At 66.7% G+C, this 56,972-nt stretch carries 52 protein-coding genes and 3 pseudogenes (2 of these 55 cut by a window edge); 29 read left to right on the top strand and 26 right to left on the bottom strand.

Annotated elements, in window-relative coordinates; genetic code table 11:
• The 3 genes from P2L57_RS23675 to P2L57_RS40295 all read right to left on the bottom strand — a co-directional run.
• Nucleotides 1-687 carry the 5' portion of a tyrosine-type recombinase/integrase gene (locus P2L57_RS23675; protein ID WP_275817788.1) on the bottom strand. Its footprint begins 525 nt before the window's first position, so the window shows 687 of its 1,212 coding nt (coding positions 1-687); it begins with the start codon at nt 685-687; its stop codon lies beyond the left edge, outside the window.
• The gene (locus tag P2L57_RS23670) at nt 687-902 is read right to left on the bottom strand and encodes a helix-turn-helix domain-containing protein (RefSeq protein ID WP_275817786.1); all 216 of its coding nucleotides are present in this window, start codon (nt 900-902) and stop codon (nt 687-689) included. Before P2L57_RS23670 ends, P2L57_RS23675 begins: the two co-directional genes overlap by 1 nt.
• A 203-nt stretch (nt 903-1,105) precedes the next feature.
• On the bottom strand, nt 1,106-1,510 hold the full coding sequence (locus tag P2L57_RS40295; RefSeq protein ID WP_308292509.1) for a helix-turn-helix domain-containing protein: 405 nt from the start codon (nt 1,508-1,510) through the stop codon (nt 1,106-1,108).
• A 511-nt stretch (nt 1,511-2,021) separates the two neighbouring features.
• On the opposite strand from P2L57_RS40295, the gene P2L57_RS23660 reads away from it, so the two are divergent.
• The 8 genes from P2L57_RS23660 to P2L57_RS23625 all read left to right on the top strand — a co-directional run bounded on the left by P2L57_RS23660 (nt 2,022) and on the right by P2L57_RS23625 (nt 11,455).
• Nucleotides 2,022-2,960, top strand: coding sequence for a hypothetical protein (locus P2L57_RS23660; protein WP_275817784.1), 939 nt, complete (start codon nt 2,022-2,024; stop codon nt 2,958-2,960).
• A 2-nt stretch (nt 2,961-2,962) separates the two neighbouring features.
• The gene (locus P2L57_RS23655) at nt 2,963-3,649 is read left to right on the top strand and encodes an ATP-binding protein (RefSeq protein ID WP_275817782.1); all 687 of its coding nucleotides are present in this window, start codon (nt 2,963-2,965) and stop codon (nt 3,647-3,649) included.
• A 737-nt stretch (nt 3,650-4,386) separates the two neighbouring features.
• Nucleotides 4,387-5,352, top strand: coding sequence for a hypothetical protein (locus tag P2L57_RS23650; RefSeq protein ID WP_275817780.1), 966 nt, complete (start codon nt 4,387-4,389; stop codon nt 5,350-5,352).
• Between the two features lie 7 nt (nt 5,353-5,359).
• Nucleotides 5,360-7,075, top strand: coding sequence for a relaxase/mobilization nuclease domain-containing protein (locus tag P2L57_RS23645; RefSeq protein WP_275817778.1), 1,716 nt, complete (start codon nt 5,360-5,362; stop codon nt 7,073-7,075).
• A 370-nt stretch (nt 7,076-7,445) separates the two neighbouring features.
• Nucleotides 7,446-8,729, top strand: a complete 1,284-nt coding sequence (locus tag P2L57_RS23640) for a chymotrypsin family serine protease (RefSeq protein ID WP_275817776.1) — start codon at nt 7,446-7,448, stop codon at nt 8,727-8,729.
• 282 nt (nt 8,730-9,011) lie between these two features.
• Entirely contained in the window at nt 9,012-9,608 is a 597-nt protein-coding gene (locus tag P2L57_RS23635; protein WP_275817774.1) for a hypothetical protein, read from the top strand.
• Between the two features lie 183 nt (nt 9,609-9,791).
• A complete protein-coding gene (locus tag P2L57_RS23630) occupies nt 9,792-10,100 on the top strand; it encodes a hypothetical protein (protein ID WP_275817772.1) in 309 nt (102 codons plus the stop codon).
• A complete protein-coding gene (locus P2L57_RS23625; protein WP_275817770.1) occupies nt 10,100-11,455 on the top strand; it encodes a hypothetical protein in 1,356 nt (451 codons plus the stop codon). Before P2L57_RS23630 ends, P2L57_RS23625 begins: the two co-directional genes overlap by 1 nt.
• Nucleotides 11,456-11,488: 33 nt before the next feature.
• Here P2L57_RS23625 and P2L57_RS23620 read toward each other — a convergent pair whose 3' ends face one another.
• The 4 genes from P2L57_RS23620 to P2L57_RS23605 form a co-directional block, all read right to left on the bottom strand.
• On the bottom strand, nt 11,489-11,908 hold the full coding sequence (locus tag P2L57_RS23620) for a hypothetical protein (protein ID WP_275817768.1): 420 nt from the start codon (nt 11,906-11,908) through the stop codon (nt 11,489-11,491).
• A gap of 10 nt (nt 11,909-11,918) precedes the next feature.
• Nucleotides 11,919-12,179 (bottom strand): ASCH domain-containing protein, encoded by a 261-nt coding sequence (locus P2L57_RS23615; protein ID WP_275817766.1) that lies wholly within the window; start codon nt 12,177-12,179, stop codon nt 11,919-11,921.
• A 96-nt stretch (nt 12,180-12,275) separates the two neighbouring features.
• Nucleotides 12,276-12,788: an NUDIX domain-containing protein gene (locus tag P2L57_RS23610; protein ID WP_275817764.1), complete on the bottom strand. Its 513-nt coding sequence runs from the start codon at nt 12,786-12,788 to the stop codon at nt 12,276-12,278.
• A complete protein-coding gene (locus P2L57_RS23605; RefSeq protein WP_275817761.1) occupies nt 12,785-14,050 on the bottom strand; it encodes an NsdA family TPR-like regulatory protein in 1,266 nt (421 codons plus the stop codon). Before P2L57_RS23605 ends, P2L57_RS23610 begins: the two co-directional genes overlap by 4 nt.
• A gap of 252 nt (nt 14,051-14,302) precedes the next feature.
• On the opposite strand from P2L57_RS23605, the gene P2L57_RS23600 reads away from it, so the two are divergent.
• The 8 genes from P2L57_RS23600 (at nt 14,303) to P2L57_RS23565 (ending at nt 20,806) form a co-directional block, all read left to right on the top strand.
• Nucleotides 14,303-14,527, top strand: coding sequence for a hypothetical protein (locus P2L57_RS23600; RefSeq protein ID WP_275817759.1), 225 nt, complete (start codon nt 14,303-14,305; stop codon nt 14,525-14,527).
• 202 nt (nt 14,528-14,729) lie between these two features.
• Nucleotides 14,730-15,884: a cyclophane-forming radical SAM peptide maturase AmcB gene (gene amcB / locus P2L57_RS23595; protein WP_275817757.1), complete on the top strand. Its 1,155-nt coding sequence runs from the start codon at nt 14,730-14,732 to the stop codon at nt 15,882-15,884.
• Nucleotides 15,881-16,072 (top strand): multiple cyclophane-containing RiPP AmcA, encoded by a 192-nt coding sequence (gene amcA, locus P2L57_RS23590; protein WP_275817755.1) that lies wholly within the window; start codon nt 15,881-15,883, stop codon nt 16,070-16,072. The genes amcB and amcA overlap by 4 nt, the downstream gene beginning before the upstream one ends.
• A gap of 78 nt (nt 16,073-16,150) precedes the next feature.
• Nucleotides 16,151-16,840, top strand: coding sequence for a pentapeptide repeat-containing protein (locus P2L57_RS23585; RefSeq protein ID WP_275817753.1), 690 nt, complete (start codon nt 16,151-16,153; stop codon nt 16,838-16,840).
• A 26-nt stretch (nt 16,841-16,866) separates the two neighbouring features.
• Complete coding sequence (locus P2L57_RS23580) at nt 16,867-17,601, top strand: hypothetical protein (RefSeq protein ID WP_275817751.1); 735 nt, start codon at nt 16,867-16,869, stop codon at nt 17,599-17,601.
• A 426-nt stretch (nt 17,602-18,027) separates the two neighbouring features.
• A complete protein-coding gene (locus P2L57_RS23575; protein ID WP_275817749.1) occupies nt 18,028-18,483 on the top strand; it encodes a very short patch repair endonuclease in 456 nt (151 codons plus the stop codon).
• Nucleotides 18,480-19,487, top strand: a complete 1,008-nt coding sequence (locus tag P2L57_RS23570; RefSeq protein WP_275817747.1) for a DNA cytosine methyltransferase — start codon at nt 18,480-18,482, stop codon at nt 19,485-19,487. Before P2L57_RS23575 ends, P2L57_RS23570 begins: the two co-directional genes overlap by 4 nt.
• Nucleotides 19,484-20,806, top strand: a complete 1,323-nt coding sequence (locus P2L57_RS23565) for a DNA cytosine methyltransferase (protein ID WP_275817745.1) — start codon at nt 19,484-19,486, stop codon at nt 20,804-20,806. The genes P2L57_RS23570 and P2L57_RS23565 overlap by 4 nt, the downstream gene beginning before the upstream one ends.
• Here P2L57_RS23565 and P2L57_RS23560 read toward each other — a convergent pair.
• The 4 genes and pseudogenes from P2L57_RS23560 to P2L57_RS40825 form a co-directional block, all read right to left on the bottom strand.
• Nucleotides 20,775-21,662: a DUF6339 family protein gene (locus P2L57_RS23560; RefSeq protein WP_275817743.1), complete on the bottom strand. Its 888-nt coding sequence runs from the start codon at nt 21,660-21,662 to the stop codon at nt 20,775-20,777. The genes P2L57_RS23565 and P2L57_RS23560 overlap by 32 nt on opposite strands.
• A complete protein-coding gene (locus tag P2L57_RS23555) occupies nt 21,659-22,651 on the bottom strand; it encodes a hypothetical protein (RefSeq protein ID WP_275817741.1) in 993 nt (330 codons plus the stop codon). Before P2L57_RS23555 ends, P2L57_RS23560 begins: the two co-directional genes overlap by 4 nt.
• Nucleotides 22,648-24,747 (bottom strand): helix-turn-helix domain-containing protein, encoded by a 2,100-nt coding sequence (locus P2L57_RS40830; RefSeq protein WP_275817815.1) that lies wholly within the window; start codon nt 24,745-24,747, stop codon nt 22,648-22,650. Before P2L57_RS40830 ends, P2L57_RS23555 begins: the two co-directional genes overlap by 4 nt.
• Nucleotides 24,748-24,996: 249 nt before the next feature.
• Nucleotides 24,997-25,665 (bottom strand): annotated as a pseudogene (locus P2L57_RS40825) (sigma-70 family RNA polymerase sigma factor); the annotation flags it as partial.
• 701 nt (nt 25,666-26,366) lie between these two features.
• Between P2L57_RS40825 and P2L57_RS23540 the strand changes: the two are divergent.
• The 6 genes from P2L57_RS23540 to P2L57_RS23515 all read left to right on the top strand — a co-directional run bounded on the left by P2L57_RS23540 (nt 26,367) and on the right by P2L57_RS23515 (nt 35,394).
• Nucleotides 26,367-27,983, top strand: a complete 1,617-nt coding sequence (locus P2L57_RS23540; protein WP_275817739.1) for a nuclease-related domain-containing DEAD/DEAH box helicase — start codon at nt 26,367-26,369, stop codon at nt 27,981-27,983.
• 65 nt (nt 27,984-28,048) lie between these two features.
• On the top strand, nt 28,049-31,138 hold the full coding sequence (locus tag P2L57_RS23535) for a helicase-related protein (protein WP_372515877.1): 3,090 nt from the start codon (nt 28,049-28,051) through the stop codon (nt 31,136-31,138).
• Complete coding sequence (gene drmB, locus P2L57_RS23530; RefSeq protein WP_275817735.1) at nt 31,135-33,036, top strand: DrmB family protein; 1,902 nt, start codon at nt 31,135-31,137, stop codon at nt 33,034-33,036. The genes P2L57_RS23535 and drmB overlap by 4 nt, the downstream gene beginning before the upstream one ends.
• Entirely contained in the window at nt 33,033-34,133 is a 1,101-nt protein-coding gene (locus P2L57_RS23525; protein ID WP_275817733.1) for a DEAD/DEAH box helicase, read from the top strand. Before drmB ends, P2L57_RS23525 begins: the two co-directional genes overlap by 4 nt.
• A gap of 465 nt (nt 34,134-34,598) precedes the next feature.
• Nucleotides 34,599-34,865: a hypothetical protein gene (locus P2L57_RS23520; RefSeq protein ID WP_275817731.1), complete on the top strand. Its 267-nt coding sequence runs from the start codon at nt 34,599-34,601 to the stop codon at nt 34,863-34,865.
• A gap of 64 nt (nt 34,866-34,929) precedes the next feature.
• Complete coding sequence (locus tag P2L57_RS23515; protein WP_275817729.1) at nt 34,930-35,394, top strand: hypothetical protein; 465 nt, start codon at nt 34,930-34,932, stop codon at nt 35,392-35,394.
• Between the two features lie 456 nt (nt 35,395-35,850).
• On the opposite strand, the pseudogene P2L57_RS23510 reads toward P2L57_RS23515, so the two are convergent.
• A pseudogene (locus P2L57_RS23510) lies at nt 35,851-36,297 on the bottom strand (tyrosine-type recombinase/integrase); the annotation flags it as partial.
• A gap of 92 nt (nt 36,298-36,389) precedes the next feature.
• Here P2L57_RS23510 and P2L57_RS41150 point away from each other — a divergent pair.
• Nucleotides 36,390-36,561, top strand: a pseudogene (locus P2L57_RS41150) (transposase); the annotation flags it as partial.
• A gap of 382 nt (nt 36,562-36,943) precedes the next feature.
• Nucleotides 36,944-37,693: an alpha/beta fold hydrolase gene (locus P2L57_RS23500; RefSeq protein ID WP_275817727.1), complete on the top strand. Its 750-nt coding sequence runs from the start codon at nt 36,944-36,946 to the stop codon at nt 37,691-37,693.
• A gap of 210 nt (nt 37,694-37,903) precedes the next feature.
• On the opposite strand, the gene P2L57_RS23495 is transcribed toward P2L57_RS23500, so the two are convergent.
• The gene (locus P2L57_RS23495; protein ID WP_275817725.1) at nt 37,904-38,284 is read right to left on the bottom strand and encodes a transcriptional regulator; all 381 of its coding nucleotides are present in this window, start codon (nt 38,282-38,284) and stop codon (nt 37,904-37,906) included.
• 240 nt (nt 38,285-38,524) lie between these two features.
• Here P2L57_RS23495 and P2L57_RS23490 point away from each other — a divergent pair, with 240 nt between their 5' ends.
• Complete coding sequence (locus P2L57_RS23490; RefSeq protein WP_275817723.1) at nt 38,525-38,659, top strand: hypothetical protein; 135 nt, start codon at nt 38,525-38,527, stop codon at nt 38,657-38,659.
• 54 nt (nt 38,660-38,713) lie between these two features.
• On the opposite strand, the gene P2L57_RS23485 is transcribed toward P2L57_RS23490, so the two are convergent.
• The gene (locus P2L57_RS23485) at nt 38,714-40,576 is read right to left on the bottom strand and encodes a leucine-rich repeat domain-containing protein (protein ID WP_275817721.1); all 1,863 of its coding nucleotides are present in this window, start codon (nt 40,574-40,576) and stop codon (nt 38,714-38,716) included.
• 236 nt (nt 40,577-40,812) lie between these two features.
• Nucleotides 40,813-41,115, bottom strand: a complete 303-nt coding sequence (locus P2L57_RS23480; RefSeq protein WP_275817719.1) for a helix-turn-helix domain-containing protein — start codon at nt 41,113-41,115, stop codon at nt 40,813-40,815.
• A gap of 66 nt (nt 41,116-41,181) precedes the next feature.
• Between P2L57_RS23480 and map the strand changes: the two genes are divergently transcribed.
• Nucleotides 41,182-41,964 carry a type I methionyl aminopeptidase gene (gene map, locus P2L57_RS23475; RefSeq protein WP_275817717.1) on the top strand — a complete coding sequence of 261 codons (783 nt, stop codon included), beginning with the start codon at nt 41,182-41,184 and terminating at the stop codon, nt 41,962-41,964.
• 105 nt (nt 41,965-42,069) lie between these two features.
• Here the strand turns inward: map and P2L57_RS23470 are convergent, their stop codons facing one another.
• The 4 genes from P2L57_RS23470 to P2L57_RS23455 form a co-directional block, all read right to left on the bottom strand.
• Nucleotides 42,070-42,954 (bottom strand): helix-turn-helix transcriptional regulator, encoded by an 885-nt coding sequence (locus P2L57_RS23470; protein ID WP_443732077.1) that lies wholly within the window; start codon nt 42,952-42,954, stop codon nt 42,070-42,072.
• Nucleotides 42,955-43,591: 637 nt separating this feature from the next.
• The gene (locus P2L57_RS23465) at nt 43,592-44,797 is read right to left on the bottom strand and encodes an alpha/beta hydrolase family protein (protein ID WP_275817713.1); all 1,206 of its coding nucleotides are present in this window, start codon (nt 44,795-44,797) and stop codon (nt 43,592-43,594) included.
• Nucleotides 44,794-45,633: an NmrA family NAD(P)-binding protein gene (locus P2L57_RS23460; RefSeq protein WP_275817711.1), complete on the bottom strand. Its 840-nt coding sequence runs from the start codon at nt 45,631-45,633 to the stop codon at nt 44,794-44,796. The genes P2L57_RS23465 and P2L57_RS23460 overlap by 4 nt, the downstream gene beginning before the upstream one ends.
• Nucleotides 45,633-46,058, bottom strand: a complete 426-nt coding sequence (locus tag P2L57_RS23455) for a nuclear transport factor 2 family protein (protein WP_275817709.1) — start codon at nt 46,056-46,058, stop codon at nt 45,633-45,635. The genes P2L57_RS23460 and P2L57_RS23455 overlap by 1 nt, the downstream gene beginning before the upstream one ends.
• Nucleotides 46,059-46,149: 91 nt before the next feature.
• Between P2L57_RS23455 and P2L57_RS23450 the strand changes: the two genes are divergently transcribed.
• Nucleotides 46,150-46,743 carry a TetR/AcrR family transcriptional regulator gene (locus P2L57_RS23450; protein WP_275817707.1) on the top strand — a complete coding sequence of 198 codons (594 nt, stop codon included), beginning with the start codon at nt 46,150-46,152 and terminating at the stop codon, nt 46,741-46,743.
• A gap of 202 nt (nt 46,744-46,945) precedes the next feature.
• On the opposite strand, the gene P2L57_RS23445 is transcribed toward P2L57_RS23450, so the two are convergent.
• Nucleotides 46,946-47,701, bottom strand: coding sequence for a TrbL/VirB6 family protein (locus tag P2L57_RS23445; protein WP_275817705.1), 756 nt, complete (start codon nt 47,699-47,701; stop codon nt 46,946-46,948).
• On the bottom strand, nt 47,698-48,336 hold the full coding sequence (locus tag P2L57_RS23440; protein ID WP_275817703.1) for an RNA polymerase sigma factor: 639 nt from the start codon (nt 48,334-48,336) through the stop codon (nt 47,698-47,700). The genes P2L57_RS23445 and P2L57_RS23440 overlap by 4 nt, the downstream gene beginning before the upstream one ends.
• Before the next feature lie 836 nt (nt 48,337-49,172).
• Between P2L57_RS23440 and P2L57_RS23435 the strand changes: the two genes are divergently transcribed.
• Nucleotides 49,173-51,266 carry a transglycosylase domain-containing protein gene (locus P2L57_RS23435; RefSeq protein WP_275817701.1) on the top strand — a complete coding sequence of 698 codons (2,094 nt, stop codon included), beginning with the start codon at nt 49,173-49,175 and terminating at the stop codon, nt 51,264-51,266.
• 206 nt (nt 51,267-51,472) lie between these two features.
• On the opposite strand, the gene P2L57_RS23430 is transcribed toward P2L57_RS23435, so the two are convergent.
• A complete protein-coding gene (locus P2L57_RS23430) occupies nt 51,473-52,453 on the bottom strand; it encodes a C1 family peptidase (protein WP_275817699.1) in 981 nt (326 codons plus the stop codon).
• A gap of 808 nt (nt 52,454-53,261) precedes the next feature.
• Here P2L57_RS23430 and P2L57_RS23425 point away from each other — a divergent pair.
• Nucleotides 53,262-54,920, top strand: coding sequence for a sigma-70 family RNA polymerase sigma factor (locus P2L57_RS23425; RefSeq protein WP_275817697.1), 1,659 nt, complete (start codon nt 53,262-53,264; stop codon nt 54,918-54,920).
• Between the two features lie 293 nt (nt 54,921-55,213).
• Here the strand turns inward: P2L57_RS23425 and P2L57_RS23420 are convergent, their stop codons facing one another.
• From P2L57_RS23420 to P2L57_RS23405, 4 genes are all read right to left on the bottom strand, one after another.
• Nucleotides 55,214-55,381, bottom strand: a complete 168-nt coding sequence (locus tag P2L57_RS23420; RefSeq protein WP_275817695.1) for a hypothetical protein — start codon at nt 55,379-55,381, stop codon at nt 55,214-55,216.
• 100 nt (nt 55,382-55,481) lie between these two features.
• Nucleotides 55,482-56,726, bottom strand: coding sequence for an NAD(P)/FAD-dependent oxidoreductase (locus P2L57_RS23415; RefSeq protein ID WP_275817693.1), 1,245 nt, complete (start codon nt 56,724-56,726; stop codon nt 55,482-55,484).
• A complete protein-coding gene (locus tag P2L57_RS23410) occupies nt 56,723-56,920 on the bottom strand; it encodes a ferredoxin (RefSeq protein WP_275817691.1) in 198 nt (65 codons plus the stop codon). The genes P2L57_RS23415 and P2L57_RS23410 overlap by 4 nt, the downstream gene beginning before the upstream one ends.
• Before the next feature lie 51 nt (nt 56,921-56,971).
• A protein-coding gene (locus P2L57_RS23405) for a hypothetical protein (RefSeq protein WP_275817689.1) crosses the window boundary here: on the bottom strand, nt 56,972 shows a 1-nt sliver of it. The gene runs 470 nt beyond the window's last position; just 1 of its 471 coding nucleotides falls inside the window; its start codon lies off the right edge, out of view — the gene reads right to left on this strand; its stop codon straddles the right edge of the window (only 1 of its three bases is visible, at nt 56,972).

The raw sequence follows: 56,972 nt of genomic DNA, 5'->3' as shown, positions 1-56,972 counted from the left end.
GCGGCTCCGCTTGAGCGTCTCAGGCACGTCGGGCAGAACCACGTCCGGGCGCCGCAGCTCGGCCTGCTCCTCCGGCCGCAGGCTGGCGTACGCCGCAAGGTAGACCATCAGCCGCCAGCGTGCCCCCATCGCATCCGCCAGAGCGTCGACCTGCTCGATCGTGGCGATCGGCCGCTCCTCGGCCTCCTCCTTGCCCGCGCCTTTGATTCGGCACGGGTTGCGGCGGATGAGCTCGTCGTCCGTGGCCGTCTGGAGGATGGCCTTCAGCAGCCGATACGACTTGGCGACCGTCGTCTCCCCCGTGGCCTCCAGCCTCTCGGCGCGCCAGGTGCGTACCCGAGGCGGGGTGATCTCGGCGAGGTCGAGGTGGCGGAAAGTGGGCAGGATGTGGAGTCGCAGCATGCGGTAGTACAGCTCGTCCGTCGTGGCGGAGAGCTTGCGCTCCGCGACCCACCGGAGCGCGTACGCCCCGAAGTTGACGGCTCCCGCATCCGGGTCCAGCCAGTCACCGCGCGTCATGTCGGCTTCGATCTGGGTGAGCCAGACATCGGCGTCGGTCTTCGTCTCGAAGGTTTCCGGCGCCCTGCGCTCCAGGCCGTCCGGCCCGAGATAGCGCGCCTGCCACCGGCCGGAGGGCAGCTTGCGTACGGCGCCGAACCGGCGTCGCCTCCCCTTGCTGTTGGCCATCAGGCAGCCCTCCCGTAGGCGGAGCGAGTCCGGCGGGCGGCGGGCTGGACGGTGTTGGCCTCTATATAGGCGTCGAGCGCGGTCTCAGCGATGCGCACGTGACTGCCGAACTTGGCGTAGGCGACGCGGCGCTCGGCGATGAGACGGCGGATGAAGCGCACGCCGGTACCGAGGCGCTCCGCGGCCTGGGCCACGTCGAGGTAGCGGTCAGCCATGGAACGCCACCTCCTCGGCAACGCTCGCGGGGTGCAAGAGAGCAGGGGGGATCAATATGCAGGGCAAGGGGGTTCCTCGTCCGGCAGGCCATCGGGGCTGCAACCCCGGCCGTGCCGTTGGTCGTTCAGGGATGGGCGGTTGTTTAAGGTGCGCTTCGGCCAGCGGCGCTGCAACGCCGGTCACTGGCATCGGAGGGCGGGCGTCAGGGCCTCGACGGGATGAAGCGCAGCGGGGACGCGGGCCTCTGGCCTCTTCTCCCATCGGCCGGAGCAAGGAGGCTGATGCCGTCGGCCCAGTCCCATGCGGCGCGTGCGGTGACCGTGCCAGCACCAGTGACCTCGACCTTCGAGGCGTCCGCCACTGCCGGCAGCAGCAGGGTCGAGGGGGAGACGCCGAGCGCGATGGCGATGGCCACGAGGTCGTCGACGTCCACGCGCCGCTGCCCGCGCCCGATCTTGCTGAGCGCGGTGCTCGGGGTAGGCCGGCCCAACTCGGTCAGCCGTGCGGCGAGCTGCCGCTGGCTGATGCTGAGCATGCTCCGCAGCCGCTCGATATTGCGAGCGGCCTGCTTTCCGGTGGGGCCGATTTCTACGGGTCGAGTCGCCATGACGGTGTTTTCTAGCAGGCTTTCCCGGCCGCACCAAGTCATGGCCCAGAAACCCCTGAAAGCATGCCGCTCGGCTCGCTTCCGTGTCGCCTCACGCTGCCCCAGTCAAGACAGCTGACCTCATCTGACGTGCTCCGCAGTGGTCTAGTCGGGTGCTGGGGATCGACTGTTTGGCCAAGCCGGGATTCAGTGATATGTAGCGCGATCCTTAATCGAACCAGGCCACTATTCGCCCTCTCTGGACTATCCAAGAAGGAGCAGTGAGCCGCTATGGTTCTGCTCCCGCCAGCGGCGAATACGGCACACGGAAGCACTACAAATGAATTCGGCCCCCGGTGTTGCAGCACCGGAGGCCGAGACGACTCCCAAACGACCGCCCATCCCTGAACGATCAACGGCACGGCCGGGGTTGCAGCCCCGATGGCCTGCCGGGTGAGGAAGCTCAATGCCCCACAGTACGGCCCCACTCCCCGGATACGCACCCCTCGGCGCCGAAGGGCGGCGCTGATCCATGGCCCGTATCCGCACCATCAAGCCCGAGGCGTTCGCCTCCGAGTCCCTCGCCGAGGTCTCGCTCACAGCCGAGCGGACCTTCTTCGGCCTGCTCACCCAGGCCGACGACCACGGCCGCTACCGCGACCACGCCGCCATCATCCGTGGTGTGTTGTGGCCGCTGCGGCCGGAGCACACCGCGCTGAACGTCGAAGACGACCTGCAGCAGCTCGCCGCCGCCGGGCTCATATGCCGCTACACCGGCCCCGATGGCAAGGCGTACCTGCACATCGTCTCCTGGCATACCCACCAGAAGATCAACCGCCCGGGCGTACCCCGCCACCCGGCCTGCCCACACCACAACAGCGGTCACGAGCCAGCGTTGAGTGAGCCCTCGTTGAAGGCCCACGGAGGGCTCACCGAGCACTCAGCGAAGCCTCGCGGAGATATCGGTGAACCCTCCCGAGTCTCCGGCGAGAATCACGAACCCGCAGGTCAGCAGGGTTTCACTGAGGGCTCAGTGAGGCCTCGTGGAGGGCTCACTGAGCCTTCGATGAACCCTCACCGCCTGGATCTAGGACCTAGGATCCTGGATCAGGGATCTATCCCTTCGGGGGGCGCAAGCGCCCCCGCGCCCGACACCATCTCGGCCCAGCAGCTCATCGGCGAATACATCGCCACGTGCGCCAGCCGACCGCCGAGCAAGGTCCTCGGTCACCTCGGACGCGAGATCAACCAACTCCTCACCGACGGCATCCACCCCGCACACATTCGAGCCGGGCTGGAGCGCTTCCGCGCCAAGCCGATGCACCCCAGCGTGCTGTCGAGCCTGGTCAACGAGGCCATGAACGCCCGTCCGTCGGGCCCAAATACGCGGCCGGGATTCTCGGCTAACGTGCACGGCCACACCCCGTGGACCAACCCGACCGACCCCGCCGCCTACGCCGAGGAGCTCTGACCATGCCCGAGCCTCAGCCCCTCGGTACCGGACTGGCCAAGCGGCTGTCTGGTATCCTCACCGCCCGAGGCATCGCCTCTGACGCCTGCGCCCACCGCGACGACATCCCCGGCCCAAAGGCCGCCCTGGAGGCCGCCGAAGCGCGGATCCCGCCGCGCTACCGGAACGCCATGGCCGACCACCCGCAAGTCACCCAGTGGATCGACGGACTCATCGCCGCCGCCCGCAGGGGCCCCGTTGGTGCCCCTGATCTGGCCCGAGGCGGATCGCTGCTGATCGCCGGACCAACCGGTACCGGCAAGACCTACCAGGCGTACGGCGCCGTACGCGGCCTGCTCGCCGCCGGTGTGCGGCTGCGCTGGCAGGCGCTGACCGCCAGCGATCTGTACGCCGCCCAACGCCCGCGCCACGGCAGCGACTCAGAGCGTGACCTGCAGGCGCTCATGCGCTGCCCACTGCTGATCGTCGATGACCTCGGCGCGGCCAAGACCAGCGAGTGGACCGAAGAGCTGACCTACCGGCTCGTCAACTACCGCTACGAGCAACTGCTCCCGACGGTCTTCACCACCAACCTGCCGATCCGCGACCTACGGGAGATGCTCGGCGATCGCGTGGCCTCCCGACTGGCAGAGATGACCGAGCGGGTCACCCTCACTGGCGCCGACCGTAGACGCCAAGCCGCCGCCTGACCAGGGCACCGGCACCAGGCGGTGACCAGGCTGCGGACCCCTCGGTCACCCCGAGCGAGGCCGGTCAGGACATCCACTCACCGGCCAGCAATGACCCGGTCGGCCGATCGCCGACCGTGCTGACCGAACCGGGCACCCAGCCCGGCGACGAGGCCACCCGGTCACCCGCCCAGGCCGCTGACCAGCCAGGACATCCGGTCAAACTCACCCCGGCCACCAGAGAGCAGCCTGACCGGCCGGTCATCGGGCAGCCGGTCCCCGCACGGTCACTCTCCAGCCGGACTCAATCAGCGGTGACCGGACCACGGCCCCAGTCACCGAGAAGCTGCTGCCGCTCGCCCGGCAAGCCACCGTGTAAGCCGGTCAGGTCACCCGCGCGGTCAGCGCCAACGCCATCCGCGGACAAGACATCCCGCTGACCAACGACCGCCTGACCTTTCTCGTCCAGCGCCTACACCGGAACCGCAACCGACTGATCCCCACTGTCCGCCCCAGGCGACCCGCCACGCCATGTGCTGGGTCCGCCCTCCCGGCCCAGCCGGCCGCGTAGTCCTCCGGCACGCGCCGAGCCGGGCTGGGCTCGCACCGCCCATCAATGCCCCTGCTGGAGCACCGTGTCCCACAATTCATCAGCCCCTACCGACGTGCCCACACCCGCCTCGTTGACTGGCCACTCCACCACCGTTGGGCGAGCCACGGTTGGGCCAGCCACGGTTGGGCCAGCAAGTTGTCCCGGAATGAGTCCTTCCGGAAGCCTGCCCGCCCCAGGGGTGGCGGACAGGGCCGACGCCGTCGCCAAGGGGCGGTCGGCATCGACAACAGCGCTCGGCCCGGGGGCGCCGAGCGGGACCAGCAACCACCACTGCACGCACCCGCCCCGCGCCGACGAGCTCGCCCCCGCAGCCGCCGTCGCGCACTACCGCCGTCGCAACGACGTCCCCCGCGAGCACCGCGTCCACCCTCGCTTCAACGACGACGAATGGGCGAAGATCGTCTCGGCCGCCAAACACTGCAAGCTCACACCCGGTGGCATCACCGCCGCTGCAGCGCTCGCCTACGCCCGTGCTGACCGCCGCGCCAGCACTGCCGTCGAGCAGCAGCAACTCGAAGAACTGATGCGGTCAAACACCGCTCTCGCCACCGTCGGCACCCCGCTCAACGATCTGGCCCACCTCCTCAACTCCGGCAGCACCCCACACCGCCGGCACGCCCAATGGCTCCTGGATCGTGTCATCAGCGCGGTCAACCGAGCTGACCGCGCCGTGGTGAGCATGACCCGCATGCCGGCTGCGGGCACCAGCGACCGCACCGCATCGCGCGAGATCGCACAGTTTCACCGCCAGCGCCTGCCCGAACCGCGGGAGAACCGCTCCCACCCTTGCTTCAGCGACGACGAGTGGGCGGACGTGACGGCCGCGGCAGGCGCCATGAAGATCAGGCCCGGCGCGTACGCCGCCGCCACCACACTCGCCGCCGCCAGCACAGCCGACCCCCGCGTGGCCATCGCCGACACCCACCGCCAACTCGAAGAACTCATGGAGTCCAACCGCCAACTCGCCGCCTTCGGCAACAACCTCAACCAGCTCCTGGTCCACCTCCACCCCCACGCCCCGCTACACGACCAAGCCCACCGCACCCTGCGGCACGTCCAAGACGTCCTGGACCACGTCGATGCCACCGCTACCGAACTGGCCTGGGGGTAGCACCCCCTTGATCCCCAAGATCAGCGAAGGCTCCGGCGGAACCTACCGCCTGATCAAGTACCTGTACGGTCCGGGTGACGCCAACGAGCACACCGGCCAGCACATGGTTGCCTCCTGGAACGGCTTCGCACCCGACCCTGGCTTCAATGCGACCCGCGAAGCCCTCACCAAGCTCGCCAACCAGCTCGACCTGCCCGTCAAAGCACTCGCCCGAGAACAGCGCCCGAAGACCACCGTGTGGCACTGCTCGGTACGCGCCGACCCTGGCGACCGGCATCTGACCGACACCGAATGGGCGGACATCGCCCGCCGCATGGTGGCCGCCGCAGGCATCGCTCCCGAAGGCGACACCAAAGCCTGCCGCTGGGTGGCGGTCCGCCACGCCCCCGACCACATACACATAGCCGCCACCCTCGTCCGCCAAGACGGCCGCACCGCCCGACGCAACTTCGACAGGAAGGCCGTCCAGGCAGAAGCCCGCGCGATCGAAAAGGACTACGGCCTGCGCCAGCTCAACCCAGGAGACGGCACTGCTGCCAAGCGACTCACCAGCGCGGAGCACTTCAAGGCCCAGCGCACCGGCCGCGAGCGGACCGCCCGCGAAACCCTCCGTGAAGCCGTGCGCCAGGCGGTGGCCGGAGCCGCCACGGAGGAGGAGTTCTTCGCCCGACTCCGCCAAGCAGGCGTGCGAGTGGAAAAGCGCATAGCGCCCTCCGGGGACACACTCGGCTACAAGGTCGCCCTCCCGGGCGACCGCAACCGCGACAACCAGCCCGTCTGGTTCTCCGGCTCCAAGCTGGCCCCAGACCTGTCCCTGCCCAAGATCCGCAAACGCCTCTCCGCCAGCAACATCGACGAGCCACCCACTGCTGACACCCGCCCAGAGCAGGCCCTCCGCCAAGCGACTCACACAGTGGAAGCCGCCCTGGCCGCGCTCGATGGCGCAGATGACGAGCGCGCCAGCGCCCAACTCACCGACACCGGAGAGATCCTCGACGCCCTCGCCCAATCCACCGCCGGCCCCGCCCGCACCGAACTCCAGCAAGCCGCCCGCGCCTTCGAACGCGCCACCCGCTCCCACATACTCGCCGCCGAAGCCGACCAACGCGCCCTGCGCAAGGCCGCCCGCGAGATCCTCTACGCCGGACCCGCCTTCGGCCGAGGCGAAGACGGCGCCGCCACCGCCATGATCATTGACGTCCTCCTGCTACTCGCCGTCGCCGCCACCCGCTGGCACTCCGCCAGGGGCCACACCCAACAAGCCACCGCCTCCCGCCAAGCCGCCCAACACCTCCGCGCTGCATACCGAGTTGCCTCGGCCGAACCGATGGATCGAATGCGCGAGCACGCCCAACGCCTTCCCAAGCCCACCCGTGATCGGCACCTGCGGACCATCCAAGCCGTGCTCCCCGAACACAGCCGCCGCATGCAGGACGAACCCGGCAGGGAGGCCCTCACCGCCACCCTCGACCAAGCCGAACGCGCCGGACATGATCCGGCCGCATTGCTCAAGCAGGCTGCCGCGATGAGGGAGTTGGACACCGCCGACAACCTCAATGACGTCCTCACCTGGCGAATGCACAGGCTCGGAAACCTCGCCATCCCAGCGAAGTCACCACAACCGCCAGCCAACCGCCAAACTGCCCCGGCCACGCCGACCGCGCCGGTGAGCACTCGGACGATGCCACCTCCGAGCCCGGCCACACGCCCACGCGGACGTTGACCCGGAAGCGGAGTGTGCCGCCCACTGCGATCAGTGGGCGGCACAACGCCATGGCGAGGAAGCCTGGGGACGCGATGGTGAACGGCAGGATGTGGGCACCCTGGGAGCCGAAATCTTGCGGCGAATTGGGCATCGCGCATGGGCCGAGCGGAGTGGCCGGTTCCTCGATTGTCTCCGTGGCCCCACCAGTAACAGCCTGAATCACGTCAGAATCGGACCGGCAGAGAGATGCCCCATGAAGGACGCTGTTACACCCCGTAGATGGGCGGCGCTGGTGCTTCCGGCCTCAGCACTGGCCGTAACCCTGTCGCTCGCCGCCTCACCCTCAGCATGCGCGTTACCCGCGCCACCGGGCAGCGGGGCAGCGAATGTGACGACCGCGTCGACCAAGAGCCACCACATCACGGACCGGCACCTCATCTCAATCGGTAAGAAGCAGGAAGTACTCGACAAGATCGCCGGAGAGATCACCGAAGGTCTCTCCGAATCCGACCGGGCAAAGATCCCCGGGTTCACGGAAGTCGAAGTCGACCCCGACCACAACCACCTGCGCTTGCACTGGAAGGGCACCCCACCACAGCGCGTCCAACGCATCCTCACCCACCTGCCCACCGGTGTGACTGCCGAGGTCCGCCCCGCCCACTACTCCAAGGCCGACCTGCACGCGGCACGGAACAAACTCCTCCACGGCGGCAAGCCCACGGACCTGCGCATCGCCTCCACCGCTACGCCGATCCGCATCACCAGCATCGGCCCCGCCGTCGACGGCAGCGGCCTGGAAATCGGCTACGACGAAGACCGCGGCACGGGCAAGCGGGACGCCACGGATCCCCTCACACGAACCGCTCGTCAAGATCAGTCGGCTGAGGTCAAGGCACTCACGGACCGCCTGACAGGCGTCAACACCACCACAACCTATAAGCCGCTGGCCGAGGACCTGGCATCACGGCCGCACGACGCCTCGCCCTGGTCCGGCGGCGCGGCCTTGCGGAACCCCACCGGCGGCATCTGCTCCAGCGCGTTCAGCGTCATCAACGCGAAGGGCGAGTACATGCTCACCTCGGCGTACCACTGCAACGGCGGCAACGGCCAGTGGAGCACATACTGGGGCGGCGACCCCAACGGCATAACCGATAACTCCCAGACCTACGCCTCCGACGACGCCCTGGGCATCTACCTGCCCTCCCACCAAGCCCGCGGCTACTTGTACGACGGACGTCCCGATGAGACGGACGGCTACGCCAAGCCCGTCACCGGCTGGGGGCACAACAACGTCGGCGACTACGTCTGTACCGACGGCGCCAACTCCGGCGTCCACACCAACATCCAGATCGCCAAGACCGACATCGGCATCGAAGGCCAGAACGGCGTCTACCGACCGACCACCGACCTCGCATACGCCAGCAAGTACGTGCCGGACGGCGTTGCCGCAGTCAACGGTGACAGCGGCGGCCCCGTCTTCGCGGGCGTCAACAACTACTCGGCCGACGAGGCACGGGGAATGATCACGGCTCTCGACACGACGGTGGACTGCCCGGCGTCGCTTCCCGTCCTGGACCGTGCCGCTCGGAAGCCATGGTGTGTGCACGGCGTGTACTACGTGCCGATCTACCAGACCCTCCACGACATGAACTGGACTTTGGTCACTGGATGAACGAATGAGCGGCCGGTGGGCTGGTGCGCCGGTGGGGGCACCAGCCCACCGCGGCTTCCCTGGACGGTCGAGAGGTGGCAGGCTCGCATTCGGTCGTCGGCAAAACTCTGGAGCGTAACCGTGGCCTTGGAGGAGCGTCGAGGCGTCCGCCGCGCTGTGTGGGCGTTAGCCGTGTTGGTCTGCCTCACCGGCGCTGTACTGGGCTGGGTCGCCTGGGACCGTTCACACATTCACGACGCCGCCGTGCCAGGCGACGTACTCGTGAGCGGCGACGGTCGCACCTTGACCACCCCCGTAACCTGGACGGGCTGTGAGGATCGACCCCAGCTCGAGGCGCATGAATCAACTCGCACTGTCACGCTGGTACTGAAACGGAAACGACACGCCTTCCTCCCCAAGGGCACTGTTTGCGACGGCTGGCAGGACAGGCTTGTCACCGCAACCCTGCACAAACCAGTCGGAGACAGAGCGCTCACCGATGCAGTCACAGGCAGCACCGTTACCCCCTTCCAAGCCAGCCGTCTCGCCCACCCTGGGTACCTCCCTACCGGCTATGTCCCGGCGGATACCGCCCTCCTGACGAACAACACCGGTTCCCCTTACGAAAGAACGAAGACGCCAGCCTGGACCAGCTCGTACCAACGCAATGCGGGCGGCGGAGGGGACGCCGGTGCGGTGAGCATCGTCCAGACCACCGGCCGAACTCCGCAGATTCCCGGAACCCTGGCGACCATCAACGGGCACCCGGCACGCATACAGGAGGAGCCGTACCGGGCCGTCACCTGGTATGAAGACGGCTATACCCTCAGCGTGCGCAGCGAAGACCGATTCCTGACCCAAACCGAATTCATGAAGATCGCCGAGCAACTCCGTCAATGAGGCTTCGTTGGCCGTCCGTCGCCGTGCGGAACAGCCTCGTGCGGCGCGGAGTCTGACAACGTGGACAAGCCGCTGGCGAGTTGGTGTCCAGACCCGTGCCGGGCGCGGTGCGGCCACGTTAGCCTTGAGTTTTGACCGTGCGAGGTAACTCCGCTTGCCAGCACGGCGGAGCGAGGGGGGACGATGGATATAGGGGTCACGCCCAAACCGGTAACTGCGGCTGCGGCGAAGTTCAAATCCGACCGTGCGGCCGGTGCGCACAAGGCAAATCTCAGCGACGCCGAATCAGCCGGAAAGGCCCACAGCGGCTGGGCCTCGGGGGCGGCGAATGACGCGTGTGTGTCGGCCTGGCAGTCGCGACTGCGTGAGCTGGGAAAGAACGTCGAGACGGCAGCGGACGCCGTGACCAAGGCTATGGACGCGTACGTGAGTACCGACATGTCCGTATCGAACCAGCTTCATCAGCAAGCCACATGGCTGGAGCAGTCCTGATGCTGAGCGTCCAAGACCTCAACAACGCCCAGCCGAAGCTGTGGCGTAACGCGGCCGACGACGCGTTAGCGGCTTCCAAGCACTGTCGCGACGTCGCCTCGTTCGCTCACGACGACGTTGCCGGCACCCTGAAGATGTGCTGGGTCAACGACACGGGCCAAGCCGCGCGACAGCAGTTCGTCAAGCACGCAGCTGACTATGAGGCGGCGGCCGACGCACTGCGTGGACTCGTGCATACCTACGACACGTTGGCGGACGCGATCGAATCCGCACAACGCACGCTGCACAGCGCACTCGACTACGCCCGCGCTCACGGCTTGACCGTCTCAGGTGACGGCGAAGTGACCGCCCACCCCTCCAACGGGGACGATGTCAACGCGGCCAAGGAGCAAGTGAAGCACGCCGCGGAGCTGATCTCCGAGGCCCTCACTGCGGCCACCGATGCCGACACCACGGCAGCGAACGAAATACGCACCATCGCCGCCCTCACCCAAGTGGCCAACCCGGCACTGGCGCAACAAGCCCTCCAGAACGACGCCAACAGCCCGCTGAGCATCGCCCTCCGCCTGAGCAGCGGCCCCGACGGCCTGCACCCGCTCAACGTCTCACCGACGCAGTTGGACGCGATCCGCCGCGCCTCTCAAGATACCGGTATCAGTGAGCAGTTGCTGATGTCCATCGTGTGGCAAGAGCAGCAGTGGTACCAGAACAGCGACCCCAGCCTGGACGGCCCGGAAGCATGGTTCGGGCACATCTTCGACTGGGCATTGCAGCAGTCGGCCAAGCCCGACAAATCACTTGGCATCACGCACATGAAGATCCCGACAGCACGCCAGGTGATAGCAAACGATCCGGCCGCGTTCACCGTCGACGGCACGTACCTCGGCGATCTCAGCGACGCCCAGCTGACGAAGTACGTCGAGGAGAACCCGAACGAGGACATTCGGCTGAGTGCTCACTACCTGGCCCAGATGAAGCAGAACTCCCACGGGGCCGTCACCGACAAGCAGTTGTTCCTGCTGTACGCCGCGGACACCCCACAGATGCGGGACGCCAACGCTCAATACGGCGACGACACCGCACCCCGCGGCGGCGACATCCACGCCCGTGCCGAGCACTGGGACCAGTTGCAGCCACATCTCCAGGACGCAGGCGCCTGGGGCTCACTGACCGACGCCCAGCGCCAGCAGGCCCTCAGTCAGCTGGCTTCGCAAACCCCGGCAGGCCATCACATCGGCCTCGACCCGCTCTACGCACCGCCCGGTGCGATCACCACGGGAGACGGATCCGGCCCGCCCCAGCCAGGCACGCCATCGCCCTCCCCTGGCCCGAGCCCCACACCCCCGCCAGGGTGAGGCGCAACCGCCCCTGCGCTGCGGTTGGCGTCCTCAGCCGCAGCGCAGGTCCAGGCTCCCACCGTCAACCAGGGTTCCGGCCTCGACCCGGAAGACACGGTTACCGTCACGGTCGCTGAGCCGTGTGACCTGCTCATGTACGTACTCATCCGTGTACGGGGTGAGCGCTGTCTTCAGCCGATCTTCGAATGTCTGCGCCCCCAAGGGGGTGTTCACCTCGAGTGTCGCCAAGAGGGAGCACTCTCCACCCTCACCCCACCGGTTCCCACTCACTTGGTGGTCTCCAGAAGTGATCCGTACATCCCCGACCGACATCATCCGTGCGCGGAACGTCCGCTCGTACGCCGCCGCTTGCCTGTCGTGCTGCCCGTAGGGGGACACGTAATAGATGCCGTAGATCCCAACAGCACTGACGATCAAGGCCATAAGGAGGATCGTCGCCCGCTTTCGCATGCCAGGAACCCTATCTCCACGGCCTGTTGACCGAGCCGTTCGATACCTGCGGGTGCGACACCCTGCTGTCGGACAGCTCCATCAGCTTCACCGCACCTTGGGCATGAGCAGTTCCAGCACCTGCTCCCAAGCGGATCACGTGTCTGGTGGCCATATCTTCGAGGCGGGGATAGCGCATCCGTAACTCGATGGTCTGGCGGCCTGCGGCGACCAGATCGAAATACCAGCGGCACACGTTGCACTCGTGGATGCGAGCAGCGGTTCCGGTCATAGGGCGGGAACGCTCCTCGTGGCTGGTGCGGTCATCAGGCGACCGGGCGGGCGGCAGTGGGGCACTCGGCTCCACCGAATCAGTAAACAGACGGACCTACCAAAGTGGCCTTGCATCGTGCAGGTACTTCGAGCGTCCCTCGGCAAGAGCCTGCAATGCGACTTGGAAACGCTCGCGGAGCCGTGACCGTAGAAGGTCCCCAGCCCGGTCCGGGGAGAGGAACGCCACGTCAGAAAGCTCCTCGTCGTGCGGCTGTACGTCGGCAACCTGCTTCTCGCTAAGGGTGCCGCCATCGAAGATGAAGGCGATCTGGTCATCCCAGGGGCCGTGAGGGGCGACCCAGTCGACGATCAGTACGTCGTGGAGGGTCACCGCGAGGCCGAGCTCCTCGTTCAGCTCGCGTGTTGCAGCTTCGTGCGGCGGTTCGTTGGCCTCGGCCATCCCACCCGGCAGGTCCCAACCGGGCTTGTAGGTCGGCTTGACGAGTAGTACGCGGCCGGACTGGTCACGCAGCAGGACATCGGCGGAGACGCGCTTGCGCGCCTGCGTCGCGTTGCCTTCGGCGAGGTAGGCGTTCCAGGCGACCGGATCAGCGGGTGTGGGCCTCATATCGGCGTGCCTCCCCGGGACGACGTGATGATGTCGGCGAGCAGCAGCATTCTGGACCTTATGGCGTCGTCGAAGTGCGCCAGGTAATCCCGCACGGGCGCATGCGCACGATACGGCTCCAACAGCCTGCGAAGGTCATCCAGTTGGTGAACGACCCGCACCGATCCAAGAGTTGGGCTCGTAGTAAGGAGTTCGCGTCCCACACGGACGGCGGCTTCGAGATCACCGCGCTGTGCGTGGACGCCGACAAGGGTGATCCTGCTGAAGGCCAACGAGCGCGCCCGACCGTCCTCGCGCAGTGCGATGGCGCGCTCGGCATGGTGGAGGGCGGCCTCGTACTGCTGGAGATCCCGCATGACAAGGGCCGACTCGCTGGCCAGAGAGGCGGCGTCGAACGGGCTGAGCCAGCGATGGTCGGCGTCTGAGGGAGTTTCGAGAGCGTTGTGTGCCGCATCCAGCGCCCGACGGGCGGCTGATTGCTGCCCGCCGCCCGCCAAGGCTCGCGCTTGCATTGCATGGAGTCGGGCGGTGAGCGAGGCGATGCGAGGTCCCTTGCTTGCGAGGGACAGACCCGTGTGTGCCCAGTGCGCGGCGGATGCGGGGTCACCGGTGTGGAGCGCGAGGTGGCTCCTGCTGGCCGCGATGTTGGCGGCCAGGGGTAAGTCACCCGAGGTGCGCGCCAGCGGTAAGGCGCGAGCGAAGTGCTGGGCTCCCAGGTCGTCACGGCCTGAGTCGTGCGCCATCCAGCCCGCCATCTCCGTCAGGACCGCCGCGGTCGCGAAGATCTGGGGTCCGCTGGTCGTGTCAACGAGACGGGGCGCAACCTTCTCGCCGAGATGGCGAACCACCGCTCCGTACAACCGGCTTCCTCCGGTTTGCCGGTCGGCGCTGCGGAACGCGTCCATGGCCGCCAGATCATCGCCATCAACGCGGGGCTGAGTGCCCTGCCCGCCATGCTGCTCAGAGGTCTGTGGCTCCCACGAACGGCGAGCGAGTCCTAGCAGGTGACCGGGGATGTGGACGGCATCGGCGATCTGCTCGAACAGCACGAGCTTCTCCACCCGCGTTCGGCCGTTCATGTAGTCGTAGAGGCGCCCTTGGCTGATCTCTACGGCAGCGGCGATACGGCGTGTACTGACTCCCCGGTGATTCAGCAGCCGGAAGAGGGCTCCCATGTCCCGCTGCTGGCAAGCCGCGAGGAACCGCTCGTCGTTGAGCAGCCCGGCCGTGACCTGGCGCGGGTCCTGCGACTGGCGGTCCATCAACGGCTCCCCCGGTGGCGTTACTCGATGCTACGCCGCCCGCTCACAGGGTGACTCCATCTTGGGGTCACCTTCTGGGGTCTCCTTCGCACTCCCGGGGGCCGTTGACTGCCATCAGCTGCTCGGAGCCCGCAGGCCACGGAATGCAGGGGTTCCCCACCTGCACGGGGGCTCCGGGTGGCCGAGCCAAGGTCGGCGGCACCGTCCTCTCCCACCCGGGGCGGTGCCGCCCTTGAGCCGAAGGAGATTCCGATGAATGGATCGCGATACCCGACCAACCGCACAGGCAACCCGACGACGGTCCAGCCAGCCCAACCCAAAACGGATCACCTCGGGATATTCCTCGGCGCCGTGTGGGTCCTCGGCAGCATCGTCGCTCTCGGCCTGCTCGGCGCCAGCGCAGTGGAACAGCCGCAGCTCGCCACGACACCGAATGCGCCTCTCACGGCCGTAGACCCCGATCACCCCGTGGAGTAGTGCTCAAGCCGCTCCTCCCCACGCCCGTCGTCCGGCGCCACAAGCGAGTGGTCCGCCCCTCCAGAAACGGACCGCTCCGAGTTCCCTCGTCGCCGTCCACGGACTCGCTCGCGATGAGTCCTGAGCATGCTCCGGCGGCGAGGGTGCTCGACCAAGAACATCGGCCCGGCACCCCGTCCATAGACGACAAGGAGTCGCTGAGATGTTGAACCAGCGCGACTGGTCTGCTCGATACGCGGCACGCATCGCAACCCGGCCCACGACGTTTGTCGTCCAGCCCACCAAGTTCTGCAATCTCGACTGCACCTACTGCTACCTCCGCGACCGGGACCGGCGGAGCCACATGCCCGTCGAGGTCGCTCGCGCGGTGGCGCGCTCGGCCGCCCAGCTGGTCGAGGAGGACGGCAGCCAGCCCCTGGCCGTCGTCTGGCACGCAGGCGAGCCCATGGCGCTCGGGGTGCGCCGCTTCACTGGCCTGCTTGCCCCCTTCCAGCCGCTGCTAGAGGCAGGGCTGCTGCGCCACTACATGCAGACCAACGCCACGCTCGTCACCGACGAATGGTGCGACCTGCTGCTTGAGCACGACTTCCGGGTCGGAGTGAGCATCGACGGGCCGGAGGTACTGAACTCGCAGCGCATCGATCGCCGCGGCCGACCTGCCTTCGATCGAATCATGAAGGGCATCGACCGGCTGCGCAGCCGGGACATTCCCTTCTCAGCCCTTGCGGTCGTCAGCCAAGACAGCATCGATCAACCCGAACTGCTCCTCGACTTCCTCACCGACCTGGGCTGCGAATCCATCGGCCTGAACATCGAGGAAGCCGAGGGCGTCAACACCAAGCGACAGCCGCCCACCCGCGAGCAGGCCATCGAATTCTGGCGGCGCACCATCGCCTGGAGCCGCCACCCCGCTGGCCCGACGGTACGGGAGCTGGACCGCCTGGGCGACTACCTGCACCTGGTCCGCAGTGGCCAACATGCCCGTTGGGAAGAACGCCGTATCGACCCCATCCCGACCATCTCCGTGAGCGGGGACGTCGTGCTGCTCTCCCCCGAACTGGCCGACACCACCGCCCCGACGTACGAGGACTTCCGGGCCGGAAACGTGCTGGAGGAGTCCATCCCCGCCATGCTGGACCGGGCGCACCGGCTCCGGTACGTGCGGGAGTTCCTGACCGGCCTGGACGAGTGCGACGCCACCTGCGCGTTCTTCGACTTCTGTCGAGGAGCGCAGGCGGGCAATCGCTACTTCGAAAACGGCAGCCTGGCCACGACCGAGACGAACTACTGCCGCGTCTCCAAACAAGCCCTGGTCATGGCCCTGTCCGACACCGCGAGGAAGGAACACGCCGCATGACGCCGCTGGAACAACTCGCATCCACAGACGCACCCGTCATCGCCGACCTCATAGCCACCCAGGCGTCACAGGTCCAGCCGGTCCGTGCCGACTGGGGCAACCAGCCGACCTGGGACAACTGGACCAAGGCCCCCGCCAATCCGTGGAACAACCAGCCCACCTGGGACAACTGGAACAAGAAGAAGTAAGCCCAGGTGCCCGTCGGGGCGCGTCCGCGCTGCGAACGCGCCTCCCCCAACCCCCTCCACACGAAGAAACGGAGACCCATGGAAACCCGCGCCTTCGGCCAGATCGACGTCATCCTCCCCGGTCTCGGTGAACCAGGTGTCTACCTGTCCAACGTCACCTCACTCGAAGGCGGCAGGGGCACCGTCCAGGACTTCCACTACGCGGACGCCGACCTACGCGAACTGGACCTGTCCAACGCCCAGCTCCTCTCCGGCCGGGTGACGGGCCTACGCGCCCAGCGCACCCGCCTTCACGACGTGCGGGTCGACTCCGTCGAATTCGACAGCAGCGACTTCGGCCCGATCCAGTGGACCGACAGCAAGCTGTCGCGAGTGGTCTTCCGCAACTGCAAGCTCATGGGCGCCGCCCTGAGCGGCATCACCGCGGAAAACGTCCTGTTCGACAACTGCAAGCTGGACTACGCCACCTTCAACGACATCCGGGCCACCGGCCCCCTCGTCTTCTCCAAGTGCGTCCTGTCCGAAGTCACCTTCACCAACTGTGACTTGAGCCGCGCCGTCTTCGACGACTGCACCCTGCGGCACACGGAGTTCACACGCGGCAAGTACCAGGACTGCGACCTGCGCGGCAACGACCTCTCCGCGGTGCGGGGCGTTGCGGAACTGCGAAAGGTCATCATCAACCGGGGCCAGCAGGCGCAGCTCGCCGAGGCGCTCACCGCCGAGCTGGATGTCACCTACGGCGAAGACCTGGACGGCCGCCTGTAAGACAGACCCGAGGGGGAGGAACCGTCGTGAACCTGCACATCGCCTTCCGGGAGTACCTGGACCTCCACGAACGCTGCGAGGTCGGCAGCACACGCATAGCCACCCACGAATCCCAGTACGAAGACAGGGCAGTCATCCCCGTCGGCGACTGGCGGCCACTCGACCCCGGCCTGGCGGAGCGGCTGAAACCGACCGCATCGACACCGGACGGCAGCTTGGTCGAGTTGGTCCAGCTCCCAACCGACGAGCTGCCCGCCCGAGACGAAGTTGCTGGCATCCCCGCCTCTGCACTGCGCCTTGGTCACTTCCCAGGTCGCAGTGACATTCAGTACCTGGGCTACGTCGCGAGCCCGCCAGCGACACTGACCACCACGGTCAATCCAGCGAGCCAACGGCGCATCGGCCTCCACATCGACAACTGGGACCGCCTGCCCTGCGGTACCAGACACCAATCCCGCCGTCGCCTCTGCCTCAACCTCGGCCCCGGCAGCCGCTACCTACTGCTCGGCGACCGCGACACGCGAGACATCAGCCAAGCGATCCGCCAAGACCACGAGCACCATTACCCGCACACCGACGACGTACGACGCTATGTCGCCGAAGGCCGCCCGCTCCGATGCTTACGCGTGCACCTGGCCCCTGGCGAGGGATACATCGCCCCCACCGAGCTGATACCCCACGACGGATCAACCGAAGGTCAGTCAATAACGTCAAAGGCGGCCTTCTGGCTCGGGCACTGGCCCCGCGCCACCGACGGCTGAGCCGCCACGCGACGCCTTTCCAGGCGCTGCTGCACCTGCGCGACGGCAGAAGGCGCTTGCTGGTCCGGCTACTGAGCGCCGCTAGGTGGCAGCTCGAACCTGTCCTGGGACGGCGACGCTAGCGCCCTTCCCCTCACCGAACGTGAGGAAGCCATCCGGCTCCACCAGTCGTCATGATCGGGGCCCATCGCGACCTCGTGCCAGGGCCCGTGTCACTTCGTGCCATTCGCAGGGGGAACAGCGACACAGGTATCAGTGTGGAATAACCCAGCAGGCTGCCAGCTTCCTTGGCCAGCTCCAGCGGGGTGAGGTCGGATCCGTACTGGCTGCGCAACAGTCCGAACCGTCCCACTCCCCCGGGACTCCACTCGGTGTGACTCCGCGATCGTGGACCGAAAGGACGTCGGGAAGTAGGACACTGGGCCCATGCGCGCAGCACACCCGTCCAGTCCCGAAGTCTCAGCCCGGATGAGCCGGCAGACCAACCGGGACACCAGTGCCGAACGGGCGGTGCGGCAGCTTCTCCATGCTTCTGGATACCGCTACCGGATCCACTATCCGGTGCCGGGCATGCGCAGACGGAAGATCGACATCGCATTCACGCGCGCCAGGTTGGCCATCCTCATCGACGGCTGCTTCTGGCACGGCTGCCCGGAGCACGCCACCAGTCCCAGGGCGAACGCGGAATGGTGGCGACAGAAGCTCGATCGCAACATCGCGCGGGACCAGGAGACAAACGCACAGCTGCTGGCCGAGGGCTGGACGGTCCTGCGCTTCTGGGAACACGAGTCACCGGACGCAGTCGCGCGTCAGGTGGCCGAGGCGGTCGAGCGGGAGAAGGCAAGCAGGCGGAAACGATCCACGAAAGGCGGGGGCCGATGAGCGAACTACGATTCGTCGACGTGTGCGCGGGGGCAGGTGGATTGGCCATGGGGCTGGAACATGCCGGCTTCGAACCCGTACTGCTCCTGGACGAGAAGCCGGTGGCCTGCGACACCCTGCGCATGAACCGACCGGCGTGGCAGGTCCTGGAGACGGATCTGCTGGAATTCGCCCCTTCGCGGCACCAGGAGATCTACGACGTCGACCTGCTGTCAGCCGGGCTGCCCCGCGTGAAGTCCAGCGCGACCGTAGCACGAGCCGAGACCAAGGCCGAGCTGCGTTTGCTCGAGGCAACCGTCTATCTGGCGCACGCAGTCCAGCCCCAGGCCCTGCTCATCGAGAACGTACCGGAGCTGGTGAGCGCGCCCGACTACGAGCCGATACGCGATTTGATACGCGACGAGCTCGATCATCTCGGCTATCGATTCCGGTGGTTCGTCCTGAACGCAGCCGACTTCGGGGTGCCGCAGGAGCGGAAGCAAGGCGTGCTCGTCGCCCTCAAGAAGCAGTACTTCGACGCGTTCCGTCCACCGGAGCCGACAGTGCGCGAGCATCGGTCCGTCGGTCGCGCTCTACGCCGGTCCATGGCCATGGGCGGTTGGCAGGACGCCGACCGGTGGGCTGCCCAGGCTCTCAGCGTGGCTCCGACCCTGGTGGGTGGGTCGGACAGACGGGGAGGCGCGGATCTGGGTCCGACGGGGACGAAGAAAGCCTGGGCCCGTATGGGAGTTGATGGCGGCACTGTGGCCGATGACGTTCCCGGCCCGGACTTCGTCTGGGCTCCTGAGACAGGACGCCACGGGATGGTCAGGATCACGACGGGCCAGGCCGCGCTTCTGCAAGGCTTCCCATCCGATTGGAGATTCGCCGGGAAGAAGACAGCCCGATATCGTCAGATCGGGCACGCCTCACCGCCGCCAGTGGGCAGGGCACTTGGGCTGGCAATCCGAGCTGCACTGGGGGCGCCCGCCGCCCCCGTCGCCGGCTACACTTCCACTCCATGAACAGCCCGGGAACACAAGCTCACCATCTCGATGATGTCCGCATCTTGGACCTCTTCGCAGGTCCGGGTGGACTCGACGTGGCAGCGCACTTCCTGGGCTTCAAGAGCATCGGGATCGAGTGGGACCGGAACGCGTGCGAGACGCGCTACGCGGCAGGGCTGCCGACGATTCATGCCGATGTGAGCGTCATGCGCAAGACCCGCTTCGACGAGATTCCGAAATCGGTCGACGTGCTCGCCGGGGGGCCGCCCTGTCAGTCCTTCTCCGTCGCAGGTAACGGCGCCGGACGGCGAGCGCTGGACACGGTCAAGGAGTTCATCCACCGCCTTGTGAACGGGGACAAGGAGGACGAAGCCAAGATCGACGAGGATCTGCGCGCCCTCGGCGACTCACGCACCGCCTTGGTCCTGGAGCCCCTTCGCTGGCTCATCAAAGCGATCGAAACAAAGGACCGCGACCCGTACAAGGTGATCGTTCTGGAGCAGGTACCTGCGGTACTGCCCCTCTGGGAGGTCTACGCGAAACTTCTACGCGGCGGCGAAGGGCGGCTTGAGGGTATCAAGTACGAAGCGGAATGTTGGGAGTTGAAGACCGAGCAGTTCGGGGTGCCGCAGACGCGCACACGGGCCGTACTCGTCGCTCGACTCCCGGAGCATGGGGCCATCGAACCGCTTGAGGCAACTCATCTGCCCTTCGATCTCCATCGGGGGAAACGCAACGTTGCTCAGGCGGATATGCTGCCGACCGATTCCACGATTCCCGGGGCCAAGCCGCACTGGATCTCCATGGCAGAGGCCCTCGACGCGGCGAGCAAAGAGAAGGACTCCCCCGTGGATGTGTCCCGGCTCCGGACGGGAGGCAAGATGAAGTTCTTCGTCGTGTCGAACTACGGCTCCGGAGGCGACCCGAAGAACCGAGGCCGGCGCAAGTCCTCCGAGCCCGCCTTCACGGTCACCGGGAAGATCTCCAGGAACAAGGTCTACAAGAGCATCACGGAATACGAAGCCGACCAATCCGACCGTTTCACTATTCCGGAATCCGGAGTTCTCCAAACTTTCCCGCACAACTTCCCGTGGTCCGGAAAGGACCAGGCCCAGCAGGTCGGCAATGCCGTACCCCCACGAGTGGGCATGCATGTACTCGGCATGGCATTGCGTGGGAACGCCCCCTCGGACGAGGAGTTGGCAGCCGCGAGCACTTGGCCGAGCGTGTCCGGGGCCACCACGGATGAGCTGCGTCGCCTCGGGTGCGGTGATCAGAGTCAGTGTCCTCCGGAGTCACACAAGGTCACTCGCTCTCGACGGGAGTCCGCCCCCTGACTTGCGCGTCCGCAAACAGTTCCTCGAAGTGACCCACCAGTCTCTCAACCGCCTCCTCCGGAGCCCGCTCCTCCTCCGGGCCTTCGGGCAGGTTGTTCCTGGGCGTTGGAAGAGATGATTCGGCACCCTCGATCCAATCGCGCAGCGCCTGCCCGTCACGTTCGACGTCCGGAGCGAGGACGTCGTACATCAGGGTCGCCGCAGCAGCGTTGACCGCGGGCGTGAGGCCGTTTACTTCTCGGCCGGTACGTACAACCCCTCGCTCCATCAGCCTGACGAGAGCCAGAGCGGTAGGGCGATGGTCAATGACATCCAGTCGAAGAGCAGAATTGAGCATGTCCTGGTTGGCACAAGCCACTACGACTGGTCGGTAGTCCGGGCCGTCGCGGAAGAGTTCCGCCGCCCACCAGAGTCGGGCGAACGTCTGCTTGTAGTGCGGGCCGACGAACCTGTCGCGGGCCACGCGCCCGTGCGAACCGTCCGCCCTCGGTTCAGACAGGTGCCGCCATACGACATAGTCAGGCGCCACGCCAAGGGCCAGATACGTCCAAAGCCGCTTCTCAGCCGCTTCCCGACGGGTCAGTCGAAGGGTCTCGTGCAGTCGCGGTGCCAGCCACGCGTCCGCGGCCGTGGGGCGCTCGTCCCGGAATCTGTCCAGTACGTGGTCGATCAGATCCCGGACTCGGTGCAGCTGCAGCCTCGCGTCGTCACCCGGCAGCGGCTCGGCCACCTTGTTCAGCGCGATGGAAGGGACGTCGTCGCGTCCCTCGAGCAGTCCTGTGGAGATGTACTCGGCGGCTTGCACATCGGAGAGCAGAGCAAGCCGCTCCGGCAGGTGCTCGGGGCGGGAAGTCACGCGTGAGTCTCCTGGTCAAGTCGTTCGATGTCGCGGACAGCAGCGGCCAACGCTTTGGGAACCTCAGCACGACGTGCGGCTGCGTACTGGATACGTGGTTGTAGATCCGCCCAACTTCCCTGGCCGGCCCGGCGGATGTGCACCTCTCGGAGAGCGTCCTCCACCGACCGCCCAGGAACGATGTCCGGGAGCATCTCTCGGAGCACTGCACCTCGCCAGTCGGACGGGAAGAGCGGAGTCCCGTCGTCCTCGATTTCCAGGTCGCCGATAGCAGTGTGGAAGACCGCGGTCCAGACATCGGCGCACATCTGGGCCAGCACCATCTCGCCCACCACGCTCTCCACCTTGGAGCCCTGGCTTTCCACGAGGGCTACGAGACCCTCGAAGTCCGAGTTCAGGCGCACGGTGGGCATCCGCCCCGCGGTATCCACGATCCAGGGTGCGTCCCGGAAACTCCGCAACCACTCGGCGCCACGGGCGAAACTGACTGTGCTGACCTCGAGTTGGCGATCTCTGAGCGGGGCGTCGGCCGTCACGTCGATCAGCCATTCCTGGTCGGTGGAGGCGATGATCCGACCCGCTATCCCCCCGACTGTGGCCACCACGTGTACAGCGAGGGACGCACGGTCCACGTAGTTGTCCCGGTCGAGCTCGATCTCCCCGGTCCAATCCCTACCGCCCGCCGCATCGGGTTCCAACCGGGCAACAGTGCGTGTGTTGGTGGCCCCCTCCGCCAGAACGGCGACAGCCATGACGTCGCTCCAGTGGCCCTTCGTCTCGATCTCACGAGCCGGTATGGTCGCCGTCAGGGCTAGCCGTGCAGTCTGCCAGTCGTCGCGCTCGGCCCTACCGAGTGCCACGACCTGCTCGATAACTGAGTACCCCCTGCTATCCAGCTGCTCACGGGTGTCGCCGGGGCCGCGCAGCCGCACGGCCGTGACTCGCACAGTCACCGCGCCGGTGAGTCGGGGGTACGGGTAGACCCTCACGCGACGCCTCCCTTGATCTCCTGGAGTTCGACGACAAGACCGGTCAGTGCGGCCCGCACCGGATGTGTGGACACATCGGTGACGCCTCGAAAGACTGCACGGCGGCCTCCCGAAGTGAAATACAGTATGCCGTCGAACAGTTCACAGTTGCTGACAGCGACGAGCTCAGCCCACTTGACCACTGGACGAGGACCGGAGCGAACCTCCAACTTGGCGACGGGGCTCATACGCCAGAGCTCTCCTCCGGGCGGCACCTTAACCTCAGCGGTGATCTGCCACGCCCCGGAGGGGCCGATCACTGCCTCCAAATCGTCCAGTTTTGGAGGCGCCACCGTTCCCCTGACCTTGCCGGTAGGCTTGCCAGAGATCTTGAGCCGCTTGCTCACCTTGCTCGTGCCACTTGGCCTCTTCTCTTTGGGGATCGCCACAAGTTCGTGCACAGCCTTGTTGGTCTCCGACGTCAACACTGCAATTCGCCGATGGGCCGGGGGCGAGTAGCGCATCCTCAACTCATCGGTCTGACCCCATTTGTTGTGCTCCGGCGGCTCGGAGGAACGTAGAAACTCCTCGGCTTCGGCCGCGAATGGCGCGTCGTCTCCCGCCGCCAGGCCCGCGAGCAGAACTGCTTGGAATGGGTTGGTTCCCAAAGGAAGGCCTGGCACCCAGCTGGTCTTGACCGTCATTCGATTGCCGCGCATCGCGGTCACCTGGTTGATCCTGCCATCGGCGTCCGTGGCTTCGGTGACGAGGAGCACCGCCCGGTGCTCGCCGGCCGTATCGGTAAGACCATCCCTGGCGGGAACCTTCAATGGCACTGTGGTGAGCGCTACTTGGCCTGCCTCGGTGAGACGGTCCACCGTTGTACCGCTCAGGAAGGCTTGAAGAGCACGAGAACGCGCGGGTTGATGGACCTGTGGCTCGACTCTCTCCTCCTCAAGGTGCTCCACTCCATTGCGCAGGGTCCGCACCGATGCCTCCAGCAGTGGCCCACGGTCGCCTCCCGCTGTCATCGAAGCCCAAAAATTACGCCCGAGCGCGCGAACCAACCTCTGGTGCATGCGCTCCAGGCTGTCCTCGTCATCACCCACGTCGCCTTCTTGGTCCTGCCCGGCCGCGGCGAGGCTGGCCACGTCATGTGCTCCGACGATCAAGAAGGATGTTCCCGGGTCGTCGCCATCGCGGGTGAGATGCAGGCTCTCGACCGTCTCTTCGTCAGCCCACCAGGAACGGACGACCTCTGCGTTGTCCGCCTCGACATCCGGCCGACCCAGCCAAGCGGGACCGGCGAATCTCCTGCGGTCCACCTCCCGCCAGGGCAAATCGAGTCGTCCGATCAGCCGCCGCTGGGTGTGTCCCTCGTGCGGCTCGCTGAGCGTGGAGTTCATGAGGACGAGCCCCAGACGGCTGGTCGCCCAGAGCGTGGCCTTTCCGAGACCGTATGAACCGCCGGCCGCCACATCCGACTTGCGGCTTTCGAGTTGGCGCCGCACCACGGCAGCGAATCGGCCGTCCTCGTAGTCGTCACCGGTCAGTCCGTTGGCGTTGTAGTCGTCGATGCGGAGAAGGACCAGGCGATCCCGCTCGAACATCTCCCGCAGACCAGCGCTGATGACGCGTCCGACCTTCTGGTCTTGGGCGGCGGCCGCCTCATAGTGCGGGTGGAGGTCATGCCAGCGGATCGCCGTGAGGAACCGGGCCAGAGTGTCACCGGTCAGTTCATGCAGGGTGTAACGAACTCTGACCGGGCGGTCGTTGCTCCTGTCACGCTCGTCCAGGCTGTTCTGAGTCGCCTCGCGGGCCAGGACCTCCAAATCGGCCTCGAAGGCGAAGGCCGCCGCGTTGCCGAACTCCCGTCCCCCATCGTCGTGTCCGGGGCGGTGATACCACGCGACTGGCGTCTCCGCGGGTTCATCCTGTCGCTTCGGACTCACCGAGGAGCACCGCCCGGTTTCGCTCTCGACTCCGAGGACTTCCTGCACCCTGACCAAAAGGTCCGGGCGAGGCACGGAGCGTTTGTCGAGCCAGGCCTCGACAAGCGCTCTCGTCACTCCCAACTGGTGTGCCAATTCGCTTGTATCTGTTCCAGTTCCTTGCATCCGCTCGGCCAACCACCGACCGAACTCCGTTCCCTCCGAGGCCACCGTTCCCTCTCTCCCCTCGGAATTGCTCTCTTCCTCCGGCGTGCCGACGCTGTCATTCGGCGTCGACTCGCCGGCCCCCGTGTCCTCCCGCCTCCCCGGAGGTTCGGTCCCTTCAGCGGCCTCCTGAACGATCTTCCGAGCGGCCCTCAGACGGCGGCGTTCCAGGTCAGGATCGTCGGGATCCAGTCCCATTTGGATCCTAAGGTCCTTCAGTGCACGCTTCTCGATCTGCCGAATGCGTTCGCGCGTGACTCCGAATTGCCTACCGATTTCGTCCAGCGTCCAGGGCACACCGTCGATAAACCCGTATCGCAACAGAAGAACTTTCCGAGTTCTCTCAGTGAACACGCACGCATCGAAGAGTTGGAACAGCTCCTGACGCTCGAATTCGAACCAGAGTGCCTGCTCCGGGCTCGGCACCGGCCGAAACTCATCAACGACCAGTTCTCCCAGAGTCACGGTCTCGCCTACGGGTTGCTCAAGCGAGAGAACCGCCCGATGGGCCAACCGCAGACACTCCACCACCCTTGCGGGACTGATCTCACACGCCAAGGCAAAGTCATCCACATTGGGGCTTCTGCCTTGATCGAGAAAGACCCGCTCCTTCTTCCGCACCTTCTCCACGTCGGTCCAGATATGTACTGGGAGCCGAATGGCTGCCTCTTCGTTTATTACAGCCCGAGTGATGCGCTGCCGAATCCACCAGGTGGCATAGGTGGAAAATTTGCACCCCATGGAAACATCAAACTTCTCCACAGCGCGGATGAGCCCGATCATGCCATGCTGCGCAAGATCCTCATACATGGGACTACCCGCCCGACGCCCCATACCATGCAGGATCTTGTGAACGAGTCGCTGATTATGGACAACCATGGCGGATAAGGCCCTGTACGCCTCGCTCTCTCGCGGAAGCCCCGCCAGGTAGCCATCGGGCAACGCCTCCGACGACTTTCTCGCTCCTCGGAACAAGAGGCAGAGCCCCACTTCCTCCTCGGCGCTCAGCAGCCGACGGTGCCGGTTCACCCGCCTGCGATCGACCTCGAGCAGCTCCCGAGCCGTTCGACGAGCCGCTTCCATGTCGGTGATACGCACCGTCCCTCGAAGGGACTCGAGGTCCGGGACTTCCTCTTCCTCCTCGGGGGGATCCAAGTCATCGAAACCACCGTCGAGACCAGCCTCGTCGTCTGAGGTCATGCTCTGCCTGAAGTCAGGCTCCTCTTCGACGGGTTCGTCTTCCACCTCCGCCGAGACCACGGCCTCATACAAGGCATGGGTCTCCTGCTCGTCGAGGCGCGCAGCCCTCATCACCTGCCGCAGAGCCGCACGGCGTTCAAGTCCTTCGGCCGTGAATCGACGTATGAGGCCGACGAGCAGGTCCCGACCAGCGTCATCCATCCGCGTGCTGGGTACAGCGCCCCGCTCCGTGGTCATCACGCTCCCGCGCTCTGTCTCTGTTTCCTCGTAGTCCATCACTCATCCGGCCGTCGCGCCCATCCTTCTCGCCAGAGCCCGCGCCCCGAGGGTCCAACACTCGGTATTTTGAAGCCGTGTTGGCGTGACCATGGGGAGAGTTGATGCGCATCATTCCGAGCGAGATCTCGAGCAGCACCAGGAGCCAGGCCGAGCGCAGTGTGTTCGCGGCGCTCAAGGCGATCCCCGATGACCAGAGCGTCGCGCTGCACACGGTTCATCTCCCCCAGCACCACAAGAAGCGTGTCGGCGAGATCGACTTCGTCGTCATCATGCCCGACATCCTGCTCTTCATCGAGGTCAAGGGCGGTCGGGTCCACCAACGCGACGGGAAGTGGTACTACGGTCCGCCCGGTCGCGAGGAGGGCCCGAAGGAGAGCCCTTTTGCACAGGCCAGCGGGGGTATGCACGAGTTCGATCGGGAGATCAGCGCCCTGATCGGTGACTTGAGAGACCACGGTGTCCCCAGCGGATACCTCGTGATCACCACGGACGTCGACGTCCGACGCACGACCGAGTTCGAGCCGCAACAGTACCTCGGTACCACCGCGTACGACGGCGGACGCGGTTTGGCACAGGGCATCGATCGGGCCACTCGCTTCTGGCTGACGCAGAACAGGTGGGCCCGCACCCCCGTCCCCGCCTCCCTCCGCAAGAAGATGCTCGAGGCCATCCGCCCGGATTTCGACCTCGTACCCAATCTGCAGTCCCGACTGACCCATCTCGACGTCGCCTTCGAACGCCTCACCCAAGAACAGTTCGACAGACTTGACGAATCGGAGTCCAACCCACGCCTCATCTGGACCGGTGGCGCTGGCACCGGCAAGACGTTTCTCGCCGCCGAAGCGGCCCGTCGCAAGTCCGCCCATGGCAGCGTTCTCTTCACCTGTGCGAGCACCACACTGGCGACCCATCTGGGCCACATCCTCGCCGACCAAGCGATCACTGTCCTGCCGTTCAACCGCCTCGACGAGGTTCAGGGGCGCGTGTTCGACCAACTGATCGTGGACGAGGCGCAGGATCTGATGACCCTCGAGAGTCTCGATACCCTGGAGCATCTCGTCTCGGGTGGCCTCGCTGAGGGCCGATGGATCTTCATGCTGGACCAGAACAACCAGGTACTGGATCTAAACGCCTACGATCCCGACGCCTGGGAGTACCTGGACTCACTCGGCTCCGTATACGGGCCCATGAAGCGCAACTGCCGCAACACCGTGCAGATCGTCAAGCAGGTCCGCCTCTACACGGGCGCCGACCTGGGTATCGCCTCCGCGGGTGAGGGTGAGCCGGTCCGCTTCGTCGACGTGCACGATGCTGTAGAGGAGGCCTCCACTCTCGACGCCTACGTGAACGAACTCGTGCAGGAGGGTGTCTCACCGCGGGACATCACGGTGCTGTCCTCCTCCGGCAACTGGGAATCAAGCTCGGCCCGTCTGTCACAGCGAGCCTCAAAAATCGAGCGATTCGCCGATGTGGTCGGAACTGACCGCACGAAGCACCGTCTCACCTGGTCGTCCCTCCCCGACTTCAAGGGCCACGAGAACCATGTCGTCTGTCTGATCGACCTCGCACCTGAACACCTCGAGGGTCGCCTCGACGCGCTCTACGTCGCCTGGACCAGGGCCCGTGCCCAGCTCTGGGTGGCCTGCCAGCCCGGCACCCGCCAGATATTGAAAGACTTGGGAGCAGCCGCCCTGATGCGAGAGGGGCGTCTCAAGTGAACGACTGGGCATCACGGCTCTCCGATCACCGAGCCGACTTTGTGGCGTACCTCCGCGACCAGCTAGTGGGCCCGGCCGTCGCCGACGACGAGATCCTCGTCGACCCGCCTGACCGGCGCTACATGATGGGCACGTTGTATCCGCGCGGCGCTTCCTTGCTGGAGCACTCCCAAGACGACGGCGAGCAGGACTTCAACGAGACCCAGTCCGGAAACGGAGAGGAGGACAGCTTCGCCGACGATCCGGTAGCCGAGGCCAACGCCTGGCTGCCCTCATCTCTCGGATTCTCCTTCTTCACCAACGCGCAAGAAATCAAGGTGATTTGTGGCGCTTCCCGCTACGTAACATCCCGTGAGGGCGGGCGTCGCAGCTGGCGAAGGCAACCGCGGCTTTCCACAACGGAGACCGTCGCCGCGGGACGGACGTCCCCTATCGGCGTTCTGGACGGTCACGGTCGTCTCCATGTCCGGTGGCGCCCTTTCGGCGTCGGACATCTCGTCACCTGCGTGTTGGCCAACGCGCATGACGAGGAGGAGAGCACCTACAAGGACCGCGACCTGATGCTCTTCCAGGCCGAACTGCAGGCGACGACACTCGAAGGATCGATCCTCGAGTATCCGAGCACCCGTCTCAACAGCCGCGACGAGGAAGAGCAGGAACTTCGCGTCCAGTACCGGCATATCGTGACCAGGGCCGTGGGACACGGATGTGCCGTCGAGTGGGACGACGACCCCGCCCAGGTCACCACCGTGCGAGCGCAGGTGATGCCTCAGCAGGTGGTCGAGCACATCAAACCCGACGGCCCCACGGACCTACCGGTACTCAACCTCGCGCACCTGTCCGACACCGATATCGCAGTGGAGGACCTCCGGGCCGAACTGCACGCCTTCGTCCTGGGCTATCACCGATGGTTCGAGTCCCAGCAATCGGAGGCGAAGGGCCTGCAGCAATGGGCCGCAGCACCATCCGCACGCATCCTCCACCGCATCGGGACCGCACTCGACCGCATGACGTCGGGGGTGGAGGCCCTCACCGCAGCAACCTCCGCAGGAGCCCAAGCACGCGAGGCTTTTCGCCTTGCCAACCGGGCCATGGCGCTCCAGATGCTCCACAGCCGCCCGGAACTGGCGGGCAGCCGTCGCCGCAGGAACGGCGAAGTACTTGAACTGTCCGAGCCCGATCGCGACTATGCGTGGCACCCGTTCCAACTTGCCTACTTCCTGCTCGTGGTCCAGGGCCTTATGAACCCTGAGCACGAAGACCGTAAGACGGTCGACCTCATCTGGTTTCCCACAGGTGGAGGCAAGACGGAGGCATACCTCCTCACTGCGTGCTTCGAGATCCTCTGGCGACGGCTGCGGTTCGGCGCTGCCGGGGGCGGCACGGCCGTTCTGAGCCGATACACGCTGAGTCTTCTCACCACACAGCAGTTCCAGCGCACGGCGACTGCCATCTGTGCCCTGGAGTACATCAGGAAGGGACTCGACGGCCCGCTGCCCCACGATCTGGGGCAGGAGCCCATCTCCATCGGACTCTGGGTGGGCAACGAGACGACACCGAACAAGATCTCTTCCGCGCAGGACAAGCTCGGTGACCTGAAGCAGATGAACGCACCCGATGATCGCTTCCTGCTGGAACGCTGTCCCTGGTGCGGAACCGAGATCGTCCCGGAACGGCAGGGGCAGGACCGGGACTTCGGCATCCGGGCAGATGGAGTCGCCACCTCGTTCTTCTGTCCGCGCGACTCCTGTGTCTTCCACGAGTGGCTTCCGGTGTCCGTCGTGGACGAACAGATCTACAAGGAACCCCCGACCTTCGTGCTCGGCACCGTGGACAAGTTCGCACGACTGGCGTGGGAGCCGGAGGCCGGCAGCCTCTTCGGCAGAAACGGCATGCGCGCACCCTCACTGGTGATTCAGGACGAGTTGCACCTGCTGGCTGGCCCATTGGGAACAACAGTCGGCCTGTACGAATCGGCCATTCTCGAACTATGCGCCTGGCGCGGAACCGTACCGAAGGTCATCGCGTCAACAGCAACTATCCGACGCTCGCAGGACCAGATCCGCAGCCTTTACGGCCGCCCGGCACAGCTCTTCCCTCCGGCGGGGATCAAGGCTGGCCACTCCTATTTCGCGTCACCGGACGAGAACAAGCCCGGGCGTCTGTACGTGGGTGTCATGGCACAGGGGCACACGGCCTCGACCTCGACCGTTCACGTGGGCGCCGCCGCCTTGCAGGCCCCGAAGGAGATCTGTGACGACGATGCTCTTCGCGACGCGTACTGGACTGTGGTCGCCTATCACAACAGTCTGCGGGAACTCGGTCGAACCGTCACGATCGCGCGAGACGACATCCCTGCGCGTCTCGAGCATCTGACGAAGGACGGCACTCGGCGACGCAAGCTCAACGACGACTCGGTGGTCGAGCTCACCAGCAATGTTCCACGCGCCGCTCAGCCACGACTCCTCGAGCGCCTGGGCAAGAGTTTCAAGGAACGCGGCAGTGTCTCCTTCCTCGCCACCACCAACATGCTCTCGGTGGGTGTCGACGTTCCACGGCTCGGTCTCATGGTCATGAACGGGCAACCCAAGACGACATCGGAATACATCCAGGCCACCAGCCGCGTAGGCCGTCGCCATGTGCCGGGACTGATCGTCACACTCTTCCGCTCGACCAAACCACGCGACCGGTCCCACTACGAATCGTTCGGTGTCTACCACCGCTCGCTCTACCGGCACGTCGAACCCACCAGCGTCACACCGTGGTCCATGCCCTCTCGCAACCGAGCCCTACACGCCGTGCTCGCCATCCTGGTACGACACGGAATCGGCCTGAGCGCGGAGAACAAGGCTGGGGACGTTCTTGATCACACGGCCGAAGTCTCCCGGATCCGTGACCTCGTGGTCGATCATGTGCGCCGGGCCGATCCAGGCGAGGCCGATGCCGCCGCCGAACAGCTGGACTCGCTGATCGAAGCCTGGCGGCAGGAGGCCGAGATCGCGCGGGGCGACGGCAGCCGTCTCTACTACCGGCCCCAGGGGCGGTCGCACGCATCGCTCCTCACCGACTTCGGCAAGCAAGACGGCTTGTGGGAGACGGCTCAGTCGATGCGCAACGTCGACCGTGAGTGCCTCGTCTACGTAAAGGGAACGTGAGTGCAGTGAAGGATATTCGTCGCAAAGTCCGCAGAGCACAGACCATCGTGCCCTTCGGCGTCGGCGGGATCATCGACATCCGAGGCGAATCGTTCGTAGCCGCCGATATCCGGAGCTGGGCGGTGAGCGCCGAGCGGGTGGAATCACCGCGGCTCGCGAAGAAATTGCGGGTTGCGGAGTTCCGCTCGGCCCCCGTCATCCCCTCCGGAAAGGCCGCCTACGCGGCCCGTAACGGGCCCTCATACGTACGTTTCCCTAAGTGGCTGTTCTGTCCTCAGTGCAGGGAAATGCGGCTTTGGCGCACGGATCACGAGGTACGGGACAGGCAACCGATCTGCGGGCGTTGCCCAGGAAAGCCGCAGCTGGCCCCGATGCGCTTCATCCAGGTGTGCAGGGCGGGCCATATGGCCGACATCGACTGGCATCGATGGGCTCACTCCAAGAGTGACAGGCATGATCAGCGCCAATGCCAGGTTCGTCGGCTTCGATTCATCGCCACTCCCGAATCCTCCGGGCTGGAAGCCCTCCGTATCGTCTGTGCTGTCTGCCGGGCCGGACGCAATCTGGCAGGAATCAGCCAGGAAAGCATCCTGAAGCAGATGGGCCGAGGGTGCCCCGGAACCCACCCGTGGCAATCCGATACCGACGAGGCGGTCTCCTGTGAGGAAACACCGCGAGCCGTACAGCGCGGCGCCTCCAACGTGTACTTCCCGATCACACACTCGGCGATCGACATCCCCGCACCTACGGGTCTGTCCGAGGAAGACGAATTGACCCAGAAGGTTGTCAATCACTGTATGTGGCTGGACTTCAACAGTGCGCACGATGGCCCGATGTCCGATGCCCTCAGAACCGTGATCGCCAACCAGTGCGAGGTTCCGGAGGAATTCGTGGAAACTCTGCGACGCCGCCACGCCGACGAAGTGGCGTCGATGCCGTCTGCGGCTGATTCGGACGACGATCTCAGTATCGCTGAATGGGCGGCATTTTTCGCCCCTGAATCAGTCGCCGATTCAAAGACATTCTCCGTGCGCCGTACCCACCTCGGGGTCTGCCTCAGCGATCCTGAATCCATGCAGGAGCTGGCTGTGAGCGTCTCCGCAGTCGTTGTCGCGGACCGGGTACGCGAGGTACGCGCGCTCGAAGGATTCTCGCGCTACGAGCCCAGCTCCGGCGACGACGAAGAGGGCGAGGGCGGGCGTGTCGTATCGGTCAACACGCAGGCCCCGACCCGATGGCTGCCCGCCGTGGAGACCTACGGCGAAGGAATCTTCATCGCCGTCAACGAGGAACGTGTGAGCGCTTGGGAGAGGCTGCCGTCGGTACGCGACTGGACACGTCGCATCGAGCGCGATCTGGACGCCTCTTTCAAGGCCGACCGCCTCAGAGGAAAATCCGGTCCGGAGCTCCTCCCTCGATTCGTTATGCTGCATACCTTGGCCCATCACTTCATCCGCCAACTCTCATATGACAGTGGGTACAACGCAGCCTCGCTTCGGGAGCGTGTCTACGCCCGAAGTCACGCACCGGGCAGCGGACTTCCGCCCCAAGCGGGCGTGTTCATCTACACCGCCGCCGGGGATGCGGAGGGAACGTTGGGCGGCCTCGTCCGCCAGGGGCAACCACCGAACCTCGCCGAGACCTTGATCCGGCTACTCGAATCGGCGCAGTGGTGCTCACAGGATCCTCTGTGCGCCGACTCGACGGGTAGGTCTCTGGCCAACCTCAACCGTGCTGCCTGCCATGCCTGCACACTCCTTCCCGAGACGTGCTGCGAGATCGACAACTCTCTTCTGGACAGAACACTGTTGATCGGCGACGGCGAGGTCCCAGGATTCTTTCGAGGAGTAGTTCAGGCTGCGCTCGAGGAATCGGCCGGAGCCGTCGATCTACCATGAAGATCCCTTCCCTCCTCGACCTCGATATCGAGCAGCAGGCCGTTATCAGTCTTCCGTTCCACGGAAGCCACGTCATCACCGGAGAACCTGGCGCCGGAAAGACCGTGATGGCCGTCTATCGCGCCTGGGCACTGGCGACCGCCGGTCGCCAAGTCGTTCTCCTCACGTACTCCAATCTGCTGCATCAGTATCTCGCGCAAATGGCACCGGACCTCACGGAAGCTCTCAACGTCACCACCTATCACCTGTGGATCAAGGATTTCTGGCGCCGGCACTTCCGGACCGATCCGCCATGGATCGACGAGGACGGTTGGATCTACGACTGGAGCGAGATGCAGCGGGACTGCGTCCTGCAGAGGGTCGGGGCGACCATGCACCTGGTGATCGACGAGGGCCAAACACTGCCTGTCGCCTTCTATCAATTGTGCCGAATCCTTGGCGTCGACGTCACCGTGTGCGCAGACGAGAACCAGCAGATCGACGACGATCAGAGCACCGTGTCCGAGATATGCCAGGCCCTTGGCATACGGGGCGACCCACTCGTGCTGCACGAGAACCGCCGGAACAGTCGGGAGATCGCGATGCTGGCGTCAGAGTTCCGCGAGACGGCCGGGAGTGAGATTCCCTTGCCGACACGTTTGGGTTGTACACCCACTGTCTTGAAAGTTCCCTCCCTGGGGTATCTACTCACTGGAGTTTCCCAGTATTTCAACGCGCATCCGGGGCGAAGCATCGGAATCATCTGCAGGTCGACCCGTTTGATGCGGGACATCCAGAGCGAACTCACGCGCCTCGGGCTTGCGCAGCACACCCAGGCCTATGTACACGGTGATCGATACCGAGACGCCGTTGACTTCTCAACGCGGCCTATCCGGATCGTGAGCGCAGCCAGTATGAAGGGCTTGGAGTTCGACACCGTCTTCGTGCCGGACCTGGATGCGTACACAGAGGACCCGACCAGTGTGGACGCGCGTCTTCGCTTCTATGTGCTGTGTACTCGAGCCCGCGAGGATCTCCACTTTGCTCACCGCGGCCCCCAAGAGCCCGCCATCCTGTCGAGCATCCCAGAGTCCTTGCTGGTGCGACATGCCGGCTGACCTTGCAGCGCAGCATTCCAGGTGACACGCCACCGTATGACAGCGGCGTGCCAGATGCGTGCCAGTACCGAAGGTGAACCGCGGTCAACACCGGTCGCCCAAAACCCGCCGCCTAGGCCCCTCCCCTCCCATCGCCGCAGGTCAGAGCTCCAAGGCACCCGCCCCGCCCCCTGATTCCCAAGCTCAGAGCGCGGGTTCGATTCCCGTCACCCGCTCCACGACGAAGGCCCAGGTAAGAGACCTGGGCCTTGTTTGTTGTCTAGACCAGTTTAAGGCCGCGTGCCATTCGCGTGCCATAAGCGCCCGATTACCACCCCGAATTGGACGACACAAGCCCCACGGCGAGCCCGCGAGGCCTTGGCGTCTCACATCTTGAGACTCATTTTTAGTGCTCTGAGCCACACGACTAGCGGGCGAGCCCACAGGCTCAGAGCCAAATCCCACCTCGGTGGCGTCTTCGGCCCCATGCGTCTGCGCATGAACGGAGCCAGCGTCGACGGCACTCTCGCCGACGGCGCCACCACCTACCCCTCCAGCGCCGACCGGCTCTGGAAGCCAGACCCTAACAGCGAAAATCTCTTCTTCATGCTGGAGCGTGAACACGAAAACTTCTCGTTCGGCATGAACGTGGAGTTGCAGGATCGCGAACCTGTCAGAAGCTCTGGCTCGGCTCCGCGTGGCCTAGGTGGCCCCTGGGAAGTCTCGGAAAGCCCCTGGCAATGCCCACACTAAAACCACCTAAACCACCTAATCAGGTGATATCCAAATGCCCTGCATTCCTACTAGTGTGACCGCCATGACGACAAGCCCCTTACCCTCCCAGCTGGGAGGGCAGTTATGGGTCCAGACCACCCAGGTCGACTTCCTTCACCGCCCTACGAGCAGCTATGCACCCGTCACTGAGGTCCCGACACTCACGATCCCCTATCCCGGCTGGTGGGAGGTTTCCTATCACGCCCGCCTGGTGGTTCAACAGGCAGCCACCACCTATACAGATGGGTGGGTCGGAACAGCACTGTTCTTGGATAGGGTGCTCATCGATGGTAGCCAAGCAGTTGCCGGTATTGGTGCTGCTGCGAGTGTGCGCCTCGAGAACACCATCGGGCAGACGTTCATGTTCAAGTTCGACGGCGGTGAGGTCGTAGCGCTCAATGCCCGCGCGATTGGGCAGGCAGCCGCCTGGACGGTCCAGAGCAACAGCGACGGACGCACCCAAATCATGGCGCACTTCGTGAGTCCCAGGGGTGATCAGTCCCCCTGAAGCGGGACCAAAGGTGCTGACTCGTCCCGCCGGGGCGTGCTGAGCTGGTGCTGACTTGAGGGGAAGTCATCGGGCATATTGCTTGGTGACTGCCCCTTTGGCCTTTAACGTCTTTCTCCAACCTGGCGACCTGCAGAAGACCGACGTGCGAACCATGAATGCCTACATCGGCAGTCACATGGGCGAAGCCACGCTCTACGCCGACGTCGAGTTCAGCTTCCGCATCGAATCCTGACCGCGCGCCACGCGTGCCAAACGACCGCGCCGAGGCCGCCCATGCACTCCTGGGCGGCCAATGGGCAGCAAGCGCCGTGCCCCGCTGGCATCGTTCGTGAGCGGGGCACGGTCGGGAGCCGGTGCGGCGCTCGCGTTCATTCACATCTCGCGCCTGGCCAGTCCTTCGGCGTCGCGTTGACGTGGGAGAAGCGGGTGGACCGCCGACGTACGCCGCCAGCAGGTCTCCAAGATGGCTTTCAGCAGCCGGTAGGACTTGGCGACCGTGGTCGCCCCCGTGGCCGTTAGGCGCTCGGCACGGCAAGTCCTCACCCGAGACGGACTGATGGCATTCACGTACAGCGAGCCAAACGTCGGTTCCAAGTGCAGGCGAAGCAGCCTGCGGTAGAGCTCGTCCGTAGTCGGCGCGACGCCTCGCTCGTCGATCCAGCGTGTGGCGTACTCGCTGAACAGCACCTCGCCTGCGGCCGGATCGATCCAGTCGCCCCGCGTCTGGTCGGCTTGGATCTGCGCGAGGAAGACCTCGGCCTCGCGCTTCGTCTCGTACGTATCCGGGGCCGCGCGCAGCGCGCCGTCCGTGCCGGGATAGCGGGCTTGGTACCTGCCGGAGGGCAGCTTGCGGATCGCGCCGAAGCTGCGGCGCGGCGCCCTCTTCTTCGGACGGGCCATCAGGCGGCCCTCACGTAACGCGAGCGCATGCTGCGAACGGGTTCGACCGTGCGCTCCTCTACATACGCGGCCAGAACGCTCTCGGCGATGCGGACGTGCTTGCGACCCGGCAGAACCGGCCGCTGGACGCGGTGGCCGATCATTTACATCGACGCTTTGTGGATCAAGATCCGCTCCGGATCGGTGGTCTCCAGGCCGGTCTACCTGGCCGTCGGGGTGGACATGGACAGTTGCAAGGACACGCTCGGTTTGTGGGTCGGTTCATCCCGGGCGATTGCCCCAGGCCCTGCGGTAGGGCTAGCACCCCCCAATCCCCGGGGGCATGCACCGTCGCGGGCGACCGCGTGCCGGATGAAGGCTAAGACTCACAAGAAAGCCTTCGGCGGACCGAGGTCACCAACCAGCGGCCCGAACGGCCCCTGCCCTCCTTGCCCTTCATGGAAGGAATCCCGTGTCCAATCCCCCCACGCGCCTCCGGCGTCTGCGCCACACCGCCGCCGCCCTGGCAGGCATCACGCTCGCGGCCTGCGGGCTCGCCGCCTGCGACGGCCCCGCCCGGGCAGCCGCACACCCCGCCGCAACAACGTCCCCGACTACCGCAGCCTCAACCTCGCCCACAGCAACCAGCGCTCAGCCATCCCTCCACGTGATCACCAACGACGGACACAAGCTGGCGTTCTACGTCACCCCCGGCCACCTGCCGGCCATCGTCCTCGACGCCGGAGGAGGACTCGACGCCTCGTACTGGAAGAAGGTCGCGCCCGGCATCGCACAGCAGACCGGGTCCGAGGTCATCACCTACGACCGCTCAGGGGAAGGCAGGAGCAGCGACGTTCCAGGGCCCTGGAAGGCACAGAACGCCGCGTCCGACCTCGCGGCCGGGCTGACCCAACTGGGAGTCACGAAGAACGTGGTTCTGGTCTCCCACTCGCTCGCCGGAGAGATCGCCACATACTTCGTCAACGAACACCCGCACTGGATCTCCGGGTCAGTCCTGGTGGACGCAAGCCTGCCCGAGTTCTACACCGACAGCGAGACGGCCAAGCTCGTAGCGGCGAACCAGCAGCAGATCGCGGCGCTGAAGAAACAGCCGCAGACCAGGGCGACGCGCCAACTCCTCGCCGAGGCCGACAACTACGGCCCCGTGCACAACGCCTACCACAAACTCAGCTGGCCTCAGAGCGTTCCTGCCATCGCGATCGTCTCCTCCCAAACCCCTTTCACGACCTCTCCCGCCGACGCACAGCTGTGGAAGCAGGCCCAGCAGGAGTTCGTCAGCGCCGCACCCAACCGCCGCCTCGTCGTGGCACAGAACAGCTCACACGACATCCCCATCGACCGGCCGGATGTAGTCATCAATGCGATCGAGGACATGGTCAGGCAAGTGGGTTCCTGACCGTTGCTCAGCAGGAGATGTCAATCCAACGGCGCGAACCTCCCATGTAGATGACTACTTGCGGTGGCGCGCGCCGTTCCCCGCACCCGGCATGCCTTCGTCCCCGTCGGCGCCTGGCGGCTGAACTTACAGGTGCTGAACTGGATCGAGGCCGAGTTCGCACCCGACTCATCGATCATCACGGGCACCAGGGCCTTCCTCCGGGTGGATTCAGCGGGTGTGAGGCCGCTCACCGGCCTCGGCGTCAGGGCGGGCGGCGGCTTGCTCGGCGCGGTCTGCGATCTGCTGGAGCGCGGCCAGGTGTGCGCGCAGTCGTTCCCGGCCGGCGGCGGTGGCCCGCACCCAGGTGCAGCGCCGCTGGCCGACGTAGCCCTTGCGGATCTCGACGAGCCCGGCGCCGCCGAGCGTGGTGAGCTGCTTGGACAACGCCGAGTCGCTCAGCCGGGCGTGGTCGCGGACGAAGGCGAACTCGCACCAGGTGGTGGCGGACACCAGGGAGACGATGGTCAACCTTGTTGGGTCCAGGAGGAGTTGCTCCAGTCCGGGGACGGCATCGGGTGCGGCGCCGGCGGCTTGGTCAGTCATGCTCATGCGGCCGCCGCGTGACGGGCCATGCGCCGCACCACCACGTTGATCAGCAGACCCACAGCAACCATCCGGAGCATGTGCTTGACCAGCGGCAGCGCGACCTACAGACGCTTGTTGTAGCCGGATTGCTGGGGCAGGTACGGGAACCGGTCGGAGAGGCGCTTACGGGCAAACCGCAGCCGCCGCGCCGCCAGCGCCGTGTTTGACGCTGTGTCCGCCCCGCCGCTCCGCCTCGATGAACGGGTGCACCGGCCACCGGGTCTCCTGGATCGCAACGCCCTCTCCCCCCTGCGCAGCGAGATCGCGGGCGGAACAACCGCCATCATCACCTTCGGCCCCGTCAACGACATCCTGGCGCCCCTCGATCAGCACCTCTGATCGGCGACAACACCCACGCCACGAACCTGAACCCCGCCAGCCCTGGACTGACCCTCAGTTACGAGAAACGGTCACTCCCCGTGCCTCCAGTTCGGTCATGACACGGTCGGGGTTGCCGTGGAACGCATCCATGCTCATGCGGTAGGTCATCGTGACTCGTTCGAGGGACGGAAGGTCGAGCAGGGGACGGCAGTCCGTGAGGGCGCGGCTGGAGCCGAAGCGGACTTCGGTGAGGTCGCGCAGGCCCACCAGGGCGCTGATGTCCTCCAATGCCGGCATTCGGCGAATGTCCAAGACGCGCAGGGGCTTGTGGTCGGCCAGGCGGGACAGGTCCTTCCAGTCCACGTCCTGCAGGGAGAGCGTGCTGAGCGAGCCGATGCGGATGTCGTGCACCAGCGGGCAGTCCACGAGCTCCAGTTCCCTCAGCGCAGGACACTGCTCCAGGGCGCACAGCGAGGTCAGGTTGGCCACGCGGTAGAAGCCCACTTGGTTCGGTTGGGCGGCTCCGGCCAGACCGCTGATGTCCGTGAGCGCGGGGCAGTCCACCACGTTCAGTTTGGTGAGCGAGGGCAGGTCGCCGAAGTGGTCGAGGTCGGTGAGGGCGGGGCAGTCCGAGATCCGAAGCCCGCACAGTGTCGGCAGTCCGTCGAGGCGGCCGGGGGTGCGCAGGTTGTGGCATGCCCAGATGTCCCATTGGGTCAGCTGGGGGTGGACTCCGAGGCCGGTGAGGTCGAGCAGTCCGTCGCAGTCGCTGACAGTGAGCTGTCGAGGGTCGGACAGCGGCGCGAACGGTGAGAGGTCACGGAGCCGGTGGGTGCCGCGCACGCTGAGGCGTCGCAGCGACGCAAGACGCGCGAGTTGGGAGAAGTCCTCCAGGGCTGGGCAGGCGGCGAGGAAGACGAACTCCAGGGAGGGCAGGGGTGCGACGCCCGTCAGGGAGGTGAGCTGTTCGCTGTCGGTGACGACCAGCCTGGTCAGGTTCGTCAGCGCGGATATCCCGTGCAGATCGCGTAGTGCGGGACAGCCGGTGACCTTGATCTCCGTCAGGCGGGGGTGGGAACCGAGCCCGCGGACGGTTTCCAGACGTGGGCAGTCGGCGAGGGTCAGCTCGGTCAGGTTGTGCACGGAATCGATGCCGGCCAGGCTGCGAAGCTGTCCGCAACTGCGTAGATCCAGCACGGTGAGAGCGGGGACGCCACGCAGGCCGGTCAGGTCGCGGATGCCGGTCCAGCCGAGGTCGAGGCTGGTGAGCCGGGTGAGTCCGGACAGTTGGCCCGCGTCCTTGAAGGCCCGGCAGCCGCGCAGCGTCAGGCGTTCCAGCAGGGGGAAGGCCGCGCCGAATCCGGCGGTGGAACGCACTCGGGTCATGCTCAGGTCCAGGTCGCGCAGTCGCCCCAGCGTCAGCAGGGGCGTGGTGTCGGCCACGGCCCGGCATCGGCGCAGGTTGAGACGGGTCAGCTCGGTCAGGCGGCCGAGCGGCGTGAGGTCCTCGACTCCGGCGCAGCCGTTCAGATCGAGGTCGGTCAGGCCGCTGAGCGCACCTACCTCCGTGAGGTCGGTGATTTCCTTGCAGCGGTCGAGGTGAAGCCTGCGGAGCATGGTCAGGTGCCGTAGGCCGGACAGCGAGGACATGCGCCGCAGCCGCAGTTCGGTCCGGCCCTCTCGGGTGAAGGCCGGAGCGAGCAGGGCCGCGCAGAAGCCGTCGGGATCGGCGGCCTGCGCCCAGAGCCGTATCAGCTGCTCCGACGAGCAGTTCGCGATGCGGCCGAACCGGGCAGCCAGCTCCAGCGCCTCGCCGTCGTCGGAGATCACCACCAGCTCGCGGACCGCCTTACGCGCCTGCACGGGCGAGGCGATGTCCAACGGCTCACGCATATCGGCGAGTTGGGCGGCGACATCATCGTTGCTCGAAGTCATGGCACGGGGCTCCAGGGGGCGGGTGTGACATGGGCCGCCCCGGCCAGGGAGCTGCGACGCTCTGCCTCTGGGCAGCGGGATGAGGGACATCGTCACACCTGGCAGGAGCCCAGGGCCAGGCGATTCCCCATCCGAGGAGTGCTGGGGCCGGTTGCACTGACCGGGGACTTTGGTTGAGAGCCGCGCCCACGCCTTCTCTCTTGTCGAGGTCTCCAACGCAGCTGCGGGGTTGGGACTTACGAGGCCAACTGCTCACGTGCGTTGTGACCAGAGTTGGTCGGCCTAACGCCACGTTCGGGCTGGCTGATCTCGGCCCACACCGCATCGAGGGAGAGTCCGAGGACATCGGCGATCGCCGCGATGGTCGAGAAGGCGGGGGTGGCCACGCGGCCCGACTCGATCTTCCGGAGGGTCTCCGGTGAGACACGTGCGTCGAGCGCGATGTCGAGCATCGAGCGCTCTCCCCTGGCCCGACGCAGGAGGGCGCCGAGGCGCTGTCCGCGTTCGACCTCTGCGGGAGTGAGCGGCAACCTGACCATGACTCCAATTCTAATACCGGTATAGTGTGACCGGTATAGTTATTGGTTGCGTGAGGAGAGTGCCACATGATCGAGATCCTGAACCCCGCCCTACTGGCCCGAGCAAAAGACACAGGCGCCCTGGTCGCTGACATCCTGCAGACGCTGAAGAGCCGTAGCACGATCGGCACGAACCTTCTGGACATCGACCGGTGGGCCGAGACCATGATCGTCGAGGCGGGCGCACTGTCCTGTTACGTCGACTACGAGCCATCCTTCGGACGCGGCCCGTTCGGCCACTACATCTGCACGGCCGTCAACGACGCCGTGCTGCACGGACGGCCATACGACTACACACTTGCCGACGGCGACCTGCTGACACTCGACCTCGCCGTCTCCAAAGACGGAGTCGCTGCAGACTCCGCCATCAGCTTCATCGTGGGCGACGCAAAGCCCCCGGAAAGCGTCGCGATGATCAACGCGACCGAACACGCGCTGGCCGCAGGGATCGCCGCTGCCAGGCCCGGAGCTCGCATCGGCGACCTCTCCCACGCCATCGGCACGGTCCTCAGCGAGGCGGGGTACCCGATCAACACCGAGTTCGGAGGTCATGGCATCGGATCAACGATGCACCAGGACCCGCACGTTGCGAACACCGGACGGCCCGGCCGTGGATACAAACTGCGCCCTGGGCTGCTCCTGGCACTGGAGCCCTGGGTCATGGCGGACACCGCTGAACTCGTCACTGATGCCGACGGGTGGACGCTCCGAAGTGCGACAGGCTGCCGGACAGCACACAGTGAGCACACGATCGCTATCACCGACGACGGAGCCGAAATCCTCACCTTGCCGAAGCAGGCGCAGCCGTGAGGTCGGAGCCCCCGTGCTCCCCCGCGCACTGGACCCAGCCGCTGGACCGGGCCCTGGTCCGCCGCCCCGACGCCCAGGGCTTCGGCTCCGAACTCGGCACCGACCTCAGCTGAGCCGCGCGTCCGCGGCGTCGGCGGCGTCCGCTGTGTCCGTGGTCTTCAGGTCCTGTAGCCCGACGACCCGCAGCAGCTCCAGCCGCTCCGCGGTGACGCTGCCGGGCTCCGCGGTGAAGACGAGCAGCCGCTGCGCGCCGCCGTCGTTGACCAGCACCTCGCAGTGCAGCTCCAACAGGCCGACGACGGGATGCAGGACCCGCGTCACGTCACTGCGCCGCTGCGCGACGTCGTGCTCGGCCCAGTAGGCGGCGAACTCCGGCGACGTCGCCAGCAGCTCGGCCACCAGCCGCGCGGCGCGGCGGTCCTCGGGCCGGGCGGTGGCGACCGCACGCAGGTGGGCGGCCTTGGAGCGGCCGAGCCGCTCGTGATCCTCGGCCGGGAACTGGTCGCGGGCACCGGGGTCGGTGAACCAGCGGCGGATCAGGTTGCGCTCATCCGGGCCGCGCGAAGCCGCGTCGCCCCACAGCGCCTGGGCCATCGGGTTCTGCACCAGCACGTCCCCGAGCTCGGAGATCACCTGGGCCGGGGTGTCCCAGAGCCGGTCGAGGATGAGCAGCAGCCCGCGACGGACATGGTCGGCCACCGTCCGGTGGGCGGGCGGCTGCCGTCCGGAGAGGTGGAACAGGTGATCCCGCTCGTCGTAGCCCAGGCGCAGCGCGCGGGCCAGCGCGGCCAGCAGCTGGGGCGAGGGACGCGGACCGCGCTGCTGCTCCAGCCGCGTGTAGTAGTCGGCGGACATACCGGCCAGCGCGGCCACCTCCTCCCGCCGCAGCCCCGGCGTCCGCCGCCGGGCGCCGTCCGGCAGGCCCACGTCGGCGGTGTGCAGCCGTGCCCGGCTGCGGCGGAGGAAGTCGGCGAGTGCGGCGCGGTCCACGGGACGTTCCATGCCTTCCAGCTTGCCCGCCCCGACGGGTGGGATCCAGGGATCGCCGATCCCTGGATCGACGGGTCTCTCCTGCCTTCGGCTCGCCGCGTCCAGGCTAGTGGTCGCAGGGGCCGGACGTCACGCCCGACCCGGGGATCCGAAAGAGACCGATCATGACGACGATACTGGTGACGGGCGCGACCGGGCAGGTCGGGCGGCGCTTCGTGCCGCGGCTGCTGCAGTGGGACGGAAGGAAGCTCCTGCGGATGGGGAATCCTGTGGCGGACGTCGGCCATTGCCTCGATCGACTCACGCGCCTGGACCTTCCGGGACGAGGGCCGTTGGCGTCCCGTGATGTGCAACACCTTTCCTTTTAGCCGAGGTTGGCACTGTCAAGGCCCTCGTCCCTGAGCACCGCGAAGTCGAGGGTGTACGCCTGGGATGTGCGCGGGTCTTTGCGGTGGTGAAGTTGCTGTTGCACTTGCGGACGCGTGCCTTCAGCCGCCGGCGCTGTCCCTGCGGGAGGAGGCCGGCGAGGGCGCCAGTCGGACACGCCGTAGCAGGCCGCCGTGCGCCGGTCTTGGGCAGGATGGCGCTGCAACCGGCGGCTGAGGAAGTCCGCTCCTACGCTGACATGTCGGAGGCTTCAGATCGTTTCGTCGAGCCAGTCGAAGATGCGGGCGACGGTGAGTCGTAGTGCGCCGGGGTGGCAGTGGGCGTCCGCGCCTTCCTCTTCGGTGAACGTCAGTAGTGTCCTGGGCCCGGTGAGGTGCGCGTACAGCTTGCGCGGCTCCGTGTCGGTGGAGTCACCGGCGTAGAAGATGTCGTCGACTGCCTCACAGACGAGGACGGGGCAGGTGATCTTCTCGGCCGTTCCGTCCTTGAGGTGGTACTGGAGGTAGGCGGCGAGGAATTCGCGGTCTGTCGCGGTGCCCGTGACGTAGCGACCGTGGTCGTACGCCCAGCGCATGACCGGGCTGTTGGCGCGGGCGGTGGCGATCATCTGGTCGAGTTCTTCGTCGTGTTCGGCGCCGGCTCGCTGGACGACTTCCTCGTGTTCCAGGGGGAGATGCGCGGTGAGCGCGGTGCCCGTGTCGTAGACGCCGTCGACCGCGACGACGGCGGCCAGGCGCGGCTCGTAGGCCGCTGCGCGGGGCGCGAGGCAGCCGCCCAGGCTGACGCCGAGGAGTGCGATCCGTGCGGGGTCCACGCCCGGGTCGTCGGCGAGGAAGTCCAGAACCGGGCTGACGACGTTCTCCCAGTCGGGCCGGAAGGTCAGCTGGTCGCGGTGGATCGCGCTGGGCTGTCCGGGCCCGTCGAAGGTGAGGACGTGGTAGCCGCGTTCCTGTCCACCGGACGCGCCGAAGAAGTGCAGTTCCTCGGCGGCGCCGTCGAAGCCGTTGTGCATCACCAATGTCGGTTTGGGCGCTGCGCCCGGCGCCCGGTAGAAGTAGCCGCGCAGCACCGTGTTTTCGTAGGGAATCTCGATGGCGCTGATACCGGGCACGTGCGCGATGGCGGTGCGGAAGCATTCGACGCTGCGGTCGTAGGCGTAGGTGATGCGTGGGTCGTCGGGGTTGCCGTGCAGGAAGAACTCGGCCGCCCGGTAGTAGGTGGAGGCGCGCAGGAGAGTGTCGCGGGCGCTGATGGGGTGCATCGTGGCGGCCTCGGCGGCCAGCCGCTCCGCCGTCGCCAGCCAGGCGTCGTGCCAGCTGTCGTAGTCGCCGGTGGTGATACGGGAGGCGGTGGCGATGATCTCGCCGACGTCTGATCCGCCGTAGCTGGCGAATCCCAGGTTGCGCAGGGTCTCGAACCAGAACTGGGTGTCGCCCTCGAACATCAGCTGCTTCATGGCATCTCCCGTTCTGCGAACGTGCGGAAGCTGTGCGGTGGGCGGCCGGTGAGGCGCTGGACGGTGTCGGTGGTGCGATCCTCGGCCCCCTCGGCGATGGCGCGGTCCATGCCGGCGAGCATCGCGGCGAACTCCGGGGGCAGGGCGGCGGCCAGGCGGTCGCGCATCTGCTCGTAGGTCAGCTGCCGGTGCGTGACGGTCCGGCCCGTGAGTTGGGTGAGGACGGCGGCGATGTCGCCGTAACTCAGCGCCTGTGGACCGGTGATGATCAGGTCGGTGTTCGGGGCCTGAGCGTCGGTCAGTGCGTGCACGGCGACGGCGGCGATGTCGTCGGCGTCCACGAACCCGACACGGCCCTCGCCGGTGGCGGTCAGAATGGTCCCGTTCGCTCGGATGCTCTGCGCGTGCGGGTGGTCGCCGGTGAAGTTCTGCATGAACCACGAGGGCCGTAGCACCGCCCACTCGTCGAACAGGCCGGGCAGGGCCTGGTGCACCTGTCCTGCGGCCGGGCCGCCGAAGGGGATCGCCGAGGAGCTGAGCAGCACCGCGCGGCGCACCCCGGCTGCACGGGCCTGCCTGAGGAAGGGCAGCATGAGGGCGGCCGGCTCCAGGGAGCCGAGCGGTGGGATGAGATAGACCCGGTCCGTGCCGCTCAGGGCTTCGTCGAACGTCGCGGGATGGTTCCAGTCGAAGCGGACGGCCTGAGCGCCGTCCACGGCGGTGGCACCTCGGCTGGCGGCCTTGACGCGGTGCCCGCCTGCGGCGAGTTGGGAGGCGACGCGGCTACCGGTGGTGCCGGTGGCCCCGATGACCAGGGTGGTGCCGACAGTGGTCATCAGCTCCTCCCCGTGAAGTCGCTCGCGGGGTCCTGGAGAACCGCGAGGGGGTTCCAGTAGTCGCGGTAGCGGGTGATGAGGCCGTCCTTGACGGTCACCACGGCGATGTAGGTCATGTCGAAGGGGCTGTCGGTCTCCACCAGACGGCCCACCCCGCGCATTTCGACCACGATGGTGTGCGCGGTGGTGGTCTGGTGGATCTCCACGTCGGGGAAGTCGTGGAGGTCGATGTGGTCGGGGTAGTCGCGCATGTAGTCGGCGACCGCGGCCTTGCCTTCCAGCCGCTTGGGCCACCCTTCGGGCGCGAAGGGGAACTCGAAGATTCCGTTGTCGTCCCAGAGGTCGACCCAGGCGGGGATGTTCTTGTCCAGCAGCAGTTGCAGGCCGTGGCGGTACAGGTCCGCCGGTGCCGTGTTTGTGGGCATGGGTACTCCGTCCCGTACGATGCGGACCGAGGGTCCGCTTCATGTTGCGACGATACGGACCTCGGGTCCGCTTTGCAAATGGAGGAACCGCATGCCCGAACGCAAGCCACGCAAGGACGCCGCCCGCAACCGGGCGGCCGTCCTCGCGGCAGCCGACGACCTCTTCGCTCACTGCGAGAGCCCCGAAGCCGTCACCATGGCCGACATCGCGGCAGCAGCCGGCGTGGGCAAGGCAACGCTCTTCCGTGCCTTCGGCGATCGCACCGGCCTGATCCACGCGCTGTACGAAGCACGGCTCGAACCGATCAGGAACGCCGTCGAGGAGGGTCCGCCACCCCTGGGGCCCGCCACCCCGCCTCTTCAACGGGTACCCGCCCTGCTGGACGCCGTCCTGTGCTTCAAGCTGGACAATCGCCACCTGGCCTTGGCCCTTGAGGGAACCGGCAGTGACAGTCCCTACCAGGCAGGGCACTACGAGCGGTGGCACAGCACACTCCAGGCCGTACTGGAGCAGATTCCCGGTCTCACCGACAGTGGCTTCACCGCCCACGCACTGCTCGCGGCCACCCGCGCCGACCTCGTTGAACACCTCACCAGCCGGCAGCACATGCCCCGCGAGCAGATGCGGGCACACCTGGCGGCCTTCACCGCCAAAGTCCTGGACTCTCGCGCACCACTGGATTGAATGCCGAGGATTGGTCAAGATCGGGGTGACCTGGGCCGTGCACCCGGGTGCTGGTGTCAGAAGCATGCTCCGAACCGGGTAGTTCACCGACGGGCAGCACAGTGAACCTGACGAGCTCGTCATGAGCCAGTCACGTGTGATGAACCCCTCGCCGCTCAGGGAGGGGTCAGCTCACCGGACGGGCCTACACCGCCCCGCACTGTCACTTCGCCTTCCCGTTCTGGGAATTGCCTGTCGTCTTTCCGCCGCCCTCCGGCTTACCCCCGCCACGGCCGTCGCCGGTGCCATCCGGCCCGAGTAGTTCGGCGCAGTAATCGGCGACAGCCGCCTCGCTTCCCGCCGCCTGGACCAGGCGGCGCAGTCCGCCGGTCGGATGCGGGTTGCCGTGCGACTGCCGGGCCGTCCGGTAAGCGGTGCACAGGCCGCGCAGGGACTGCGTCGCATCACGTGGCTCCGCCGCTCCCGAGGACGACGGCGCGCCGGTGCCCTCCGGCCCGCCTGCCGCCGCACTGGAGCGCCCGTTGCCATCTGGCACTTCCCCAGGCATAGGTGCCGTCGAAGGCCGGGCCGGTGCCGAGGCGGAGACACCGGCTCCACCCGGACCTGGTTCCTGCCTTCCGGAGAAGGGCAGGCGGAGTCCTCCGGTCTGGGCGGCCACAGCCACTCCGCCGAACACCAGCGCCCCCGCCACCGCACCGATCCCCACCTTGAACGAGCCCGGCATCCGCCGCCGACCAGGCTGGCGCACGCCCGCCCGCGCGGTCCGGAAGGCCGCTACCGCGGCATCCTCCCCGGCCGCGGACGGAGCATCGTCGGCGACGACCGGCGCGGTGGCAGCCGCCTGCAACAGCGCCGACAGTGTGCGGAGTTCCTCGACGCCGGTGGTGTCTTCCGCTTCGCAGCGCAGCAGTTGCTCGGCCTTGCGGTCGTCCAGCCGGTTCCGCTGTTGGTCCTTCACGCGGTGTCCTCCTGCATCGACGCTCGGCCCAGGACCGGTTGTGGCGTCCGGCCGGTGCGCAGCACCTCGGCCAAACGCCGAACCCCCCGGTAGGCGCAGACGCGCACCGCGCCCGGGCGTTTGCCCAGCACCCGCCCCGCGTGCTTGGCGTCCAGCCCCAGCACGACCCGCAGCAGCACGGCCTCGCCCTGCTCGCGGGGCAGGCTGGCGATCAGGGCCAGCGCGCGCTGGGTCGATATCGTTTCGAGCGCCTCATCTGCCGTGTCGGAGTTCGACGGCAGCTCCCGCAGGTCGCTCTCGTCGCCACCTATCAGGGGTCTGCGACCAGTGCGCCGCAGATGGTCGAGCGCCCGGTTGCGGGCCACCTTGGCGGCCCAGCCCCGGAATCCTTCGGCATTCCCCCGGAAAGAGCCGAGGTCACGTGCGATGTGGAGCCATGCCTCGGACATGACGTCCTCGGCATCGGCGCCGCCCACCAGCGTGCGCACATAGCGCAGCAGCATCGGGTGCACCGCCCGGTAGAGCCGGCGGAAGGCTTCCTCGTCACCGGCCTGCGCGGCGTGCACGGCATCCGAGAGAGCGGCAGCGTCCCGCTGCCGGTCCCTGGCCGTCGGGCCTCTGCTCGCCTCGCGCACGGCGGCCATCCTGCCTCATGCCTGGGGCGCCGCCGCGCTGTCGATCTGATTCCTCCCGCTTTCTCACACCTTGTGTCGGCGGCACGGGCCGAGGTGTAACACCCGCAGCCGCATTGGCTCTCTATGTGCGGTCGGCCAAGCGGGTCGGTCAGGACAGGGGACGCAGCCAGTGCAGTGGACGGACGAAAGCGGCAGCACGTATGGAAACGACCCGTACAGCAGCGGGCGCTCGCACCCGTACGGCTCCGGATACGGCTCCGCATACGGCTCGGGATACGGCTCCGGATACGAGTGCGGCGCCAGTGCCACCACCGACACGATCACGATGCCCTGGGACCCGGAGCAACTCCTCCCATGGATCGGCAAAAGACCTGGAGAGTACGCGGACGGTGCATTTCACACCGAAGCGGCATGGTATGGCCCCGACGGCACACCCCCCGGCACCCCGCCCCGCCTTCGACCCGGCACAGGCCTGGCCCGACCAGGCACCGGACGCTCCGTGGGGCCACTTTGCCCCCAGCGGCTCGGCAACCCGCAACCCGCAACCCGCCCAGCACGAAACGCCGCAGTGGTACTGAGAGGACGGTGACTGAGTCATGAGCGGAAACCGGCGACGACCGCCGCAGCGCGACAACGGCGCAAGGCCCGTCCTCAGACACCTGGTCCGGGGCAGCCGAGCCCTGGCCAGCCGAGCCCTGGGCAACCGTGCCTCAGGGAACCAGCGGCCTTCCGAGCCTCGCGCAGAACGCCGCGTCCCGAGGACGGCGCCGTCCCAGCGCCGGTGGATCGACTACCCGCGTCGGGGCAGGACCGGCCCGCGCCGCTGGCTGCCGTCGGTGCGGCAGATACTGGCGGGGCTCCTGCTCTGCTCCGGCTCCGTGGTGGCAGCCGTCGGTTGTGCCTACGCCACGGTCACCATCCCCAACCCCAACCCGTCAACGCTGCTGCAGAACAACGTCTACTACTGGTCCGACGGCACGGTGCTGGCGACCGACGGCAGTGTCAACCGGGAGAACGCCACCCTCGACCAGGTGCCGCTGGACGTGCAGTGGGACTTCCTGGCTGCGGAGAACACCTCTTTCTACACCGACCCGGGCATTGACCCGCAGGGCATCCTGCGCGCCGTGATGCACATGGCCGAGGGCGGTTCCGTCCAGTCCGGTTCGACGATCACCCAGCAGTTCGTCAAGAACACCTACCTCGACCAGTCGCAGACGATCACCCGCAAGTTCAAGGAACTGCTGATCTCAGCCAAGGTCGGCGCTGCCATGTCCAAGCAACAGGTGCTCCAGGGCTACCTGAACACTTGCTTCTTCGGCCGGCAGGCCAACGGCGTGCAGGCCGCCTCCCGCATGTACTTCAACCTCCCGGTGCAGAAACTGAACGTCAGCCAGGGAGCCTTCCTCGCCGCCGCGGTCAACGAGCCGAGCCTCTACCAGTACGCGGACTCCGACCCAAAGGCCCGGGCACAGGCGGAGAAGCGCTGGTCCTGGGTGCTCGACCGGATGGCGACGATCGGCAGGCTGACACCGGCGCAGCGGGCCAAGTACACCGCCGCCGACTTCCCCACGCCCACGAAGTGGACACCCGGCTCAGGGCTGCACGGCCAGACCGGCTACCTGGCCGAACTGGCCAGGTCTTATCTGCAGGAGCACGACAAGAACATCACCGACAAGGGCCTGAGCAGGGGCGGTTACCAGATCTACACCACGTTCGACAGACAGCGGACCACGGAGCTGAACCAGGCCGTCGACAAGGTGAGCAGGCAACGCCTCGACCCCGCACACCGGTCCGTCGACCGCAACGTCCAGATCGGAGCAGCCTCCATCGATCCCACGAACGGAAGGATCGTGGCCGTCTACGGCGGTCCCGGCTTCGACCAGGCCCACTACGCGAACAACGCCGACACCTCAGGCGTCCCGGTCGGCTCGACCTTCAAGCCGATCGTCCTCGCCGCCGCGCTCCAGCACGGAGCCGTGCTGCAACCCGGCAAGCCCGCGGAACCGATCACCCCGGACAGCAAGTTCAACGGTGACGACGGCATCCAGATCAAGGACCAGCAGGGCAACTACGTCACCGACACCAAGGACCCCACCGGGTTCCTCCACCAGCACAACGACACCAACTACCCCTGGAACTACATCGACCTGCGCAAGGCGATGGAGCAGTCGGTCAACACCCCGTACGTGCAACTGGGCGAAGACGTCGGCTACCGCAACGTGGCGACGACGGCGGAAGGCCTTGGCCTGCGTGCCCACAGCCTCGCCTCCCCCAGCGCAGGGTTCTTCATCGGCACCTCGACACCGAGTGCCATCCGGATGGCCGGTGCCTACGCGACCTTCGCCGCCAACGGCATGCACACCGACCCCTACTCGGTGGCGAAGGTGACCTACGACGGCAGCCCGCTGACCGACTTCACGCCGCCCACACCCCTGCGGGCTCTGCCCGCGGCGGTCGCCGACAACGTGACCGACGTCCTGCGTGGTGTCATCACGCGCGGCACCGGAACCAAGGCCCAGGCACTCGGCCGCACCGCCGCGGGCAAGACCGGCACCACCGACGACTACCAGTCGGCCTGGTTCACCGGCTACACCCCCCAACTCTCCACCTCCATAGCCCTCTTCCGAGAGGACCCGAACCACCCGCAGCTGCTCTCCCTGGAGGGCGTCGGCGGCCTGCAGAAGGTGTTCGGCGGCGACATTCCCACCGAGATCTGGACCCAGTACATGCATGCCGCCCTGGTCGGCCAGCCCGATGCCCCCTTCCCCACCCCTGCTCCACTCGGACCCGGCACCAACGAACCCGGTGTCCCGTCCCCCTCCCCCTCCCCTTCAGCAACGCCTCCGGCCAAGAAGGACAGCACCTCCAAACGGACGACCGTCCCCCGGCGGACCACCACCAACCCCACCTGCCGCCACAAGTGCCACTGATTCCCCACCGCGGGTACTCGCCGACATGCGGAACCGCCGCGGTTGCCCGTCGCACGCCCCTGCCACACCAGCAGCGGCGGTAAGCGACGGGCAACCGAGGTACGGGAAGGCGGTGTGCGGTGGCCGCCACCGTCGGGGCTGCCCGCGGCAATGCGGCCAGCCCCGACGAGGACGGACCGTTCAGCCGAGTCGGCCCTGCTGAGACCTCACCGCTTGATGAGCTTGCCGACGGCGTTGGCTTCCCATACCTGGTTGGCCAGGTAGTTCCAGGAGAGGTTGATGTATCCGTGGTCGCCCCAGCCCCTGCCCCAGGAGTTCTCGACCCGCACGCCCTTGCTGTTGTAGCCGACGATGGTGATCTCATGGCCGCCCGCGAACTGTTCGCCGGAGGCCGGGTAGTACGCGTAGGAAGCGGCCTGCTGCCGGGTGAGGTAGAAGAAGCTGTCGTACACCGGAATCGCGATGGTGACCGGCTCCCGCTGGCTGAGGGCCGATTCCACATCGTTCTTGATCTGGTTGCCCGTGTGCAGCGGGGTGTAACCGGACAGCTTCCACTTCGCCGCGTTGGCTATCTCGTTCGCGGTCGGTTGGGTGGTGTAGTCGAAGTCGCCCTGCGAGTAGTCGGACTTGGAGTCGACTCCTTGCGTGGTGGCGATCTGGAAGTGCTGCTCCGGCGAGGTGCCCACGTTCTGTCCCTGGACGATCTGGGAGTAGGTGTACATGGGCGCCTGGGGTCCGCCGGAGATCCCCTGCTCGTGCTCCAGGATGCTGTAGGCCGAGTAGTCGATGGACCACGCGACGCAGGCGCCGACCTGGCCCTGATCGCCTGGCGTGGCGGCGTACTTGGTCAGATCGACGCTGGCGGGAAGGGCCTGGCGCTTCTTCTTCGGCTTGGTGGCGTCGATGGTCGGCCGCGGAGCGGTGGCCTCCAGTCGTGGCTCGACGGACTGACGCAGCATGGACTGGCGCCACGCCGACTTGGACGGCACAGCGCCGAGACCGAACGGGTGCCTTTTTCCGCTCGCAGCCCGCGGTGCCTGACTGGGGGCCTGGTCGTGACCGGGCACGACGGTGCTCGCCGAGGAGACCCCGACGGCCACGGCCACGATCGTCCCGGCCGAGGCAAGCGCGATGGCAGCACGTGCCTTACCGCTGATGGTCTTCCACTTGTGGGAAGCACGAGACATTGATGTTCTCCTTCGGGATGGCATGTGCCTGACAGCCTGGAATGGACGCCTTCGGAGCGCCCCTGAAAGCCGAACGGGCCGGTGCCCCAGCGCCGGTGGGTATGTGTCGTCAAGCCCCGCCGCGTGCCAGCGCGTTGCCCAACGGGGGGGATGGACGTGGGTACTTGCCTTGGCGGTCAGCCGGTGAAGACGCGCCGTACGTGGTTTCCGCGCGATCGAGACGAAGTCAACAACGGCCCTACCTGCCTGAGGTGATGGGAACAGTCCGCGGCGCATCGTTTGACAACGGCGAATGCTTCGCGGGCGGTCCCGGAACGTGGGGGGAAATCGGCAGCGCCCCTGAGGAATTCAGAGCTGCCGGAGCTGTAGTGAACTGGACGCTTTCGAAGGCATGTCCAATGAGCAGAGGAAGTTAGCCGGGTCAGGCGCTCCGATCAAGCCCCAAGTGGCCTACGTCACAACCTCTGTTGGTCGGGACGCGGGCCTGGAGGGGCCGTGCGGCCTGCGGCGCCGCAGCTCGCAGCACATTGCCGGCACTTGCGCCATTCAATCGCGATGCACACCGCAGCCAATCCACAACGGCGCGTGACGTCATCGCCGATGGCGCGCGGCAAACCCGGCAGAGGGCCTAAATGTCCTTACAACACCGGCAATGTGGCACTGATGTGGCGGAATTAGGCGACTCGTCGAGGGGCTCCAGAGAAGCCCGGAGAAGAATTTCAAGGTTTCTGTTATCCGGCCTGCCCTGTCAGGGTCTCCCAGGTATCGAAGGCATGCGGACACGTTGCGACAGGGAGCGAGGACGGAAATGACACCAGAGCGTGAGGCCACGGTCGTCGCGAACGCGCAGGCAGGGGACGAGCGGGCGCAGAACGAGCTGATCGCCGAATATCTACCGCTGGTCTACAACATCGTCGGACGCGCACTGCACGGTCACGCGGATGTCGACGACGTGGTGCAGGAGACCATGCTGCGCGCACTGGACGGAATGGCCGGCCTTCGCAAACCCCACCGCTTCCGCGCCTGGCTGGTGGCCGTGACGATGAACGAGATACGTCGGCACTGGCACAGCAAACAGGCGTCGGCCAGGGATAGCAGGGTCGACGAGGTGGTCGAACTGGCCGATCCTGGAGCGGACTTCGTCGATCTGACCATCATCCGCCTGGGGCTTTCCGGTCAGCGCCGGGAGGTCGCCGAGGCGACCCGGTGGCTCGACGAGGACGATCGCGCGCTGCTGTCGTTGTGGTGGCTGGAGGCCGCAGGTGAGCTGACCCGCTCGGAAGTGGCCGCCGCCTTGAAGCTGCCGTCGCGGTTCGTCGCGGTCCGGGTGCAGCGGATGAAGGCGCAGCTGGAGGCCGCCCGGTTGGTGGTGCGCGCGCTGTCGGCGACATCGCGCTGTCCGCGGTTGGAGCCCGTCGTGGCACGGTGGGACGGTGTTCCGTCCACGCTGTGGCGCAAGCGCATATCCCGCCATGTCCGCGACTGCAGGGCCTGCTCAGGTCGGCGCAGCACCCTGATACCGGCGCAAAGCCTCCTCGTCGGCATCGCTCTGGTACCACCGACCGCCGCTCTGGCCTGGTCCGCGGCCCAAGCAGGCCACGGCGGCCCGCTCTTCAGCCCAGCGGTCCAGTTGAGCGGTTCGAACACCAGGCCCCCGACGGTGGCACGGCATGCGGCACACCGCCCGAGCAGCCGGGGTGGCAGGCAGTTCGGCGGCCACCGCCGTCCGAGGGTCCGGCCCCGAGGCGCGCACATGCTCGCTGGAGGCGCCGCGGTGACGGCTGCGGCCACCGTGATATCCGTGGCTCTCGGCTCACCGGACGACCACCACACGGTGAACTCCACCGCCGCCACCCAGCCGGTGCTGGTGAAGACGGCGCCGATAGCCAGCGCGCCACCGCATACCCCTTCGCACCCGACCACCCACCCGCCCACGGCCTCCCCGAGCCGGACACCGACCGTCGCGCCGCGCACAGCCGAACCGTCCCCGACGGCCACACCGACCCCCACCGCCTCGAACCCGCCAGCCACCCGGCCGCTCGCCGAATCCGACCCGGCCGCGCAGGTCCTCGCCCTGATCAACCAGGCACGAGCCGCCCACGGCCTGCCGCCCTACACCATCACCACCGGCCTCACCCACAGCGCGACCGGACACAACTCCGCGATGGACAACGGATGCGGCCTCTCCCACCAGTGCCCAGGCGAAGCCCCGCTGGGAGGCAGGGAGACAGCTGCGGGCGTCCAGTGGGGCGCCGCAGGAGAGAACATCGGGCAGGCATCCGCGGGACCGGATGCCCAGCAGATCGCCACGGCCGCCGTCAACCTCACGCAGGCCATGTTGAACGAGCAACCGCCCAACGACGGCCACCGCCAGAACATCCTCAGCAGCACGTTCACCCACGTCGGCATTGCCGTCTACCGGGACCCCAACGGCACGGTCTGGCTCACCCAGGACTTCTCCAACTGAGCGCCTTTCTGCGGGGATTGTCAGGCGCCGGGGGCAAGCAATGACATCGGTCGGCGGTGGCAATCGGAGATGCTGCGGGAGTGCGGGCCCCACAGGCGTCTGTGCGGGCCAGTAAGGCGATGGGCGCCGTACGCACCCGTGAGTCCCAGGCTCATAGCGCGGGTTTGATTCCCGTCACCCGGTCCATGACGAAGCCCCAGGTCAGCGACCTGGGGCTTGGTTGTTGTCTAAGTCTTTCCGGGGGGCGCCGATTGGGGCCCGGACGCGGGGCCGGTGGACGCCGCTTCGTTCGGTCACTGCTCGGTGGGATTCACCGGTGCGGGCCGGCTGGCGTTGGCGGCTCGGGCCTGCTTGCGGCGGGCTTGTAGCGCCTTGCCGCGCTTGCGCAGGATGAACAGGGCGGCGATCACGATTCCGGCCGGGATGCCGAGCCATCCGGAGATGTAGTGGGCGATAAACATGGTGGGCCTCCTTGCCTTGATGTCGGACTTTCTTGTCGATCGGCTGTCGCCGCTTTCATCGACCGGAATTCACCGTAGGCGGGGCGGTACCGGGTGGGCCTCAGTCCGCGGTTTGACCGCGGGTGGAGGCCGGGTTGACGACCTGGGCCCTACTCGGACCGACAGGGTCGGCGGTGCTGCCGAGTGCGCCGAGGTGGCTGCGCATGCCACGGGCGGAGTTCATCCCGACCACCGCCATGACGCGGCCGTGGTCGCGGTGGAGGGCGATGAACTTGCGCCCCGCCGGATCTCCTTCGACCACGTGCACCTCCTGGCCCTCGTCGGCCCAGCCATAGCACTGGATCCGGCAGTCGAACTGGTCCGACCACAGATACGGGGTGGGCGTGTAGGCGGTCTGCTTGTCGTGGTCGGCGAGGATGTTCCGGGCGACGGCGACCGCCTGTTCACTGGCGTTGGTGCGGTGCTCGACCCTGCGGCGCCGACCGGAGTGCACATCGAGCCAGTTGGCGATGTCGCCGACCGCGTAGATGCCCGGTGCGGCGGCGCAGTACTGGTCGCACAACACCCCGTCGCCGACCGGGACTCCGCTGCCCTTCAACCACTGCGTGGTCGGGATCGAGCCCAAGCCGAGGACCACCGCGTCGGCGTCGATCACGGAGCCGTCCGCGAGGAGGACGCCGACGACGCTGCGGTTGCCATCGGCCGCGAGTCCTGAGACGCGTTGCCCGAGGCGGAAGCGGACGCCGTGGTCGCGGTGGAGTCCCAGCACCGCGTCGCCCACCACGCCGCCGAGCCGACCGGCCAGGGGATGGGCATGGGGGTCGACCACCGTCACCTCCACGCCCAGACTCCGGGCGGTGGCGGCGACTTCCATGCCGATGAAACCGCCGCCGACGACGACCAGGCGCGGGCCCTGCCGCAGGGTCTGCCGCAGGGCGAGCGCATCATCCAGCGTGCGCACCACATGCACCCCGTCCAGTTGCCGCGAACCGGGGAGCCATCGTGGCCGCAGTCCGGTGGCGATCACCAGCGTGTCGTAGCGCAACCGTTCCCCGTCGCGCAGCTGGACCACACGTTCCGCCGGGCGCAGGCCGACGGCCTCCTGTTTCATCAGCAACTCGATGTCGAGGCCGTCGAGTTGTGCGGCGGCGGGCAGTTGGGCGCGGTCGGGGTCCCAGGTTCCGGCGAGGACCTGTTTGGACAGGGGCGGGCGGTCGTAGGGCAGGTGGGGCTCTGCGCCGACCAGGGTGACGGTGCCGTCGTAGCCTTCCCGGCGCAGCGCCTCGGCGGTGCTCAGGCCGCCGAGTGAGGCGCCGATGATGAGGATCCGGTGTGGCGTGGTCATTGCCGGGCCAACCTGATGGCGGCCGCGGGGCAGGCGGCGACGGCCTTGCGGACCGCGTCGTGCCGGTCGGCGCCGGGGGTTTCGTCGAGAACCACGACCACGCCGTCGCTGTCGCGCTGGTCGAAGAGCTCGGGGGCGGCTATGACGCACAGGCCGCTGCCGCAGCACTTGTCCTCTTCGGTGATCACTCGCATCGTTCAGTCCTCCAACGGGTGTGGGGTGGATTTGTCAGGCGGGGGGGCGGTT

The organism is Streptantibioticus ferralitis, from assembly GCF_029223525.1.
In the GTDB taxonomy this organism is placed as follows: domain Bacteria; phylum Actinomycetota; class Actinomycetes; order Streptomycetales; family Streptomycetaceae; genus Streptantibioticus_A; species Streptantibioticus_A ferralitis.
This window is presented reverse-complemented; position numbering and strand designations above follow the sequence as displayed.

Coding starts and splice junctions, on each gene's coding strand:
- P2L57_RS23670 (WP_275817786.1), bottom strand. CDS start 902: ATGGCTGACCGCTACCTCGACGTGGCCCAGGCCGCGGAGCGCCTCGGT.
- P2L57_RS40295 (WP_308292509.1), bottom strand. CDS start 1,510: ATGGCGACTCGACCCGTAGAAATCGGCCCCACCGGAAAGCAGGCCGCT.
- P2L57_RS23660 (WP_275817784.1), top strand. CDS start 2,022: ATGGCCCGTATCCGCACCATCAAGCCCGAGGCGTTCGCCTCCGAGTCC.
- P2L57_RS23655 (WP_275817782.1), top strand. CDS start 2,963: ATGCCCGAGCCTCAGCCCCTCGGTACCGGACTGGCCAAGCGGCTGTCT.
- P2L57_RS23650 (WP_275817780.1), top strand. CDS start 4,387: ATGAGTCCTTCCGGAAGCCTGCCCGCCCCAGGGGTGGCGGACAGGGCC.
- P2L57_RS23630 (WP_275817772.1), top strand. CDS start 9,792: ATGGATATAGGGGTCACGCCCAAACCGGTAACTGCGGCTGCGGCGAAG.
- P2L57_RS23625 (WP_275817770.1), top strand. CDS start 10,100: ATGCTGAGCGTCCAAGACCTCAACAACGCCCAGCCGAAGCTGTGGCGT.
- P2L57_RS23620 (WP_275817768.1), bottom strand. CDS start 11,908: ATGCGAAAGCGGGCGACGATCCTCCTTATGGCCTTGATCGTCAGTGCT.
- P2L57_RS23615 (WP_275817766.1), bottom strand. CDS start 12,179: ATGACCGGAACCGCTGCTCGCATCCACGAGTGCAACGTGTGCCGCTGG.
- P2L57_RS23610 (WP_275817764.1), bottom strand. CDS start 12,788: ATGAGGCCCACACCCGCTGATCCGGTCGCCTGGAACGCCTACCTCGCC.
- P2L57_RS23605 (WP_275817761.1), bottom strand. CDS start 14,050: ATGGACCGCCAGTCGCAGGACCCGCGCCAGGTCACGGCCGGGCTGCTC.
- P2L57_RS23600 (WP_275817759.1), top strand. CDS start 14,303: ATGAATGGATCGCGATACCCGACCAACCGCACAGGCAACCCGACGACG.
- amcB (WP_275817757.1), top strand. CDS start 14,730: ATGTTGAACCAGCGCGACTGGTCTGCTCGATACGCGGCACGCATCGCA.
- amcA (WP_275817755.1), top strand. CDS start 15,881: ATGACGCCGCTGGAACAACTCGCATCCACAGACGCACCCGTCATCGCC.
- P2L57_RS23585 (WP_275817753.1), top strand. CDS start 16,151: ATGGAAACCCGCGCCTTCGGCCAGATCGACGTCATCCTCCCCGGTCTC.
- P2L57_RS23575 (WP_275817749.1), top strand. CDS start 18,028: ATGCGCGCAGCACACCCGTCCAGTCCCGAAGTCTCAGCCCGGATGAGC.
- P2L57_RS23570 (WP_275817747.1), top strand. CDS start 18,480: ATGAGCGAACTACGATTCGTCGACGTGTGCGCGGGGGCAGGTGGATTG.
- P2L57_RS23565 (WP_275817745.1), top strand. CDS start 19,484: ATGAACAGCCCGGGAACACAAGCTCACCATCTCGATGATGTCCGCATC.
- P2L57_RS40830 (WP_275817815.1), bottom strand. CDS start 24,747: ATGCAAGGAACTGGAACAGATACAAGCGAATTGGCACACCAGTTGGGA.
- P2L57_RS23540 (WP_275817739.1), top strand. CDS start 26,367: ATGCGCATCATTCCGAGCGAGATCTCGAGCAGCACCAGGAGCCAGGCC.
- P2L57_RS23525 (WP_275817733.1), top strand. CDS start 33,033: ATGAAGATCCCTTCCCTCCTCGACCTCGATATCGAGCAGCAGGCCGTT.
- P2L57_RS23520 (WP_275817731.1), top strand. CDS start 34,599: ATGCGTCTGCGCATGAACGGAGCCAGCGTCGACGGCACTCTCGCCGAC.
- P2L57_RS23515 (WP_275817729.1), top strand. CDS start 34,930: ATGACGACAAGCCCCTTACCCTCCCAGCTGGGAGGGCAGTTATGGGTC.
- P2L57_RS23495 (WP_275817725.1), bottom strand. CDS start 38,284: ATGAGCATGACTGACCAAGCCGCCGGCGCCGCACCCGATGCCGTCCCC.
- P2L57_RS23485 (WP_275817721.1), bottom strand. CDS start 40,576: ATGACTTCGAGCAACGATGATGTCGCCGCCCAACTCGCCGATATGCGT.
- P2L57_RS23480 (WP_275817719.1), bottom strand. CDS start 41,115: ATGGTCAGGTTGCCGCTCACTCCCGCAGAGGTCGAACGCGGACAGCGC.
- map (WP_275817717.1), top strand. CDS start 41,182: ATGATCGAGATCCTGAACCCCGCCCTACTGGCCCGAGCAAAAGACACA.
- P2L57_RS23465 (WP_275817713.1), bottom strand. CDS start 44,797: ATGAAGCAGCTGATGTTCGAGGGCGACACCCAGTTCTGGTTCGAGACC.
- P2L57_RS23460 (WP_275817711.1), bottom strand. CDS start 45,633: ATGACCACTGTCGGCACCACCCTGGTCATCGGGGCCACCGGCACCACC.
- P2L57_RS23455 (WP_275817709.1), bottom strand. CDS start 46,058: ATGCCCACAAACACGGCACCGGCGGACCTGTACCGCCACGGCCTGCAA.
- P2L57_RS23450 (WP_275817707.1), top strand. CDS start 46,150: ATGCCCGAACGCAAGCCACGCAAGGACGCCGCCCGCAACCGGGCGGCC.
- P2L57_RS23430 (WP_275817699.1), bottom strand. CDS start 52,453: ATGTCTCGTGCTTCCCACAAGTGGAAGACCATCAGCGGTAAGGCACGT.
- P2L57_RS23425 (WP_275817697.1), top strand. CDS start 53,262: ATGACACCAGAGCGTGAGGCCACGGTCGTCGCGAACGCGCAGGCAGGG.
- P2L57_RS23420 (WP_275817695.1), bottom strand. CDS start 55,381: ATGTTTATCGCCCACTACATCTCCGGATGGCTCGGCATCCCGGCCGGA.
- P2L57_RS23415 (WP_275817693.1), bottom strand. CDS start 56,726: ATGACCACGCCACACCGGATCCTCATCATCGGCGCCTCACTCGGCGGC.
- P2L57_RS23410 (WP_275817691.1), bottom strand. CDS start 56,920: ATGCGAGTGATCACCGAAGAGGACAAGTGCTGCGGCAGCGGCCTGTGC.